Consider the following 54,759-nt stretch of genomic DNA (forward strand, 5'->3'; position numbering starts at 1 on the left):
GCGCACCCGGAGCACGGGCGGCACCCCCGCCGTCCCGCCCGCGGCGCTCGCCCCGGCGCCCTCGACCCCGTTCTCGCTCACCAGCCTGATCCTCGGCGTCACCTCCGTCTTCTTCGGACTGACCGTGATCGCTCCGGCCGCGGGCCTCGTCTTCGGCATCCTGGGCCTGCGGAGGGAGCCGACCGGCCGCACGCTCTCGATCTGGGGCATCGTGCTCAACTCCGTCATGCTCGGCCTCGTCCTGCTCTTCGCGATCGCCGTGCTCGTCGTGGTCGTGCTCGTGCCGCTCGCGGCCCTCGCGTCGGGCAGCGACTACCGCTGATCCGCCGCTTCCCGCGTCCCGCGCCTCCTGTCCGCTCCGGCGGCGGGAGGCGCGGTCGTTCCGCGCCCGCCGAGCGGACGCTCCGCGCCCGCGTCCGCCGCCGCCCCGCGCCCCGGCGATAGGCTGGCCGCGCAGTTCGCGAGCCCCCTGCACCCTCCGGGGCCGCACGACGACAGCAACGGAGCTGGACGTGACCCTCGCACCGAGCACCCTCCCCGACCGCGACCCGGAAGGCAGAGCCCTGGACGACACCGAGACCCCCGAAACGCGCACCGAGAGCGACTCCCTCGGCTCGATGAAGATCCCCGCCGAGGCCTACTGGGGCATCCACACGGCGCGGGCCCTCGACAACTTCCCGATCTCGAAGCGCCCCATCTCGATCTACCCCGATCTCGTCCGGTCCCTCGCCACGGTCAAGCTCGCGGCCGCCCGGGCCAACACCGAGCTCGGCACCCTCGCCCCCGCCAAGGCCGAGCTGATCGAGGCCGCGTGCCGCCGCATCATCGACGGCGAGTTCCACGACCAGTTCGTGGTCGGGGTGATCCAGGGCGGCGCCGGCACGTCGACGAACATGAACGCGAACGAGGTCGTCGCCAACGTCGCACTCGAGATCGGCGGCTTCGAGCGGGGCGACTACGCGCACCTGCACCCCCTCGACGACGTCAACCGCAGCCAGTCCACCAACGACGTCTACCCGACCGCGATCAAGATCGCGATGACCTGGTCGCTGCGCCGCCTGCTCGACGAGCTGGCGCTGCTGCGCGAGTCGTTCTCCCGCAAGGCGGTCGAGTTCGGCAGCGTCCTGAAGGTCGGCCGCACGCAGCTGCAGGACGCGGTGCCGATGACGCTCGGCCAGGAGTTCCACGGCTTCGCGACGACCCTCGGCGAGGACCACGCCCGTCTCTCCGAGACCATCTGGCTGCTCGCCGAGGTCAACATCGGAGCCACCGCGATCGGCACCGGCATCACCGCCGATCCGCGCTACGGCGCGGCCGCGGTCCGCCACCTCAACGAGATCACCGACCTCGACCTCGAGATGGCGCAGGACCTCGTCGAGGCGACGAGCGACACCGGCGTCTTCATGTCGTTCTCGAGCGCGCTCAAGCGCTCCGCGATCAAGCTGTCCAAGATCTGCAACGACCTGAGGCTCCTCTCCTCGGGCCCGCAGGCCGGCTTCGGTGAGATCAACCTGCCTCCGCGCCAGGCGGGATCGAGCATCATGCCCGGCAAGGTGAACCCGGTCATCCCCGAGGTGGTCAACCAGGTCGCCTACTCGGTGGCCGGGGCCGACGTCACGGTCACGATGGCGGCCGAGGCGGGTCAGCTCCAGCTCAACGCCTTCGAGCCGGTGATCGCGCACTCGCTGCTGCAGAGCATCACCTGGATGACGCAGGCCTGCAGGACGCTCCGCGAGAACTGCATCGACGGCATCACCGCGAACGTCGACCGGCTCGAGGCCATGGTCGCCTCCTCGGTCGGGGTCGTGACGGCGCTCACGCCGAGCATCGGCTACACCGCGTCCGCCGCCCTCGCGAAGGCCGCCCTCGCGACCGGCCGCAACATCGCCGACCTGGTGGTCGAGGCGGGGTTGATGTCGCGCGAAGAGGTCATGAGGCTCATCTCGCCGGCCCGACTCTCGGGCATCGAGGCGATGACCGCGGCGCTCCCGATCATCGACCCCGCGCCGGAGGCGTGACCGCGGCCGCGAGGCGCGCCCCGGCGTAGCTGCGCCAGGGTGCCCAGCGGCGCCCGGCCTCGGCCAGCCCGCGCTCGCCGGCGGGCAGGCCGAGCGCCGCCGCGCCCCGCCGGAGCACGGGATCCCCGGTGAGCAGGACGTCGGGATCTCCGGTCGCCCGCTGCGCCACCTCGCCCGCCGCGGCGGCGTCGATCCCGGGGACCGCCAGCAGCTGCTCGGCGAGCTCCTCCCGGTCGGCGTCGAGCCGCAGGGCTCCCTCGGCGAGCAGCGTGCAGGTCCGCACCAGCACGTCGGCGGATCCGCGGAGCATGTCGGCGGCGTGCTCGGCGATCACCGCGGGGGAGGGGAAGGCGCGTGCGATCAGTCCGCTCGCCACGGACTCCGGGAGCGTCGCGCCGAGCGCCGCGACCAGCCGTGCGGCCTCCCGCCGGCCGAGCAGCGCGCGCACCAGCGTCTCGGCCGGGTCGACGGAGCCGGGCACGCGGACACCGGGGCGGGCGGCGACGCTCGGAGCGAGTGCGGGATCGGCCGCGAGGGCCTCGTCCACCGCGCGGGCATCCGCGTCCAGGTCGAGCAGCCGCCTCACCCGGGCGACCAGCGGCCCGACGTCGGCGACGGAGACGAGCGTCGCGCTGCAGCGGACGCTCTCCCCGTCCGCCGCCAGCCGCACCAGTGCCGCGCCCCCGGGCAGGACGAGCGAGCGCGCGTAGCCGCCGGGGGACGCCTCCTCGATGCCCGGGAGCGCGGCGCCGCCGAGCACGTCGAGCACCCCGGGATCGAACGGAGCCCGCACTGCCAGCCGGAGCTCCAGCGTGGTCGCGCCGTCGTGGAAGCTCGCCTCGGAGCGCGTGCCGCGGGCCGAGGCGCGCAGGGCCGTCGGGGTCCGCTCGTACACCTCCGCCAGGGTCGCGTTGAACTGCCGGATGCTCGTGAAGCCGGCGGCGAAGGCGACGTCGGACACGGGCAGGTCGGTGCTCGTGAGCAGGAGCCGGGCGGTCTGGGCGCGCTGGGCGCGAGCGAGGGCCAGCGGAGGCGCGCCCAGCTCCTCGCGCAGGATGCGGCCGAGGTGGCGCGCGCCGTAGCCGAGCCGGGCGGCCAGCCCCTCGACCCCCTCGCGGTCGACCACTCCGTCGGCGATCAAACGCATGGCGCGCGCCGCCGTGTCGTCGCGCAGGTTCCACTCGGGGGAGCCGGGGACGGCGTCCGGCAGGCAGCGCTTGCAGGCGCGGAGCCCCGCCTCGTGCGCGGCGGCGGCCGTCGGGTAGAAGCGCACGTTCGCGCGCCGCGGCGTGATGGCGGGGCAGCTCGGACGGCAGTAGATGCCGGTGGAGTGCACGCCGGTCAGGAACCGCCCGTCGAACCGGGAGTCGCGGGAGGCGACGGCGCGGTAGCGCTCCTCGAAGAGCGGATCGGAGTCGGGCACGCCTCGAGCCTCGCACGCGGCGACGTCGAGCAGGAGCGGGAATCGGACACGGGCGTCCGCACCCCGGCCCTCCTCCACGCGCCCGGCGCGTGTCAACCGCCGACAGCGCACCCCGCCCGTGCCCTACTGTCGGCCCCATGAGCGCCTATCCGCCGCCCGCACCGCCCGCCACCGCCCGCCCCTCCGTCGTGCCGACCGTGCTCGGCTCGATCGGCGTGGCGCTCCTCGGGATCCTGCTGCTGCTCGTGCTCGCCTACGTGGTTCTCGGACTCGGCGTCAGCGCCGCGGGGATCTGCGCGGTCATCGCCCTCGTCCCGCTGACCGTGGTTCTGCTGGGCGTCCGCTGGGTCGACCGGTGGGAGCCGGAGCCCGCGCTGGGCCTGTGGTTCGCGTTCCTCTGGGGCGCGGCCGGGTCCGTCGCGATCGCGCTCCTGGTCGACCTCGGCGTGCAGATCGCCGTCTACGCGTCCGGGCAGCAGCCGAGCGGATCCGACTTCGTCGGCGCCGTGATCCAGGCGCCGCTGGTCGAGGAGACGGCCAAGGGGATCGGCGTCCTCCTCGTCCTGCTGATCTGGCGCCGGACCTTCGACGGACCCGTCGACGGCATCGTCTACGCGGCCGTCGTCGCCTCCGGGTTCGCCTTCGTCGAGAACATCCTCTACTTCGGCAGCGCGCTGGTGGAGGGCGGTCTCGGCTCGCTCGCCGTGACCTTCTTCCTCCGCGGGGTGCTCTCGCCCTTCGCGCACGTGCTCTTCACCGCCTGCACGGGCGCGGCCCTCGGCTTCGCCTCGAACCGGCCCGCCGTCGCGCGGCTGCCCATCGCCCTGCTCGGGCTGGCGCTCGCCGCGTTCCTGCACGCGCTCTGGAACGGCTCGTCGTTCCTGGTGTCCGACTGGTTCGGCTTCTACGGCGTGGTCCAGGTGCCGCTGTTCGCGGTCGCCGTGGTCGTGGTGGTGCTGCTGCGCCGGCAGGAGCGGCGCGTGACGCTCCAGCGGCTCGACGACTACGCCGTCGCCGGCTGGCTCTCGCCGGCCGAGGTGCGGATGATCGGCACCGCGGAGGGGCGCCGCACCGCCGCTCGCTGGGCCCGGAGCGCGGGAGGGGACCGGCCGCGGGCGATGCGGGACTTCCTCCGCTCGGCGACGCGGCTCGCGCACCACCGGCAGCACCTCCTGCTCGGCCGCGGCGGACGCACCGGAGCGGTCGACGAGCAGGTCCTGCTCGACGAGCTCGTCGCCCGCCGGGCGGTGCTCACCCGCTGAGCCGGGGCCGCCCCCGCTCAGCCCCGGCGCGCTAGGCGGAGGCGCTGCGCACGCGGCGCTCGCCGGCCGTCACGGGCACGCCGAGCCGGTTCTGCGCGGGCGGCAGCGGGCAGTTGTAGTGGGGCGAGAAGCCGCACGGCGGGATGTAGGCCCGGTTGAAGTCCAGGAGCACCGGACCGGGGGTGCCCGCGTCGGCCGCGCCGCCGATCCGCTGCACGACGAGGAAGCGGCCGACGGGGTAGCTCGCGAGCTCCGGGTCGTCGCTGCGGTTGGTCGGATCGCCGAACGGGACGAGGAGCGTGCCGCCGTCGTCGAACGCCGCGACCGTGTACTCGCGGGCGCGCCCGTCGTCCACGAGCGAGAAGGTGATGTCGCCGGGCACGACGAGCTCGCGGGTGGCGCCGTTGTCGCGCAGGTGCTCGAACGGGACCGTGCGGTCCTCGGCGACCGGCTCGAACCACGCCTCGAGCACCCAGGCGGCGTCGAACGGGAAGGTCTCGATGGCGTCGAAGGAGCGGATGCCGTCGGAGGCCGCGTCCCAGACGCGGTAGCCGTACTCGGGCTCGCCGGTGTCGAGGTTCTCGCGGCGCATCCGCGTCAGGGTCGCCGAGGGGCCGTAGCCGGCCAGCGCCTGCTCGTCGTCGACGCTCTCGCCGGGCTCGAGCCAGCGCGTCTCGACGAGGGCGAGATCGCCCCGGGGTCCGGTGACGCGCTCGACGCGTCGGGCGAGCCACGACTCCCAGCCGGCGCGTGCCGACTCCGTGAGGTCGATCGAGGCGCGGGAGGGGGCGGTGACGCTGCTGCTCGGAGTGGCCATGGGGCGTGCAACGCGGGGCCGTCCGGTTCTCTTCCCGGTCGATGACCGGACGGAGGACGGACACCTGCGAGAAAGAGCTCGACGCCCTGCGGCAGCGGCAGGGCCGGCTGCTCGGACGGGGCGTCGAGCTCTTCGTGAGAGAGAGGATGCTCCTCCGCGGCGCCGAGCGCAAGAGGCATCCGGATCCCGCTGTCGGCACGGGCCGCTTCGGATCGCTCGGTAGACTGGACCGCCTCTTTTCCCGCGGCCCCCGGAGCGCATCCCGCGCCTCCCGGCCCGCGGCGGCGGACCCTCGGAAGGCGGACGATGACGGACGGCAGCACTGTGCAGGCCACCGAGCTCTCTCGGGAGCGCGACTACGTGGCGGCGCTCTACGCCCGCCTCGACGAGCTGATCGCCCAGGCCCGCGAGGCTCTGGACACCGTCCGCATCGAGAGCGTCGGCGGCAACCACCAGAGCCGCTCCGAGCGCGACGCGTACGCGCGGCTCTACGAGGACCGCATCCGCTCGCTCACCGGCGCCGACGACCGGCTCGCCTTCGGCCGGCTGACGCTCGCGGACGCCGACGCCGAGCACCGCTACATCGGCCGGATCGGCCTGCGCGACGAGGAGCAGGACACGCTGCTGCTCGACTGGCGCGCCCCGCAGTCGGCCGCGTTCTACCAGGCCACCGCCGCCCGGCCGATGGGGACGCGCGCCCGGCGCCACCTCACCACTCGGGGCCGCGAGGTCCTCCGCTTCGAGGACGAGGTCTTCGACGAGGAGCTGCTGCGCGAGGGCACCGTGCTGCAGGGCGAGGGCGCGCTCATGGCGGCCCTCGGCGCGCAGCGCACCGGCCGGATGCACGACATCGTCGCGACCATCCAGAGCGAGCAGGACCGCATCATCCGGTCCGAGCTGCGCGGCGTGCTCGTCGTGCAGGGCGGGCCGGGCACCGGCAAGACCGCGGTCGCCCTGCACCGGGCCGCCTACCTCCTCTACTCCTACCGCGACCGCATCGCCTCCTCCGGCGTGCTCGTGGTCGGCCCCTCGCGGTCCTTCCTCCGCTACATCGAGGCGGTGCTGCCCTCGCTCGGCGAGACGGGCGTCGTCCTCTCGACGCTCGGCCAGCTCTACCCGGGCCTCGACCTCGTCGAGGAGGACGTGCCCGCGGTCGCCCGCGTGAAGGGCTCGGCGCGCATGGCGGAGCTGCTCAAGCGCGCGGTCCGCTCCCGCCAGACCGTCCCGGCCGAGACCCAGGTGCTCGACGTCAACGGCGAGAAGCTCCGTCTGGAGCCGCAGGACGTGGAGCGCGCGATCACCCGCGCGCGCGACACCCGCAAGCCGCACAACGAGGCGCGCGTCTCCTTCGTCAAGACGCTGCTCTCGCAGCTCACCCGCCAGCTCGCCGATCAGCTGCGGAGCCACGGCAGCACGGTCGACGAGGCCGACGAGGCGGTGCTGCGCGAGGACGTGCGGACCGCCCACGACGTCCGCGTCGCTCTCAACACCGCGTGGATCCCGCTGACCCCCGAGAAGCTGCTGCAGGACCTCTACGCCCGTCCGAACTGGTTCGCGACCCTCACGCCGCGCTGGACCGCCGCGCAGCGCTCCCTCCTCCGCCGAGACCGCGACGCTCCGTTCACGGTCTCCGACGTACCGCTGCTCGACGAGGCCGCGGAGCTGCTCGGCGCCTACGACGACCTCGCCGACGCCTCGAAGAAGGCCGAGAAGGAGCAGCGCAAGCGCGACGTCGAGAACGCGGAGGCCGCCATCCGCAACATGGGCGTCGACGGCCTCGTCAACGCCAAGGACCTCGCGGCCGGCTTCGCCGAGCGCTCGGTGCTCGGCACCACCGCCGAGCGGGCCGCGGCTGACCGCACCTGGACCTACGGGCACGTCGTGGTCGACGAGGCGCAGGAGCTCTCGCCGATGCAGTGGCGGGTGCTGCTGCGCCGCTGCCCGATGCGCTCGTTCACGATCGTGGGCGACGTCGCGCAGGCGTCCGGCGCCTCCGCCGCCTCGAGCTGGGACGCCGCGCTCCGCGATACCTTCGGCCGCCAGGGCCGGGGAGTGGAGGCGGCGCCGTGGCGCCTGGAGGAGCTGACGGTCAACTACCGCACGCCCGCGCAGATCGTCGCCTTCGCCGAGCGGACGGCGCGCGAGAACGGGCTGGAGATCACGCCGGGGGAGGCCGTGCGCTCCACCGAGTGGCCGGTGCGGACGATCCGCGACCGCGGCGACGCGAGCCTCTCGGAGCGCGTGCTGGCGGCCGTCGTCGAGGACCGGGCGATCGAGGCGGAGGGGACGCTCGCGGTCATCGCGCCCGACGACGACCTCGCCGCGATCGCCGAGCGCCTCGAGGAGCGGTTCGGCCGGGAGGTGGGCCGCGGAGCGACCGGGCTCGACCGCGCGATCGCCGTGCTCTCGACGAACGACGCCAAGGGTCTCGAGTTCGACTCCGTGATCATCGCCCGGCCTCGCCTCATCGCGCAGACCGGCGAGCGCGGCGCCGCATCGCTCTACGTCGCGATGACCCGGCCGACGCAGCGCCTCACGCTCGTGGAGTGAGTGCTCGCAGCCCGCTCCCAGACTCCGCTTCCGAGCGCCGTAGGATCGAGGCATGAGCAGCGAGAACTTGACCAAGCCCGAGGTCGACGCCCCTGAGGGCCCGGCCCCCGACACCCTCGTCGTCGAGGACATCGTCGTCGGCGACGGCGCCGAGGCGCAGCCCGGCTCGACCGTCGAGGTCCACTACCTCGGCGTCGAGTACGACAGCGGCGAGGAGTTCGACTCCTCCTGGAGCCGCGACCAGTCGATCAACTTCCCCCTCAACAACCTCATCCGCGCCTGGCAGCAGGGCATCCCGGGGATGAAGGTCGGCGGCCGCCGCAAGCTGATCTGCCCGCCCGCGCTGGCGTACGGCCCGGCCGGTGGAGGGCACCCGCTCTCCGGCAAGACCCTGATCTTCGTGATCGACCTGCTCGGCACCAAGTAGCTCCGAGCACGTGAAGAAGGCGCAGCTCCTAACGGGGCTGCGCCTTCTTCACGCGGTCGACCAGCTCGCGCCAGGCTCCGTCGAGCTCGGTCTCGCCGAGGCGGACGTGGCGCGTCTGCACGCGGATCTCGTAGACGAAGCGGTCGGCCCGGCCGGGGGACTCGCCGTCGGCGGCGTCCCAGGGGAGCGAGCCGAGCAGGTCGCGCCACGCGCCCTCGTCGGGCTGCTGCTCGACGTCGACCCGCCACACCCGGCGGAGGCCGGCGAATCCGCCGCTGCGCGACACGATGACGTCCATGCGCGCGATGCTACCCGCCTCCGCCCTCGATCGGACCGGCTCAGGCGGACAGCGTCACGCCGACCGTCGTCCAGCCGGTGCGCACGGCGGCCTCGACCTCGGAGCCGGATCCGTAGCGCTCGGCGGCGGCCCGCACGGTGAGCGCCGCGAACGCCTCGAAGTCGGCCGTCGCGGTGAGGACGCCCCCGGTCAGCACGTCGTACCAGACCTGCCCAGCGCGCTCCCACGCCTTCCCGCCGAGGGTCGTCGCCGCCACGGCGAACGCGCGGTTGGGGATCCCCGAGTTGATGTGCACTCCGCCGTTGTCGTCGTCGGTCTCGACGTAGTCGGCCATCGAGCCCGGCTGCGGGTCGGAGCCGAGGACGTCGTCGTCGTAGGCGGTGCCGGGGGCGATCATCGACCGCAGGGCCGTGCCCTGCACCTCGTCGGTGAAGAGCCCCTCGCCGATCAGCCAGCTCGCCTCATCTGCGCTCTGGCCCGCGCCGTACTGCTCCAGCAGGGCTCCGAACACGTCCGAGACCGACTCGTTGAGCGCTCCGGACTGGCCGCGGTAGACGAGGTTCGCCGTGTACTCGGTGATGCCGTGGGCGAGCTCGTGGCCGATCACGCTCTGCGAGACGGTGAAGCGGCGGAACACCTGGCCGTCCCCGTCGCCGAAGACCATCCGCGAGCCGTCCCAGAAGGCGTTGTCATAGTCGTCGCCGAAGTGCACGGTCGCGTCGAGCGGAAGCCAGGCGTCGTCGATCGAGTCGCGGCCGTACGCACCCTGCAGGAAGGCCGACATCGCGCCGAGGCCGTCGTACGCCTCGTCAACGGCCGCGTCCCCCGTGGCAGCCTCGCCCTCGCGGCGGACGACCGTGCCGGGCAGCGTCTCCTCGGTCCGCGCGTCCGCGATGGTGCGCTGGAGGGACTGCACGCGGGTGCGCGGCGAGGACGTCGCGGCGGCGGTCGGCGCCCCGCGGTCGGGCGCGGGCTCTCCGGGCCGGACGCGCCGGAACGGCACGTCCTGCTCGAGCGAGCGGCTCGCGGCCCGCGCGGCCCGGGCGAAGGCCGGATCGTCGAGGCGGGCGATGCGGACGAGGAGGTACGGCGGCACGACGGTTCGTCTCATGCCCCGATCCTGGCACCGACGTCCGACACGGTCCCGGGCTCGCCCGGCGGGCCCGCATACGGTAGCGCCGAGCGGTAGCGTGAGCGCGACGAGCGGTTTCCAGCGATCCGGGGCCAGGCCCCGAGGACGACGAGGGCGGACATGGGCATCATCACGCGGGGCTTCTTCGGCAAGAGGGAGGCGAACCCGGACCTCCCGCCGGGCCAGCACCTCGAGAACGGCTTCCCCGTCCTCTCGATCGGGCCCACCCCGAACATCCACGAGTGGGCCTTCTCCATCGACGGCGGCCCCGCGGGCGTCCGCCGCTGGAACCGGGAGGAGTTCGACGCGCTTCCGCACGAGGACGTGCACACCGACATCCACTGCGTGACCCGGTGGTCGAAGCTCGGCACCAGCTGGCGCGGCGTCTCGGTCGACACGCTGCTGGAGGGCCTGGAGACGGACGCCGGCTTCGTCATGGCGCAGAGCTTCGGCGGCTACACGACGAACCTCCCGCTCGCCGAGATCCGCGGCGGGAGGGCCTGGGTCGTCACCGAGTTCGAGGGGAAGCCCCTCGCGGCCGAGCACGGCGGCCCCGCCCGGCTCCTGGTGCCGCACCTCTACTTCTGGAAGAGCGCGAAGTGGGTCCGGACGCTCCGCCTGATGCCCGGCGACGAGCCCGGCTTCTGGGAGCAGAACGGCTACCACATGCACGGGGACCCCTGGAAAGAGGAGCGCTACTGGTGATGTGGACGGAGGCGGTGGCCGAGTCGGTCGCGCCGCTCACGCCCACGTCGCGCCTCCTGGTGCTCCGCGTGCCCGGGTGGCCGGGCCACCTGGCGGGGCAGCACCTCGACGTGCGCCTCACCGCGCCCGACGGCTACCAGGCGAGCCGCTCCTACTCGATCGGCGCCCCGGCCGACGGGGAGCGGGTCGAGCTCGCGGTCGAGAGGCTGGACGACGGGGAGGTCTCCCCGTACCTGGTCGACGGACTCGAAGCGGGCGACCGGCTCGAGATCCGCGGTCCGATCGGCGGCTGGTTCGTCTGGCGCCCCGAGCAGGCGGAGCCGGTGCAGCTGATCGCGGGCGGGAGCGGCGTGGTGCCGCTGATGGCGATGGCGCGCGAGCACGCCCGGTCCGGGAGCGCGGCGCGGATGCAGCTGCTCTACTCGGTCCGCTCGCCCGTCTTCGCCTACTACCGCGAGGAGCTGGCGGCGCTCGCCGAGCGGCCGGCCGCGACGGGCGGAGTCGCGGTGGACCACGTCTTCACCCGGGCGGCGCCGGCGGGAGCGGCGCGTCCGGCCGGCCGCGTCACTCCGGAGCTGCTCGCCGAGGCGGCTCTGCCGGCCCCGCTCGAGCCGACCGTCTACGTGTGCGGCCCGACCTCGTTCGTCGAGGCCGTCGCCACCGCCCTGGTCGAGCAGGGCCACGCGCCCGAGCGCGTCCGCACCGAGCGCTTCGGCGGCGCCTGACGCCTTTCCCCGCGAGGCGCCGCGCCCCGGCGGCGCCCCGGAGGAGGGATCACTCGAAGGAGACGGTGCGGTTCTCTCCGATGTCGGGCTGTCCGCCGGTGACGGCGGCCTTGAGGACCTTGAACAGCACCACCGGACGCGGCTCGTCGGTCGCCCACAGCTCGACGGTCTCGGCCTCGACGCGGATCAGCGCGACGGTCGGGTCGTCCTTGCCGTCGGGGAACCAGCCGGCGACGGCCGGGGACCACAGCTCGTCCACCTTCGCCGGGTCGTGCACGACGGTCGCCGAGCCGGCCACCGACAGGTAGCCCTTCTTCGACTCGAACGCGACGTTGACGCTCGGGTTCGCGCGGATGTCGTCGACCTTGGGCGACGGGTCCTGCGTGAAGAACCACAGCTCGCCGTCGAAGTCGATGTCCTGGGCCTTGAGCGGACGGCTGACGAGCTGCCCGGTGGCGTTGACGGTGGTGAGGAGCCCGATCCCGGCGCTCTTCACCATCTCGGTGATCTGCTCGCGGTCGTCGGAGTCGGCGGGAGTGATGTCGGTGTCGGTCATGGTGCCGACGCTACGCGGACCGTGCGCCGCCGCAAGGGGTGGCGACGCCTCACCGCGCGTGTCTAGCGTCGAGGCATGGACACCGAATCGACGTACACCGCCATCCTCGACAGCGGAGCGGAGCAGGAGAGCATCCGCCTCGAGATGATCGACGGCTCCCCGCAGCGCTCCTTCACCCGCCTGGCCGACATCGACGGCGAGGAGGTCGAGGTGGTCTGGGAGCTGGAGCCCGACGACGACGGCTTCCACGTCTACCGCCCGGTGCGGGTCGAGGGCCGCGACGACGACAGCGGACTGGTCTCGGACGACCGGCTGACCGACGGCGGCGGCGCCGACGCGGCCTCCGGCGACTGATCCCCGGCGCGCCCGTCCGCCGGCCTGAGCCGAGCGGGCGGGCGCGCTGTCCCATCCGGCTCGAGGGAGACGCCCCTCCGCTCAGGCCGTCGGGTGGAGGGCGTCGTACGCGCGGAACCCCGGCCGCAGGCGCAGCACCGCGGCGAGGATCGCGATGATCGCGAGCCCGCCCGCGAGCGGCGGCAGCCAGAGCAGCGCGAGCGAGGCGAGCAGTCCCGTGTAGAGGTCGCCGACCCGCGGGCCGCCCGTCACCACGACGATGAACACGCCCTGGAGACGACCCCTCATGTTGTCCGGGACCGCGGTCTGCAGCATCGTCTGCCGGAAGATCGAGCTGACGTTGTCGGAGGCGCCCGCGCCGGCCAGGGCGACCGCCGCCAGCGCGATGAGCACCGCGTTCGGCGCCGACGCGTCGTGCTGCACGAGTGCGGCACCGAGCAGGACCGCGCCGAACGCGACCACGAACGCTCCGTACACCTGGATCGAGCGGCCGATCGCGAGGCCCTGCCGGCGGACCCCGGTGAGCCGGCCGGAGAAGACGCCGCTGATCAGCGCCCCGATCGCGAACGCGGCCGTGAGGGCGCCCACCGTCACCGCGCCTCCGCCGAGCAGCACGGCGGCGGCCGCCGGGAAGACCACGCGCGGCTGTCCGAAGGTCATGGCCACGATGTCGACCAGGAAGGACATCCGGATGTTCGGGGCGCCCTTCAGGAAGCCCAGGCCGTAGCGGAGGGACTCCAGCCCCGGCCGCTGCCGCTCGCCCTCGGGCACGAGCGCCGGCAGCCCCGCGATGCCGAGGAACGCAGCGAGGAACAGCACGACGTCGATCGTGTACGTGATCGCGAAGCCGGAGGAGGCGACCAGCACGCCGGCGAGGGCGGGCCCCACGGTCACCTCGACTCCGCTCGCGATGCCGCCCAGCGCGGCGGCGGCGGGGACCAGCTCGGTGCGGAGCAGCCGCGGAGCCAGCGTCATCCGGGTGGTCACGATCACCGTCGTCGCCACCGCGTTCACGGCGGTGAGCACGTAGAGGGAGAGCGGGGTCTCGGCGCCGAGCCAGGCGAGGGCCGCGATCCCCGCGGTCGAGCCCCAGGCCACGACCGCGGCGAGCAGGAGCACCAGGCGGCGGTCGAACGCGTCGGCGAGCATCCCGCCGTAGAGGCCGGCGATCACGGTCGGGACCAGCGCCACCACGCCGACCAGCGCGACCGCGAGGGTCGATCCGGTGAGCTCGTAGATGTGCAGGCCGACCGCGACGATCGTCATCTGGCCGCCGATGCCCGAGATCACGTTGCCGGCCCAGAGCCGGGCGAAGGCCGGGGACTCGCGGAGGGGGGAGACGTCGAGGACGTGGCTGCGCCGGGGGGCGCGGGGGGTCTGGCTCACTCGCTCCATTCTGCTGACTCCGCCGCCCCGGCGGGCCGCGTCGCGTCGATCCGGGGGCTCAGGGGTCATCCCCTAGGGTGAGAGGCATGAGCACGTCATCCGACGGCGCGCCCGGGCGTCAGGGTCCTCCTGCCCCGCGAGCAGCCGGAGCCGCCCCCTCGCGACGCTCGATCCGCACCGCCGCCGAGGCGGGCGCGCGTCGCGCGGCGGCCGCCACGGGCGGTCGGCGCAGCTCCACGGGCGGCGTCCGCGCCGGAGCCGCTCGGACCGGTGCCACGGCCTCGGGAGCTCGCGGGTTCCTCCGCCGCTACGGAGCCGGGATCGTCTCGGTCCTCCTGGCCGTCCTCGCCGTCCCGCTGTCGTTCTTCGTCTGGTACGCCCTGATCTCGCTCGGCGCCTACCCGGGCGACCAGGCCGTCAGCGACCTGCTGGTCGGCGTGCTCTACACCGCGCTCGTGCACGCGGTCCTGCTCGCCGGGATCCTGCTCGCCGTCTCCACCCTCCGCGCCCGGCGTCGCGAGAAGCGCCCGCCCATCGCCGGCTGGATCGGCGTGGTCCTCAACGTCATCGTGCTCGTCTACTGGCAGCTGCTGGTCTCGCCGTGGCTCGTCGTGCTCTGGAACCGGGCCACCGGCTCCTGATACCGCCCTCCCTCTGGTAGAGTCGTCCGGTTGCCGTTCGACGGCCGCGGATCAAGAGAGCCCACGCATCAGGCGCCGGGCACCGCGCAACGAGAGAGAGGGGATCCCATATATGGCACTCGAAGCAGATGTCAAGAAGGCGATCATCGAAGAGTACGCGACCCACCCCGGTGACACCGGATCCCCCGAGGTGCAGGTGGCCGTCCTGACCAAGCGGATCAAGGACCTCACCGAGCACCTCAAGGAGCACAAGCACGACCACCACTCGCGTCGTGGTCTGCTGCTGCTCGTGGGTCAGCGTCGTCGACTCCTCGGCTACCTGTCGGATGTGGACATCAACCGCTACCGCTCGCTGATCGAGCGTCTCGGTCTGCGCCGCTAGCTCCTCCTGGAGCAGGGCGCGGTCTCGATGACACCGCGAACTTCTTGCCGAACGGGCCGTCCTCCTCGCGGAGGGCGGCCCGTTCCGCGTTCCCGGGCGGACGAGGCGCGCGGCGCCGGTCAGGGCAGGGGAGCGGGGCGGTCGACTCCGCCCCACGAGTAGCCGCTCGAGGCCGAGAACCAGTCGGCCGCGGCCCGCTGGAGCGCCGTGTCCTCCTCGGGGCGGCCGGGAGCCTCCACGGCGTCGACGAGCCCGGGCAGGGCGATCCGCCAGGCCGCCGCGCTGCGCTGGGCGCGGGCCCAGTCGCGCGCGCACACCGGGTCCTCGGCCGCCGCAGCGAGAGCCCGCGGCGAGGTCACCCGCCAGCCGGTGTCCGACTCCGCGACCACGACCGCGCAGGTGAGCGCGGCGCCGCGGATGATGCTGTCGGGACCGGCGGAGGGGCCGATCGCCTGATCCTGAGCCGCGACCACCGCGGTGAGCGCGAGCTGCAGCCGGGTCGAGGGCTCGTCGGGCCGCGGTCGGATCCTCCCGTCGCCGGCCGAGACCGAGGCCGCCGATCCGGGTGCGAGGAGCAGTCCGGAGGAGGACTGCGACGCGTGCAGGCTCAGCAGCCCCGTCACTCCGTCCGTCCCGCTCGTCACGCCCCGCACCGAGGAGTCGCCGAGACTCCAGACGACGGGGGTGCGGTTGTGGATCGTGAGGCGCCGGTGGTCCTCGTCGAGGCAGGCCACGAGGTGGCCGGCCGGCACGCCCGCTCCGCCCTCGAAGGCGGACGAGGCGGCCAGCAGCTCCCGGGCGTCGTCGCACTGGGCGGGGGCGTCGGAGGCGGCGGCGGCCTGGTCGGCGACCGGCGCCCGGGGGGCGAGGGAGCCGTGCACGCTCGCGACCGCCGCCGTGGTGAGCGCCGCGGCGGCGAGGAGGAGGACCACGCCGCGCCTGCCCATCCTCCGCACCTCCTGGTCGGAGGCTAGCCCGGCACGGGCGCTCGGGCCAGCGCCGCGAGGGGCCCTCGAAGCGTCCGGCAGGAATTCTTTCGAGGAATCTCAGACCGGGTGCATCCGAGGAGGCGCCTCGGGCGGAAGTAGTGGTGAAGGCCCTTCTCGACCACCCCCCGACCCCTCGCGGGTCCCATCGTGAAAGAGGAACACCGTGACCACCTCCCGCTTCTCCCGCAGCCTGCTCGCCGGTGCCTGCATCGGAACCCTGGCCGTCGTCGGCATCGCCACAACGCCCGCCGCCGCCGCCGACGCCGACTCGGCCGACCTCTCGGTCCTGCACGCCGTCCCCGACACCCCGGTCGACGTCTACGTCGACGGCAAGCTGACGCTCGACGACTTCACCCCCGGCTCGCTCGCCGGCCCGCTCGACCTCCCCACCGGCACCTACAAGGTCGCCATCACGGCCTCCACCGCCGCGGACGCCAGCGCCCCCGTGATCGGCCCGATCGACATCAGCCTCGAGGCGGGGAAGAGCTACACCGTCGCGGCGCACCTCAAGCCCGACAACACCCCCACCGCGACCCTCTTCACCAACGACATCTCGAAGACCGCCGCGGGCGAGGGCCGGCTCACGGTCCGCCACATCGCCGCCGCTCCGGCCGTGGACATCCTCGCCGGAGGGTCGCCCGTCCTGACGAACGTGACGAACCCGAACGAGGGCGTGCTGAACCTCGCCCCGGCCACGATCTCGACCGTGGTCGCCGCGACCGGGACCACCGCGCCGGTCATCGGCCCGGCCGACGTGCAGGTCCAGGAGGGCGTGAACACGATCGTCTACGCCTGGGGCAGCCTGGAGAAGGGCAACCTCGCTCTCGCGACGCAGACCATCGACGGACTGCACTCCTCGCCGTCGGGCGTCCCCGCCGGTGAGGCCGGCCTCGCCGCGGACAACCGCCCCGACGCCGCCGCGGGCTGGTGGGGCGGAGCACTGCTCGCCGCCCTCGCCGCCGCCGGCGCCGTGCTGATCGGCCGCCGCACCGCCGCCTCGCGTCGCTGACCCGAGGAACCGACCGCCGGGTCGGCCGTGCTGGAGCGCGGCCGTCCCGGCACCCCCGACCACGACCCAGGAGGACGCCATGAGCCGGAGCCCCTTCCCTCTGCGCGTCCTCGCCGTGGTCGGGCTGATCGTGGCCGGTGCCGGTCTCGCCGGATGCGCGGCGCAGGAGTCCCGGGTGGAGCCCGCTCCCGCCGCCGTCTCCTCGGCGCCCCAGCAGCCGGTGCCGGCCACGGTCCCCTCCTCGCCCACGGCGGCCCCGCCGGAAGCGGTGCCGTCCGTCCCGGTGGCGGACGCCCGGCTCGGCGCGACCCCCGCCCCCACCGCGCTCGCTCCCGAGCGGCTCGTCGTCGAGGGGCTCCCCGTCGACATGGCCGTCGAGCCGGTCGGAGTCGCGGACGACGGCACGATGGAGCTCGTGCCCGACACGCAGGTCGCCGGCTGGTACCGCTTCGGCGCCGGCCTCGACGAGCCGGAGGGCACGGTCGTGATCGCCGCGCACGTCGACTCCCTCGCCTACGGCCTCGGGCCGTTCGTCGAGCTGAAGAAGGCGGTCCCGGGCCAGACCGTGACCCTCACCGGCGCGGACGGCGCGGAGCGCGCGTACACCGTCTCGACGGTGGAGACCACGGAGAAGACCACGGTCGACCTCTCGGCCGTGTTCGCCGCCGACGGACCGCCGCGGCTGGTCCTGATCACCTGCGGCGGCGACTTCGACTACGACACCCGCCACTACCTCAGCAACGTGGTGGTCACGGCCGTCCCGGCCGGCTGATCCGCCCGCCCGAGCCTCAGCGACGTACGATGAGCCTCGCAGCGCCGCACGCCCCCGGGCGGCAGCGCTCCCCGCAGCCCTGGAGGGACCCCCTGATCGAGACCATCGAGCCCGCCGACGGCGCCGAGGCCGACAGCGCTCTCGTGGCCCGGCTCGGCCGCCGCTTCGCCGCAGGGGAGGAGGCGGCGCTCGCCGAGGCCTACTCGCGCTGGTCGCCGCTGGTCTTCACGCTGGCGCTGCGCTCGCTCGGCGACCGCGGCGACGCGGAGGACGTGGTGCAGCGCGTGTTCGTCTCGGCCTGGACCTCGCGCTCGGGCTTCGACCCCGGACGGGCGGCTCTCGGAGCCTGGCTGGTCGGGATCTCCCGGAGGAGGATCGCGGACGCGCACGAGGCGCGGGCGCGCGAGCGGAGGCTCACCGAGGCCCTCGTCGCCGTCACGCCGGTCGAGGAGGGGGAGGCCCCCGTCGACCTCGAGGCGCGGATCCTGATCGCCGACGAGCTGGCCCGCCTGGATCCCGTCCCCCGGCGGGTGATCGGCCTCGCCTTCTACGAGGACCTCACCCACACCGAGATCGCCGAGCGCACCGGCCTGCCGCTCGGTACCGTCAAGAGCCACATCCGCCGCAGCCTCGACCGGCTCCGCTCCCGCCTGGAGGTGAGCAGCACATGACCCACCTCGATCCCGACGAGCTCGCCCTGCTCGCCCTCGGCGAGCACTCGAGCGACGCCGAGCAGACCCACCTGCGCGACTGCCCCGACTGCGCCCGGCAGCTGGTCGAGCTCGGCCACGCCGCGGGCCTGGGCCGTGCGAGCCGTGCTGTCGAGCTGGAGGCGCCGCCCGCGATCGTCTGGGACCGCATCCGCGAGGAGCTCGCCCTCGGCGACCTCGGGCCCGGCGCCCTGCCGTCGTCGGCCGCTGCCGTGCCGCCTCCGCTCGCCCTTCCCCCGGGACGGCACCGTCCCGCCCGCCGCCGCCGGCCCCGCGCTCTGAGCGCCGTGCTGGCCGCTCTCGGCGCGCTCGTCATCGGGGTCGCGGGCGGAGCCTGGTGGCAGGCCTCGCGGAGCGACGACACCGCCGCCGTCGTGGCGCGCGCTGATCTCGCCGCTTTCCCCGACTGGCAGGGAGCGAGCGGAACCGCCGAGCTGGAGGACGCCGACGGCACCCGCCGCCTGCACGTGCACCTCGATGCGCAGAGCGCGGACGACTCGTACCGGGAGGTCTGGCTCCTCGCCGCCGACGCCTCCGGGCTGGTCGGGCTCGGCGTGCTCGACGGGACCGACGGCGTCTTCGCCGTCCCCGACGACGTCGACCTCGCCGAGTACCCGCTCGTGGACGTCTCCCAGGAGCCGTTCGACGACGACCCGGAGCACTCCGGCGACTCGATCGTCCGCGGCCCCCTGCGCGAGGGCTGAGGCCTAGGCCAAGCGCTCCGCCAGCACGGCCGTGAGCGCCTGCACCGCGGCGGAGGGGCGCGGCGCCGTGCAGACCGAGAGCTCCCAGACCAGCCCCGGCCAGTCGAGCGCGAGGGCCGTGACGCCCTCCAGCGGCTCGACGCCCGCGCGCGGCACGATCGCCGGCCCCAGCCCCGCCTGCACGAAGCGGGGGATCCCCGGCAGATCGGCGACCTCGGTGGCCACCCGGCGCGACGCCCCGGCCTCGCGGAAGGCGAGGTCGACGGCGACCCTGTTGCCGAAGCCGGCGGGCGTGTCCACGAAGGTGAGCCCGTCGAGGTCCTGCGGGGAGGGCGGTCCCGCCGCGGCGAGCGGATGCGCGCTCTCCACCAGCAGGACGTAGTCGCTGCGCACCAGCCGCGTCACCGCCAGGCCCCGCAGCTGCGCCGCGGGCAGTGCCAGCAGAGCGGCGTCGAGCAGGCCGCGGCGCAGGTCCTCGGCGAGACCGGTGGAGCCGGTGGTCGAGGTGCGCAGGAGCAGGTCCACCAGCGGGTGCCGGGTGCGGAAGACGCCGAGTGCGCCGGGCAGGTCGACGAGGTCGAGGGCGGAGAAGGTGCCCACCCGCACCCGCCCGCGGAGCCCCGCCGCGTCGTCGGCCGCGAGCGAGCGCATCCGGTCGAGGCTGTCGATCGCCGATCGGGCCGAGGGCAGGAGCGCCTCGCCGACCGCGGTGAGCGCCACCCGCCGGGTCGAGCGGGCGAACAGCGGCGAGCCGAGCTCCTGCTCGAGCGAGCGGATGCTCGCCGAGAGGGTCGACTGCACGACGAACAGGCGCGCGGCCGCCCGGGTGAAGCTGAGCTCCTCGGCGACGGCGACGAAGGCGGCGAGCTGGCGGTCGTCCATCCGCTCATTATCCAGCAGGGACGATCAATCCAACCGAGATCCTCCGTTGGACACGGATGATGGGGCGGAGCACTGTGGACACCGTGACCACCACCGAGCGCTCCCTCCCGTCTGTCCACCGCCGCGAGCTCCCGCACCGCCACGGCTTCTGGGTGATCGCCGTCGCCTTCCTCACGGTGATGGCGTTCTCGACCGTGCCGACACCGCTCTACGCGATCTACCAGCAGCGCGACGGGTTCCCGGCCTTCGTCGTCACCGTGGTCTTCGCCGCGTACGCGGTCGGAGTCGTGGCGAGCCTCTTCCTCGCCGGGCACGTCAGCGACTGGCTCGGCCGCCGCCGGATCCTGCTCGCGTCGATCCTCGTCGAGGTCCTGGCGGCCGCCGTGTTCCTGCTCTGGCCGGACGTGCCCGGGCTGATCCTCGCCCGCCTGCTGACCGGGCTCGGCGTCGGCGCGCTCACCGCGACGGCCACCGCTCACCTCTCGGAGCTGCGCGCCGTCGCCCGCCCGGAGGAGGGCCCCGGCACCTCCCGCGCCGTCTCCGCCCTCGTCAACATGGGCGGGCTGGCGCTCGGCCCGCTCGTCGGCGGGGTGTTCGCCGTGACGGTGCGCGAGCCCCTGGTCGTCCCGTACGCCGTGTTCCTCGTCCTCCTGGTCGTCCTCGGGATCGGCGTCGCGCTCGTCCCCGAGACGGTCGAGCGGCGCGAGGTCCTCCCGGCCTACCGTCCGCAGCGCCTGGCCGTGCCGGCCGCCTCCCGCGGCGTCTTCCTCTCGGCCGCGGTCGGCGCGTTCGCCGGGTTCGCCGTGTTCGGCCTCTTCACCTCGCTGGCGCCGACCTTCCTCGCCGGGCGCTTCGGCGAGACCTCCCACCTCGAGGCGGGCGCGGTCTCCTTCGGGGTCTTCGCCGCCGGAGCCGTCGCGCAGCTGGTCTCGATCCGGCTGTCCTCGCGGACGGCGCTCCGCCTCGCGGCCGTGGCGCTGACGGCCGGGCTGCTGCTGGTCGCGACCGGTGCCGTGATCGTCTCGGTGTCCGCCTTCATCATCGGCGGGGTGCTCGCGGGAGCGGGCGTGGGCCTGCTCTTCCGCCTGGCGCTCGGAGTCGCCGGCTCGCTCGCCACCGACGAGACCCGCGGCGAGGTGCTCGCGGCCGTGTTCCTCGCCGCCTATCTCGGCCTCGCGGTGCCGGTCCTGGCGATCGGTGCCGCGCTCGCGCTCCTGCCGGCCGTCCCGGTCCTGCTCGGCTTCGTCGCCGTCGTGCTCGTCCTGGTGCTCGCGGCGATCGCCCGGATGCGGCGCACCGCCTGACGCGAGCGGGGGAGGGGCCGCGCGCTGGACAATGGAGGCATGAAGCTCTTCTCGTTCGGACGCGGCGACGCGAACCCCCTCCCCTCCGACGACCGCGGCTCGGGCAAGCTCGACGACTACGACTACGAGCTGCGTCCGAAGTCGCGGCGCGGCGACACCCTCCTCCGCCTCGCCGACTCCCGGCCGCACCAGGACGAGATCGCGCGGGTGCTCGCCCTCGGCGAGGACGAGGTCACGGCCGTGATCCCGCGCCGCACCGCGGAGGAGGAGCGCGTGGACGCTCCGATGCCGGTCCGCCTGTTCGCGGCCCAGCGCCCCTCGGGGCTCGTCGGCCAGGTGCCGCGCGGTCTCGAGAACGTGGTCGAGGCCGCCCTCGCCCGGCTCTCGGAGGCGGGGAGGTCGCCCCGCGTGCCGGCCCGCATCGTGACGGTGAGGGGCGGGCTGCGCGTCGAGCTGCTGATGCACGAGACGCGTGGCTGACGGGCGGAGGGCCCGCCGGGTCGGCGCGGTCCATGGAGGAACCGCACCGCGGCTGATAGCATGAACCGGTTCCGAATCCGAAAGCGACCGCCGGTCGACCCAGGATTCGAGCCACGGAGCAGGCCGGCAGGAAGCTGGTCCTCGGTGGTGGAGTCCCGGACGGCGGCAGCGTGCGACAGAGCACGGGCCGCCGCGGCACGAGTCGCAGGCGGCACGTCCCGCTCGCGGCACAGGTCGCGACAGCCCGGAGCTCTTCTACTGGTGGCCAGCACGAACGCCCTCCACACGACGGCACGGCGCGAAGCCCTGCCGTGGGATCGTCTCGATTCCTGACCGGACCGCTGCTCCGACGAACGCCGGCGCCCAGAAGGGGCGCCGCTGCAGACGTTAAGGAGACAGACCTCTTGGAAGGTCCTGAAATCACATTCGCCGAAGCCGTTCTCGACAACGGCTCGTACGGCACCCGCACCGTCCGCTTCGAGACCGGCCGCCTCGCGCAGCAGGCTCAGGGCGCCGTCGCCGCCTATCTCGACGAGGACACCATGCTCCTCTCGGCCACGTCGGCCTCGAAGAACCCGAAGGACAACTTCGACTTCTTCCCGCTGACCGTCGACGTCGAGGAGCGCTCCTACGCCGCCGGCAAGATCCCCGGCTCGTTCTTCCGCCGCGAGGGCCGCCCCTCCACCGAGGCGATCCTGGTCTGCCGTCTGATCGACCGGCCGCTGCGCCCCTCGTTCGTCGAGGGCCTGCGCAACGAGGTCCAGATCGTCATCACGGTCCTCAGCATCGCGCCGGACGAGTTCTACGACGCCCTCGCGATCAACGCCGCGAGCGCGTCCACGCAGATCTCCGGCCTGCCGTTCTCCGGCCCGGTCGCCGGCGTCCGCCTGGCGCTCATGTCCGACGGCTCCGGCAACGACCAGTGGGTCGCCTTCCCCAAGGCCTCCCAGCTGGAGAACGCCGTCTTCGACCTCACCGTCGCGGGCCGCGTCGTCACCAACGAGGACGGCTCCTCGGACGTCGCCATCATGATGGTCGAGGCCGAGGCCACGGAGTCCTCCTGGAACCTCATCAAGGCGGGTGCGACCAAGCCCAGCGAGGACGTCGTCGCCGAGGGCCTCGAGGCCGCCAAGCCCTTCCTCCGCGCACTCGTCGAGGCGCAGGCGAAGCTCGCCGCCGAGACCGCGAAGCCGGTCAAGGACTACCCGGTGTTCCTGCCCTACGCGCAGGAGACCTACGACAACGTCGCCGAGCTCAGCTACGACGAGCTCGTCCGCGTGTACCAGATCGCCGACAAGGTCGAGCGGCAGGACGCCGACGACGCCCTCAAGGCGCGCGTCAAGGAGCAGATCGCCGAGCGCATCGCCTCGGGTCAGCTGTCGGCCGAGGCCTACAACCAGGTCGGAGCGGCGTACAAGTCCGTCACGAAGGTGGTCGTCCGCGGCCGCATCCTCCGCGACGGCGTGCGCATCGACGGACGCGGCCTGGCCGACATCCGCCCGCTCGACGCCGAGGTGCAGGTCATCCCGCGCGTCCACGGCTCGGCCATCTTCCAGCGCGGCGAGACCCAGATCCTGGGCGTCACCACGCTGAACATGCTCAAGATGGAGCAGCAGATCGACTCGCTGTCGCCCGTCACCAAGAAGCGGTACCTGCACCACTACAACTTCCCGCCCTACTCGACCGGTGAGACCGGCCGCGTCGGATCGCCGAAGCGTCGCGAGATCGGGCACGGCTTCCTCGCCGAGCGCGCCCTCGTGCCGGTGCTGCCGAGCCGCGAGGAGTTCCCCTACGCGATCCGCCAGGTCTCCGAGGCGCTGAGCTCCAACGGCTCGACCTCGATGGGCTCGGTCTGCGCGTCGACCCTGTCGCTCCTCAACGCCGGAGTGCCGCTGCGCGCCCCGGTCGCGGGCATCGCGATGGGCCTCGTGTCCGACGTCGTCGACGGCCAGACCCGCTACGCGGCGCTGACCGACATCCTGGGCGCCGAGGACGCGCTCGGCGACATGGACTTCAAGGTCGCCGGAACCGCCGAGTTCGTCACGGCCATCCAGCTCGACACGAAGCTCGACGGCATCCCGTCGTCGGTGCTCGACGCCGCGCTCAAGCAGGCCAAGGACGCCCGCACCACGATCCTCGCGGTGCTCACGGCGGCCATCGACCAGCCCGACGAGATGGCCCCGACCGCGCCCCGCGTGATCTCGGTGCAGATCCCCGTCGACAAGATCGGCGAGCTGATCGGCCCCAAGGGCAAGACGATCAACGCGATCCAGGACGAGACCGGCGCCGACATCTCCATCGAGGAGGACGGCACCGTCTACATCGGAGCCGTCGACGGCCCGTCGGCCGAGGCCGCGCGTGCGCAGGTCAACGCCATCGCGAACCCGACCAACCCCGAGGTCGGCGAGCAGTTCCTCGGAACCGTCGTCAAGCTCGCGACGTTCGGCGCGTTCGTCTCGCTCCTCCCCGGCAAGGACGGACTGCTGCACATCAGCGAGGTCCGCAAGCTCGCCGGCGGCAAGCGCGTCGAGAACGTCGAGGACGTCCTCGGAGTCGGTCAGAAGCTGCTCGTCCAGATCACCAAGATCGACGATCGCGGCAAGCTGTCCCTCGCGCCCGTCGTGGCCGAGGAGGCCGAGGCCGAGGCTCCCGCCGAGAGCTGATCCCTCCTGCACGACCGTGACGCCCGTCCCACTCCGGTGGGGCGGGCGTCCGTCGTCGGCGGGGGCATGGGGTACGGTGGCGGGACCGCGCCGCACCGCCCCGACCGGAGGACTCCGTGACCGACCCGACGCCCCTGGCCACCGAGCCGGAGACGCCCCTCCTCTCACGCACCCTGGGTCGGACCGGCCTCCCCGTGCATCCGCTCGCCCTCGACGGCTCCGTCTTCGGCTGGGCCGCCGGGATCGACGACACCACCGAGGTGCTCGACGCGTTCGGCCGTCTCGGCGGCACCCTGATCTCGACCGCGGACCACTACGCGACCGGTCGGAGCGAGTACATGATCGGCCGCTGGCTCGAGCAGAGCGGGCTGCGCGAGCGGATGCTGGTCGCGACGAAGGTCGGCCGGCACCCGGACGCGCCTGGCCTCGCCCCGGAGGACGTCCGCATCGCGATCGAGGGGAGCCTCGAGCGGCTCGGCACCCGGATCGACCTGCTCTCGTTCGACAGCGAGGACCCCGGGATCCCCATCGCCGACAGCCTGGCGGCGGTCGCGCCGTTCCTGGCGGACGGCTCGGTCGGCGCCCTGGGCGCCGCGCACTTCAGCGGAGCCGCGATCACGGCGCTGCACGAGACGGCGACCGCGTTCGCACTGCCGTCGCTCTCGGCCGTCGTGTCGGAGTACAGCCTGATGGAGCGCCGGACCTACGAGACCGACGTCGCCCCCGAGGTGGTGCGGCTCGAGCTCGGCACCCTCGCGCGGCTGCCCCTGGCGAGCGGCTACCTCACCGGCGCCCTGCGCAGCCGCACGGACGAGCCGGAGTCGGCCCTGTTCGAGGCGGGCCTGGACTACGTCGGCCGCCACGGCTCCCGCGTGCTCGCTGCCCTCGACGAGATCGCCGGGGCCCACGGCACGGAGCCCGGCGTGGTCGCGCTCGCCTGGGTGCTCTCGCACCAGGAGGTCTCGGCGGCGATCGTCCGGGCGCGGAACGCCGCGGAGCTCGAGTCGCTGTTCGCGGCGGCCGCGCTCCCACTGACCCGGAGCGACATCGCCCAGCTGGACCGCGTCTCCGCCTGAGGCTCTCGCCCGCGGGTCCGCCGCCGTCGGGCGCCGCGCCCCGCGCCGGGCTCGGAGCGGGGCGCGGCGAGGTTCAGCGGCGCAGGATGCGCGCCTCCCACGGGCCTAGCGTCGACCCGGTCGCACCGGCGACGTTGCCGAGGACCGTCTCGGCAGCCGCCCACTCCTCGAGCAGCGGCACGTCGATCGGCTCGCCGGACACGTTCCCGACGACGAGCAGCTCGCCCGGTCCGGTGCGCGTGAAGGCGAAGAGCGCGGGGTGCTCGGGCTCCAGCAGCGCGAAGCGGCCCAGCTGCACCGTCTCATCGGCGTGCCGCAGCGCGATCAGCGCCCGGTAGTACTCGAAGACCGACCGCTCGGCGGCCCGGTCGGCGGCGACGTTCACCTCGGCGGCGTTCGGGTTGACCGCGATCCACGGCTCGCCGGTCGTGAAGCCGGCCTGGGGGCCGTCGTCCCACTGCACCGGCGTGCGGGCGTTGTCGCGGCTCTGCGCGCGCAGCCCGGCGAGCACGATCGCCGGGTCCTCGCCGCGCTCGTCGACGGCCTCGGCCCAGTAGTTCAGGGACTCGACGTCGCGGAAGTCCTCGATGCCGGCGAACGGGACGTTCGTCATCCCGATCTCGTCGCCCTGGTAGATGTACGGCGTGCCGCGCTGGAGGTGGAGGAGCGTCGCCCAGAGGGTAGCGGACTCGTAGCGGTGCGCGCCGTCGTCCCCGAAGCGGGAGACGAGACGCGGCTGGTCGTGGTTGCCGAGGTACAGGCTGTTCCAGCCGCGCTCGGCCAGGCCGTCCTGCCAGCGCGCGAGGTTGGCCTTCAAGGCGACCAGGTCCAGCGGCACCGGGTGGAACTTGTCGACTCCGTGGTCGATGCCGACGTGCTCGAACTGGAAGACCATGTCGAGCTCACGCCGCTCGGGATCCGTCACGAGCACCGCCTCCTCGAGGGTGACCCCGGGCATCTCGCCGACGGTGAGGAAGGAGCCCTCGCGGTGCGCGAACACGGCCTCGTGCATCTCGCGGAGGTACTCGTGGAGCCGCGGACCCACCCCTCCGACGATGCCCGTGCCGCCCTGCTCGCCGTCGACGGCTCCGACGTCCTTCGAGACGAGGTTGATCACGTCCATCCGGAAGCCGTCCACTCCGCGGTCGAGCCAGCGGTTCATCATCGCGTGCACCGCGTTCCGCACCTCGGGGTTCTCCCAGTTGAGGTCCGGCTGCTGCACCGCGAAGAGGTGGAGGAAGTACTCGTCCGTCGCCGGGTCGAGCGTCCAGGCCGGGCCGGAGAAGTAGGAGCGCCAGCCGTTCGGCTCGGCGACGTCGAGGCCGGCGCCGGCGGCCGCCTCGAGCTCGCGGCCGGGCTCGGCCGAGCGGCGCCCGCGGCGCCACCAGTACCAGTCGCGCTTCGGGTCCTCCTGCGAGGAGCGGGACTCGACGAACCAGGCGTGCTCGTCGCTCGTGTGATTGACCACGAGGTCCATCACGATGCGGATGCCGCGCTCGTGGGCCTCCGCGAGGAGCAGGTCGAACTCCTCCAGGGTGCCGAACCGCGGGTCGATGTCCTCGTAGTCCGAGATGTCGTAGCCGTTGTCGTGCTGCGGCGACGGGTAGACCGGCGAGAGCCAGATCACGTCGACCCCCAGGTCGGCGAGGTGGTCGAGCTTCGAGCGGATGCCGCCCAGGTCGCCGATGCCGTCGCCGTTCGAGTCCGCGAACGAGCGCGGGTAGATCTGGTAGACGACGGCGCTCGTCCACCAGGGCGCGGACGTCTCCCGCTCGGGGGAGCCGGAGGTCGGGGCGGCGGTCTCGGAGGGGGTCGGGGCGGCGGAGTCCATGGTCGCGAATCTAGCCCGGACGGCCGACACGGAGGGGCCCGCCGCACCGCTCGCCGGCGCGAGTCGACCCCGCCGGCGGCGCCCGTGTAACGATCTGGTGAACCGTGCGCGACCCGGCGGAGTGGCGGCTCCGGCGCTCGGATACTCTCTCCCCTGGCGGGACCCGAGCCGCCGCAGGGAGAGTGGTGGCGTGCCCAGGGACAGGACCGGCGCCGTCGTGCGGGCTCCCCGTCACAGTGCCGTCCCGCTCCCGCCCGCGGTCTCCCGCGCAGCCGCCTCGAGCGGCGTCCTCGCCGAGACCGGCCCCGTCGAGCCGACCGCCGTCGCACCCTCGCACCGCCGGCCGATGGGCGACTCCGGCCACGACCTCTTCCCCTTCGTGCTCGACGCGGCGGCGCTCGGCCGCGACGACGGTGCCGCGCTGCTCGAGCGCTACGCGGCGTGGGGCGGCAACGGCGTCGTCGTCACCGACTCGAGCCTCGCGGAGGGCGTCGGCGGCTGGCCCGCCGGACACCGCGACCGGGACCGCTTCCTCCTGATCGGCCGCTTCGCCGCTCCGGTCGGCGCGCCCGCGACGCCGCGTGCACTCGTGGACCGTGTCGAGGGGGCGCTGCGCCGCCTCCGCACCGATCGCCTCGATGTGCTGGCGGTCCGCCCCGACGGGGCCGGACGCCTCGACGAGCTCCTCAGCGCTGTCGACGTGATGCTGGCGCGCGGGCTGGTGCGGTCGGTGGTCGCCTCCGGATTCTCTCCGGAGGAGCTGTTCGAGGCGCGCGTCCTGGCCGCCCACGGGCTGCCCCGCCTCGCCGGCGCGGAGGTCCGCTGGAACCTGCTGGAGCGGCCCGGCTCGGAGGGCGATCTCGGCCTCGTCGCCGCCGGCCAGGGACTCGCCCTGCTCGCGACCGTCCCCCTCGCCCACGGGTTCCTCCGCGGCGCCGAGCGCACCCGCCGCGAGCTCGGCCGCCTGCCCGACGGGGCACTCGCCGCCGCCCACCTCGGGCGCCGCGGACGCCGGGTCCTCGCCGTCCTCGACGCGATCGGTGCCGAGCTCTCGGCCGCTCCCGCCGCCGTCGCCCTGGCCTGGCTGCTCGGCCGGCCGCGGCTGACCGCCGCGACGGTCGCCCCGCGCTCACCCGCCGACGTGGACGCGCTGGTGCGCGCGGTCTCGCTCGAGCTCGACCCCGGACACCTGGCCGCGCTGGAGCGCGCGCGCCGCTGACCGCGCCCGTCCGCGACGCCCCCTGCACCTCTCCCGCCACGGCGCGACAGCCCGGCTCGGGCCGCCGTCGCGGTGGCCTAGGGTGGGCACGATGAATCACGGAGTCGCACTGCCCCTCGACCAGCCGGAGACGTCAGTCCGGGCCGCAGGCGGATCCACGGTCCGCCGCTCCGTCCTCCCGAGCGGTGTCCGCATCCTCAGCGAATCGGTGCCCGGCGCCCGCAGCGCCACGATCGGCTTCTGGGTCGCCGCGGGTTCTCGCGACGAGCGGCCCGGCCGCCCCGCGACCGCGGGCGAGCCCGCCGTGCCCTCCAACGTCGGCTCGACGCACTTCCTCGAGCACCTGCTGTTCAAGGGCACGCAGAAGCGGTCCGCCCTCGACATCGCCGTGTCCTTCGACTCCGTGGGCGGGGAGCACAACGCTCTCACCGCCAAGGAGTACACCTGCTACTACGCCAAGATCCAGGACCGCGACCTCCCGATGGCGGTCGAGGTGATCGCCGACATGGTGACCTCGAGCCTGATCGATCCGGACGAGTTCGAGACCGAGCGCGGGGTCATCCTCGAGGAGCTGGCGATGGCGGACGACGATCCGGCCGACGTGGCGGGCGAGAAGCTGTTCGAGGCCGTGTTCGGCGACCACCCGCTGGGCCGCCCGATCGGGGGCACCGCCGCGACCATCGGCGAGGCCACCCGGGACGCGGTCTGGGCGCACTACCGCGCCGCCTACCGCCCGCGCGACGTGGTGATCACCGTCGCCGGCGCCGTCGACCACGAGGTGCTCGTCGCTCTGCTCCAGCGGGTCCTCGTCGCCGACGGCTGGGACCTCGGCACAGCGGCCCCGCCCGTCGAGCGGCGCGTCGGCGGCCGTGCGTCCTACACACGCGGCAGGGCCCTGTCGGTGGTGCACCGCCCCACCGAGCAGGCGAACCTGCTGGTCGGCTTCCCCGGTCTCGCAGCGGGCGACGAGCGGCGGATGACGATGGGCGTCCTCAACTCGATCCTCGGCGGCGGCATGTCCTCGCGGCTGTTCCAGGAGGTGCGCGAGAAGCGCGGCCTGGCCTACTCCGTCTACTCCTTCGCCCCGTCCTACTCGGACGCCGGCCTCTTCGGGCTCTACGCCGCGTGCACCCCGGCGAAGGCGGGGACGGTCGCCGAGCTCCTGCTCACCGAGTTCCACCGCCTCGCCGAGGACGGCGTCACCGACGACGAGCTCGCGCGCGCCCGCGGCCAGCTCTCGGGAGCGGCGGCGCTCGCGCTGGAGGACTCCGACACCCGGATGTCGCGCCTCGGACGCGCCGAGCTGACCTTCGGCGAGTTCGTCGACCTCGACGAGAGCCTGCGCCGACTCGCCCTCGTCGGCGCGGAGGACGTCCAGGCACTCGCGGCAGACTTGGCCCGGGGGCCGTCGTCGATCTCGGCCGTCGGCGCGGTCGACGAGTCGGCCTTCGCCGGGATCGCCGGGATCGAGAGCGCCTCCGCGATCTGATCCGATCGTCGAACGCCCGCTGACCGCGCACCGCCGCGCCGCACCAGGGAGGACCCCGTGTCCCACTACATCTACCTCGTCCGCCACGGCGAGCAGCAGGACGCCGAGCACGGCATGCCGGACGGCCCGCTCTCGGCCCGTGGTGAGCGCCAGGCGAGGCTCATCGCCGAGCGGCTCGGCGGAGTCCCCTTCACCGGAGCGTGGCACTCCCCGCTGCGCCGGGCCGAGGAGACGGCCGCACGCTTCCAGACGCTTCTGCCGAGCCTGCCGCTCCAGCCGTCCTCGCTGCTGTTCGACTGCATCCCCTCGGGGCCGACCCCGGACATGCCCAAGGCGTTCGAGCCCTTCTTCGGCAGCGTCACCGCGGCCGAGATCGAGGCGGGGCACGCGCAGATGCAGGACGCGGTGGCCGAGTTCCTGGCACCGTCGCGCGAGGACCGCCACGACCTCCTCATCACCCACAACTTCGTGATCGGCTGGTTCGTCCGCCACGTGTTCGACGCTCCCGACTGGCGGTGGCTGGGCCTCAACCAGGCCAACTGCGGGCTGACGATCATCCGCGTCCGCTCCCGCAAGCCGCCGGTGCTCGTCGTGCACAACGATCTCTCGCACCTGCCCGTGGAGCTGCGCACCGGCCTGCCCGAGGCCCAGCCGTACTGAGCTGCGGGCTACGCTGAGTCGGTGACTACCTCCGTCGCCGTGGTCGGCGCGTCCGGCCGACTCGGCTCGTTCACCTGCTCGCTCATCGAGGCGTCGAGCGAGTTCTCGCTCGTCGCGCGGCTCGGCTCGCGGAGCGATCCCGCCGAGATGCTCGCGGCCGACGTCGTCGTCGACATGACCGTGCCGGCCGTCAGCCAGCAGATCGTCGACTTCGCCGTGGCCAACGGGAGGAAGGTGCTCGTCGGCACCTCCGGCTGGACCGGCGACCGGATCGCGGCCCTCCGGCGCAGCGTCGCCGAGCAGCCGGAGGCCGGCGTCGTGATCATCCCCAACTTCTCGCTGGGCTCGGTGCTCGCGACCGCGCTGGCCACCGTGGCCGCGCGCTTCTTCGACGCCGCCGAGATCGTCGAGACCCACGGCGCCCGCAAGGTCGACTCGCCCTCCGGGACCGCGGTCCGCACGGCCGAGCTGCTGCTGCGCGCCCGGGCCGAGCTCGGTCCGGTGCAGGCTCCGCACACCGACCAGCGGGCCCGCGGCCAGCAGGTCGCGAGCGTCCCGGTCCACAGCCTCCGCCTGCCCGGAGTGGAGGCGCGCCAGGAGGTCGTCTTCGGCGGCACCGGCGAGACGGTCACCATCCGGCACGACACCACCTCGCAGGCGTCCTACGAGCTGGGCGTCCTGCGCGCTCTCGACGCGGTCCGGACGACCACGGGCGTGGTGGTGGGCCTCGACGCGCTGATCGACCTGCGCGCCGCCTTCGACGCCGCGCCTCTCGACGAGCGGCCGGTCGACGAGCAGCCCGTCATCGACCGGGCTCCGTCCGGCCAGGCCGCCGCAGCGACGAGCACCCCGTGAGGACCCGCATCGGCGTCGTCCTGATGGCGGTCCTGCTCGCCCTCTACCTGTTCGTCTGCCTGCAGTACTCCGTCGTCGCCTTCGCCGCGGCGACGGTGCCCGGCATCGTGATGGGCGTCGGCCTGCTGATCCTCGGCGCCGTCGGCGTCTGGGGGCTCGTGCGCGAGCTGCTGTTCGGGCTCCGCGCCGAGAAGCTGGCCCGTCGGCTGGAGGGCGAGAACGCGCTGCCGCAGGAGGTCCTCGACTCGCGGGCCAGCGGGCGTCCGCTCCGGGAGGAGGCGGACGCGCTGTTCCCGCAGTACGCGGAGGAGGTCGACGCGCAGCCCGGGAGCTGGCGTGCCTGGTACCGCCTCGGCCTCGCCTACGACGCCAGTGGCGACCGCAAGCGCGCCCGAGGCGCCATCCGCCGGGCCATCGCGCTGGAGCACGAGGCTCCGGCCTGACCGCTCGGCCGCGACTCGAGCGCGGCTCTCCGGGCGAGAACCGCTCGGGCGGCCGGGATCAGGCGAGCACCCACTCCAGCGCCGCGCCGACCGTGCGGTGGCGGAACTCGAAGCCGTCGTCGAGCAGCCGCTGGGGGACCAGGCGCTGGCTCGAGAGCAGGAGCTCGTGCCCGGCGTCGCGCAGCGCGAGCTCGATGATCTTCTCGGGGACGGCCAGCTTGAACGGGCGGTGCAGCTGCTCGGCGAGGGTGCGCATCACGTCGTTCGCGGTCGCCGGCACCGGTCCGGCGAGGTTCACCGGGCCCGAGAGCGAGGACGTGAGCAGGTGGCGGATCGCCGCGGCCTCGTCATAGAGGCTGATCCAGGGCCAGGCCTGGTTGCCGCTGCCGAGGGGTCCGCTGAGGCCGAGCTTCGTCAGGGGCAGGAGCGGCTTGAGCGCGCCGCCGTCGCCGAGGACGAGCCCGGTGCGAGCGGTGACCACCCGCGTGGCCTCGGGCGCGAGGTGAGCGGCCTTCTCCCAGCGGTCGACGACGTCGGCGAGGAACCCGTCGCCACGCGAGGACTGCTCGGTGAGCTCCTCGCCCGGGCGGTCTCCGTAGTAGCCGACCGCGGAGGCGTTGATCAGCGTCGTCGGCGGGGTCGAGGACATCCGCATCGCGTCGGTGAGGGTCTGCGTGGACTGGATCCGCGAGTCGAGGATCTCCCGCTTGTAGGACGCGGTCCACGGCAGGCGGCTGATCGAGGCGCCGGAGAGGTTGATCACGGCGTCGACGCGGTCGAGCACGCTGAAGTCGAGCATGTGGGAGGTGGGCGCCCAGTGGAACTCGTCCGGGCTCGACGGCGCGTGGCGCACCAGGCGCAGGATCTCGTGCCCCTCGGCGCGCAGCTGGCGGGTCAGCTCGGAGCCGATCATCCCGCTGGCGCCCGAGATCAGGACGCGGAGCCGGGGAGCGGACGCATTCGGCCGGGCCGAGGGCAGCTCGGACGGCGTCGACACGTGCTCGCCCGGCGTGCGCGCGGCGCGTCGCGGCGAGCCGGAGTCCGTGGTCCCGTCGTGGTCGGAGTGCCGTGCGGATGAGTCGCTCATGGTGCCTCCCGGAGCCGGTCGCGGGCCGCCCGCGAAGCGGACCCAGCCTAGAGCCTCACGCCCGGGAGCCGGCCGAGCGCCCGACCAGGCCGGCCCGCGCGAGCACGAGGTAGAGCTCGCAGCCCAGGCAGAGGCCGAACACGGCGTTGAGGAAGGCGGCGAGGAAGGCGACGGCCGCGGCGACCGGAACCGATCCCGGGACGCCGGCGACGTGCAGGAGGACGCCGGCGCCGGTCACCACCAGGCCGATCAGCTGGGCGAAGCGCGGCGGGCGGGCGTCCTCCCACTCGCGCGGCGGTGCCAGGTGCGGCCGGATCACCCGGCGGAACAGCACCGCCCAGGGGCCGGAGCCGACGCCGCGCGCGGCCGACCAGGCGAAGAGGGCGGCGAGCGCGAGCAGCAGGAGGAAGCCGGGCTGGGAGAGCCGGCCGTCGAGGTCGGCCCGGGCCGCGGCCGCGAGCCCGAGGCCCACGGCCGTGAGGAGGAGTGCGGCGGTGACTCCGGCGGCGACCCTCGGGCCGCGGGGATCGACGGTGCCGGACGGGGGAGTGGCGCCGGTGGTGGAGGGGGAGCGGGTGCTCATCATGTCTCCTGGAGTCGGTCGAGCTCGATGGTCAGGGCGGCCCGGGTCGGAGCGCCGCCGACGCGGCTGCGCGGCACTCCGTCTCGATCGAGCAGGAGGAGCGTGGGCGTCTGCCGGACGCGGAAGCGCGCCGCAAGGTCGGGGCGGTGCGTCAGATCGACGTCGAGGTGCGCCAGCCCGGGCCGCTGCTGGGCGAGCTCCCCGAGCATCCGTCGCACTGCAGGGCACCGCGTGCAGACGTCGGTCGAGAACTGCACGACTGTGGCCCGGGTCCCGAGCACTGCGCCGGGGACGAGCTCGCCGGGGTCGATCGCGGGGTCCTGGCGCGAGGGGGCGCTCGCGACGCGCCCTGAGCGGGCCCGATGGACAGCCCCGAGGACGACGCCCAGCACGACGAGGCCGAGCAGTGCGGCGAGGATCGTCACGGGCTCCATCCGGGAAGCGTAGGTCGGCGCGGGCGCTGCGCGGACGACTGTTTCGGGATGTGACGACGGCCGCGGTCGGAGCGTGGTCTAGGTTCGATCCGTGACCGAACAGAGCAGCCTCAGCGCAGACCCGAGCAGTCCCGTCTTCCGCAGCGACGTCGTCGTCGAGCTGGTCCGCGCGAGCGCCCACGACTCCGACGTGCTGTTCGCGGCCCGCGTCTCGACCCAGGGCGAGAAGACGCTCGCCGAGGCGCTCGACGGCGAGGAGTCCGACGCCGAGCTGCAGCGCAAGCGCGACCGCGGCCTGATCAACTACCTCATGCGCGACCGCCACGGCTCGCCGTTCGAGCACAACTCGATGACCTTCTACGTGCAGGCGCCGATCTTCGTCTTCCGCGAGTTCATGCGGCACCGCATCGCCTCCTACAACGAGGAGTCGGGCCGCTACCGCGAGCTCCGTCCGGTCTTCTACGTGCCCGGCCCCCGCCGCAACCTCGTGCAGGTCGGCAAGCCCGGCGCCTACTCCTTCGAGCCGGGCACCCCCGAGCAGGCCGAGCTCGTCGCCGAGGAGACGCGCCGCGTCAGCACGCAGGCCTACGAGTCGTACCGGCGGATGCTCGGCGAGGGCGTCGCCCGCGAGGTCGCCCGGATCGTCCTCCCGCTGAACATCTACTCGTCGATGTACGTCACGCTCAACGCCCGCTCGCTGATGAACTTCCTCTCCCTGCGCACCAAGCGCGAGGACTCGACATTCCCCTCCTTCCCGCAGCGCGAGATCGAGATGGCGGCCGAGCAGATGGAGACGCACTTCCAGGAGCTGATGCCCCTCACGGCCGCCGCCTTCACGGCGAACGGCCGCGTCGCTCCGTAGCCCGCCGCCCGGCGAGGACGAGCGGGCCGTCCCGCCCGATCCGCCTGCTGCCGTCCGCGCGGGCGGCTGTGGGAACCTCCTCCCGGCGGCGCGGCGGCGACCCGCTACCCTGGCAGCGTGTCAACTCCGGAGAATCCCTTCGGCCAGGTCCTGGTCGCCCTGGTCACCCCGTTCACCGCCGACGGCGAGGTCGACTGGCCCGGTGTCGAGAAGCACATCGACGACTGCATCGCAGCGGGCGCGGACGGCATCGTGGTCACCGGGACCACGGGCGAGACCAGCACCCTGACCGACCCGGAGAAGATCCGCCTCGTCGAGGTCGGCCGCTCGGTCGCCGGGGGCCGCGCCAAGATCATCACGGGAGGCGGCTCGAACGAGACCGCCCACGCCATGCAGCTCGCCCGTCAGAGCGAGAAGGCCGGCGCCGACGGCAACATGATCGTCACCCCGTACTACAACAAGCCCACGCAGGCGGGCGTGCTCACCCACTTCCGGATGATCGCGGATGCGACGGACCTGCCGGTGATCCTCTACGACATCCCCGGCCGCACCGGCGTGCCGATCCGCTACGAGACGATCCTGCGGGCGGCCAAGCACCCGAACATCCTGGCCGTGAAGGACGCGAAGGGCGATCTCTCCGAGGTCAGCCGCGTGCTCAACCAGACCGACCTGATGTACTTCTGCGGCGACGACGCGAACGTGCTCCCCGAGCTCGCCATCGGCGCCACGGGGCTCATCGGCGTCACCGCGAACATCGCCGCCGCGCCGTACCGCACGATCGTCGACGCCGTGAACGCGGGCGACCTCCACGCGGCCACCCGCGCGCACCAGCAGCTCGAGCCGCTCGTGCGCGCCGTGATGACGCACGTCCCCGGGACCGTCGCCGCGAAGTACATCCTGCACGGCCTCGGCCGCATCTCCTCGCCGCGCGTGCGGCTGCCCCTGGTCGGCCCGGAGGAGTCGGAGGCGGCGCTCATCGAGGACGAGCTCGGCCTGGTCCGCGACATCCCGGGCGTCGACTTCCGCAACTTCCGGCCCGACCGCAACGCCGCGGCCGGCGGCGCCCTCCCGAAGGTCGCCGGCACCACCCGCTGAGCCCGAGCGGCACGTCCCGAGAAAGCACCGCTGGAGAAGGAGGGCGCATGCCCGGTCCCGTGATCATCCCCGCCCCGCTCGCTCCGGGAACGCTCCGGATCATCCCCCTCGGCGGCCTCGGCGAGATCGGCCGCAACATGACCGTCTTCGAGATCGACGGCAGGCTCCTGGTCGTCGACTGCGGCGTGCTCTTCCCGGAGGAGGACCAGCCGGGCGTCGACCTGATCCTCCCGGACTTCACGCCCATCCGGGACAGGCTCGACGACATCGTCGGAGTGGTCCTCACCCACGGCCACGAGGACCACATCGGCGCCGTCCCCTACCTGCTCCGCCTGAAGCGCGACATCCCGCTGATCGGCTCCACCCTCACGCTCGCCCTCGTCGAGGCGAAGCTCAAGGAGCACCGGATCACGCCGTACACGCTCACGGTGAAGGAGGGCGACGTCGAGAACCTCGGGCCCTTCGAGCTCGAGTTCGTCGCCGTGAACCACTCGATCCCGGACGCGCTGGCCGTGTCGATCGTCACCGACGCGGGCTCGGTGCTGCACACCGGCGACTTCAAGATGGACCAGCTGCCGCTCGACGGCCGGATCACCGACCTGCGCGCCTTCGCCCGCCTCGGCGAGGAGGGAGTCGACCTGTTCATGGTCGACTCCACCAACGCCGACGTCCCCGGCTTCACGCCGAGCGAGCGCGACATCGGCCCGGTCATCGAGAGCGTCATGGCCAGGGCGACCCGCCGCGTCATCGTCGCGAGCTTCTCCAGCCACGTGCACCGGGTGCAGCAGGTGCTCGACGCGGCCCACGCCACGGGCCGCCGCGTGGCGCTGCTCGGCCGCTCCATGGTCCGCAACATGCGCATCGCCGCGGATCTCGGCTACCTGCACGTCCCTCCGGGAGTCCTGGTCGACATGAAGAAGTCGGGCGACGTCCCCGAGGACAGGATCGTCTACATGTCCACCGGGTCGCAGGGCGAGCCGATGGCCGTCCTCAGCCGGATGGCCAACCTCGATCACCAGATCGAGCCGGGGGAAGGCGACACCGTGATCCTCGCCTCCAGTCTCATCCCCGGCAACGAGAACGCGGTGTACCGGGTCATCAACGGGCTCACGCGGCTCGGAGCGACCGTCGTGCACAAGGGCAACGCGAAGGTGCACGTGTCCGGGCACGCCGCGGCCGGCGAGCTCCTCTACTGCTACAACATCCTCAAGCCGCTGAACGTGATGCCGGTGCACGGCGAGTACCGGCACCTGGTCGCGAACGCGCAGCTCGCGCGTGAGACCGGGATCGCGGAGGAGAACACGATCATCGCCGAGGACGGCACCGTGATCGACCTGCTCGACGGCAGGGCGACCGTCGTCGGACGGCTCGACCTGGGGTTCGTCTACGTCGACGGATCGTCGGTGGGCGAGATCACCGACGCCGACCTCAAGGACCGGCGGATCCTCGGCGAGGAGGGCTTCATCTCGATCATCGTGGTGGTCGAGGCGGGCACGGGGCGGATCGTCGTCGGCCCCGAGATCCACGCGAAGGGCTTCGCGGAGGACGACAGCGTCTTCGACGAGGTCAAGCCGCGGATCGCGGCCGCGCTCGAGGAGGCGGTGCGGAACGGGGCGAGCGATCAGCACGCGCTCTCGCAGGCCGTCCGTCGCGTCGTCGGCCGCTGGGTCAACACCTCCTACCGCCGCCGGCCCATGATCGTGCCGCTCGTCATCGAGGCCTGAGCCTCCCGGCCGGCGGCGGATCGGCGCCTGCCGTCGCGGCGCGGGTCACCGGCCCTGACGGGGGCGGCGGGTACGGTGGCCTCATGGCGACCAGTACCAAGACGACCTCGCGCGGGCGCGGCAGCGCGACTCCGCGCTCCGGCGCGCCGCGATCCGGCCGGGGCTCGGGCAAGGCGGCCGCTGAAACGAAGACGGTGGCCTTCGAGTCCGCCCCGCGCACCAACCCCGCCGTGCGGCTCTGGATGGCGCTGGCCCACCTCGCGGGCGGCGCCGCCCGCGCCCTCGGTCCCGAGCGGCTGGCGAAGGAGGAGCGCCGCGACGGCGTCCCCTTCCTGCTGCTGCTGCTGGCCGTCGCGGGCGCGGTGGTCGAGTGGTTCCTCGCGACCGACCCGGTCGCCCTGGTGCTCGACGCGTGGAGCTTCGGCGGCTTCTTCGGCCGTGTCGCCTACGTGCTGCCGGTCGTCCTTCTCCTCTTCTCCCTCTGGCTCTTCCGGCACCCCCGGTCCGTCGACGACAACGGGCGGATCGGCGTGGGCGTCATCACGCTGCTCGTCGCCTCCGCCGGCATCTGCCACGCGCACCTCGGCCTGCCGCAGCCCGGCCAGGGAATCGAGTCCATGGCGGCCGCGGGAGGCGTCCTCGGCTGGCTGGTGGGCGCCCCGCTCGCGGCGATCGCCACCGTCCCCGGCGCGACCGTGCTGCTGTCTCTCGTGATCCTGCTGTCGCTGTTCATCATCACCAAGACCCCGCCGAACCGCATCGGCGCGCGCTCGCGGGAGCTCTACGGCTACCTCTTCGGCGCCCCCGTGCTCGACGACGAGGAGCGCGCCCGCCTCAAGGCCGAGCGGGCCGCCGCGAAGGCCGCGGCGAAGGCGGAGGCCGAGCAGGAGGAGGACGCGCAGCAGGACGGCGGAGAGCTGCCCTGGTGGCGGCGCACCGAGTCCGGGCGCGAGGACGAGCCGACCGTGCAGACCGAGCTCCCGATCGACTCCTTCACCGAGGTCATCGAGGGCGCCGCGCCGGCCCGCGGCCGCGCGAAGGGCCTCGACACCGCGCTCGAGGAGCGCGACGACGAGGCCCACCCGCCGACCCGCTCCTACGCCACCGAGGTGCTGGCCGAGGCCGAGACCGCCGAGGCGGCGCTCGCCCGCTTCGAGCAGACGGGCGCTCCCCGCGGCGCGACCGGCGTGGTCGACGACGACGCGACCGAGGTCATCCGGCTCGACCGCCTCGACGTGGCGCCCGCCGTCCCGATCCCGCCCGTCATCGAGACCGGCCCGATCGCGCCCCTCGCCGAGGAGGACCCGACCGCCGGTTTCGACTCCTCGTTCGAGGACGACGCGCCGTACCGCCTCCCCTCGGCGGCCGCCCTCTCGACGGGCACGCCCTCCAAGGCGCGCTCGGCGGCCAACGACGAGATGGTCCGCGCCATCACCGAGGTGCTGCAGCAGTTCAACGTGGACGCGACGGTCACCGGCTTCTCCCGCGGCCCGACCGTCACCCGCTACGAGATCGAGCTCGGCCCCGGCGTCAAGGTCGAGCGCGTCACCGCGCTCAGCAAGAACCTCTCCTACGCCGTCGCCAGCAACGAGGTCCGGATCCTCTCCCCGATCCCGGGCAAGAGCGCGATCGGCGTCGAGATCCCCAACACGGACCGCGAGATCGTCTCCCTGGGCGACGTCCTCCGCTCGCCGGCCTCGACGACGTCCACGCACCCGATGACCATCGGCGTCGGCAAGGACGTCGAGGGCGGCTACGTCGTGGCGAACCTCGCCAAGATGCCGCACCTCCTGGTCGCCGGCTCCACCGGCTCCGGCAAGTCCAGCTTCGTCAACTCGATGATCACGAGCCTGCTGATGCGCGCGCGCCCGCAGGACGTGCGCATGGTCCTGATCGACCCCAAGCGCGTGGAGCTCACCATCTACGGCGGAGTGCCGCACCTGATCACTCCGATCATCACGAACCCCAAGAAGGCCGCCGAGGCGCTGCAGTGGGTCGTGAAGGAGATGGACATGCGCTACGACGACCTGGCGTCGTTCGGGTTCCGCCACATCGACGACTTCAACGCGGCCGTCCGCGCCGACGAGATCAAGCTCCCCGCGGGCAGTAGCCGCGTCCTCAAGCCGTACCCGTACCTCCTCGTGGTGGTCGACGAGCTCGCCGACCTGATGATGGTCGCCCCGCGCGACGTCGAGGACTCGATCGTGCGCATCACCCAGCTCGCGCGCGCCTCGGGCATCCACCTCGTGCTGGCCACGCAGCGGCCGAGCGTCGACGTGGTGACCGGCCTCATCAAGGCGAACGTGCCCAGCCGCCTCGCCTTCGCGGTGACCAGCGTGACCGACTCGCGGGTCATCCTCGACCAGCCGGGAGCCGACAAGCTCATCGGGCAGGGCGACGGCCTCTTCCTCCCCATGGGGACCAACAAGCCGATGCGCGTCCAGGGCGCCTGGGTCCGCGAGGACGAGATCGCGAAGGTCGTCGAGCACGTCACCCGTCAGGCGCAGCCCGAGTACCGCCAGGACATCACCGTGCAGGCGCAGCGCAAGGAGATCGACTCCGACATCGGGGACGACCTCGAGCTGCTGGTCGCGGCGGCCGAGCTCGTCGTCAGCACGCAGTTCGGCTCGACCTCGATGCTGCAGCGCAAGCTCCGCGTCGGCTTCGCCAAGGCCGGCCGACTGATGGACCTGCTCGAGTCGCGCGAGGTCGTCGGCCCCTCCGAGGGGTCGAAGGCCCGCGACGTGCTGGTCACCGCCGAGCAGCTGCCGGGCGTCCTCGCGCGGATGCGCGGCGAGGACCCGGGCGAGGGGCCGGCCGCGCCGTCCTCGGTCGCCCCGGATCCGTACGCGGATCCGCTGGCCGAGCCGACGGGGCCCGCCGCCACCGACTACCACGACGACGACGAGGGGTCCGGCGAGGACGCCTGGACGCTGACGGGACGCGAGTGACCGTCCCGGTCGCCCGCACTGCGAGGAACGGCGGAACACGATGACCCACCCCACCGCACCGGCTCCGGCCGCGTCGGGCAACTGGAACCTGCCGAACGCGATCACGGTCCTCCGGATCCTGCTGGCGCCCGTCTTCTTCTGGCTCCTGCTGGCCGACGGGGGGCAGGACGGCGGGATCCGGATCGCCGCGGCGCTCCTCTTCATCGTCGCGATCGCCACGGACGGCATCGACGGGCACATCGCCCGGAGCCGGGGCCTCGTGACCGATCTCGGCAAGCTCCTGGATCCGATCGCCGACAAGGTGCTGACCGGTGCGGCGCTCGTCGGGCTCTCGATCCTCGCGGAGCTGCCGTGGTGGGTGACGATCGTCATCCTGGTGCGCGAGATCGGCATCACCGTCTTCCGGATGGCCGTGCTCTCGGACCGGGTGATCCCGGCGTCGCGGGGCGGCAAGCTCAAGACGATCGTGCAGTCGATCGCGATCTCCCTCGCTCTGCTGCCGCTCTGGGCCGTCCTCGGCGAGTGGGTCCACTGGCTGAACGGCATCACGATGACGGCCGCGGTGGTGCTCACGGTCGCCACCGGGATCGACTACCTCGCCGACGCCGCCCGCCAGAGCCGGGCCGCCCGGTCGACGCGGTGACGGCCGCGCAGCTGATCGCCGAGCTCCGGCGGCGGGGTGTCGACCTCGCCGTCGCGGAGTCCCTCACCGGCGGCGCGCTCAGCTCCGCCCTCGTGGAGGTGCCCGGCGCCTCCGCCGTGTACCGCGGGGGAGTGGTGAGCTATGCCACCGACCTCAAGGACCGGCTCCTCGGGGTCGACGCGCGCGTCCTCGGCGAGCGGGGTCCCGTCGATCCCGCAGTCGCTGTGCAGATGGCGCGCGGAGCGTCCTCGCGGCTCGCGGCCGACGGGCGTCCGACGCTCGGCCTGGCGACCACGGGGGTCGCCGGTCCGGATCCGCAGGGGGACGCGGCCGTCGGCACCGTCTTCGTGGCGGCCGTCCTCGGCGAGGACGAGCTCGTCCGTGAGCACCGGTTCGACGGCGACCGCGCCGCGATCCGCGCCGCCTCGGTCGACGCGGCCCTCGCCCTCGGCGCGGAGCTGATCGCCCGCGGCGCATGAGGCGGATACCCAGCGAGGGCCCTCCGGGAATCGGAATGCGCCGCATTGCGGCCCGGTTACAACTGGTGTCGCTCACACGCAAAGTCCAGTCATCCGGTATTAGAGTCGACACCATACGAACCGGGTAGTGAACAGCTATCCGGTTCTCTCGTCCCAGCCCCCCGATCACCCGCTCCGGAATCTCCGGCGCTCGTGCTCGCGGTGCAGGTGCACGACATGCGGTTGACGTGGAGAAGGAGGGTCCAGTGGTTCTAGTTCGTCAGGAGATCGGCGATGTCCTCAGGGACTTTCGCCTGCAGAAAGGTCGTACGCTCCGTCAGGTGGCGAGCAAGGCGAGCGTTGCGCTCGGCTACCTGAGCGAGGTCGAACGCGGTCAGAAGGAGGCCTCCTCGGAGATCCTCGCCTCTGTCGCCGACGCCCTCGACACCCCCATCTCGGTGATCATGCGCGAGGTCGGCGATCGTCTCGCCGTCATCGAGGGCATCGACACCATCCCCGACACCATCCCGGCCGACATGGTCGCCGGCTTCGACGCGGACCTCGTCACGCAGTAGTCGGCCCCCGTCCCCTCCACGCACCGCACCCGTTCCACGCGAAGGGCGCCCAGGCTCCGGCCGGGCGCCCTTCGGCGTTCCCGGGGGAGTGCGGCCTCCGGGCAGCGGCTACCGTGGATGCATGCGCTTGAGCGAGTTCTGGCAGCTGGTGGACGACGAGTTCGGCGGCGCGTACGCCCGTGTCCTGGTCTCGGACCTCGTGCTGACCGAGCTCGGGGGCCGCACCGCCGAGCGCGCCCTCGCGGACGGAGCGGAGCCGCGCGAGGTCTGGCTCGCCCTCTGCCGCGCCAACGACGTCCCGGAGGCCCGGTGGCACGGCGTGGATCCGCGGAAGCGCCACCGCTGACGCTCCCGTCGCCGAAGCCGTGTTCGACACGCCGACGGCTCGTGCTCGAATCCGTGTTCGAACGGGTCTAGGCTCCTCCACAGAAGCAGGATCGGCCCCGTCTCCACGGAGTCGCTCTCGCTCGGCCCCGATGTCGGTGGTCGGGCGTACCGTCGGAGACACCTGAACGGACCTGCTTCACCGCCTTGTCGCAGCCGGCCGGCACTGTCACTCCGACAGCCACCGGCATGTCGCGACAGCCTGTAGGCGACACCACCACGAACACGAGAGCGAGACGGCCATGCCCAGTTCCTCCGACCGCGAGAAGTCCCTCGAGACCGCACTCGCCCAGATCGACCGCCAGTTCGGCAAGGGCGCCGTCATGCGCCTCGGCAGCGACGACCGCGCTCCCGTCGAGGTGATCCAGACCGGTTCGATCGCGCTCGACGTCGCGCTCGGGATCGGCGGGCTCCCGCGCGGCCGCATCGTCGAGATCTACGGCCCCGAGTCCTCCGGAAAGACCACCCTCACCCTGCACGCGATCGCGAACGCGCAGCGCAACGGCGGCATCGCCGCCTTCATCGACGCGGAGCACGCGCTCGACCCCGAGTACGCCAAGAAGCTCGGCGTCGACATCGACTCCCTCCTCGTGTCGCAGCCCGACACCGGAGAGCAGGCGCTCGAGATCGCCGACATGCTCGTGCGCTCGGGCTCGATCGACCTCATCGTGATCGACTCCGTCGCGGCCCTCGTGCCGCGTGCCGAGATCGAGGGCGAGATGGGCGACTCCCACGTCGGCCTGCAGGCGCGCCTCATGTCCCAGGCGCTGCGCAAGCTGACCGGCGGACTGAACACCACGAACACCACGATGATCTTCATCAACCAGCTGCGCGAGAAGATCGGCGTCTTCTTCGGAAGCCCCGAGACCACGGCGGGCGGCAAGGCGCTCAAGTTCTACGCGTCGGTCCGCCTCGACATCCGCCGCATCGAGACGCTGAAGGACGGCACCGACGCGGTCGGCAACCGCACGCGCGTCAAGGTCGTGAAGAACAAGATGGCCCCGCCCTTCAAGCAGGCCGAGTTCGACATCCTCTACGGCGTAGGCATCTCCCGCGAGGGCAGCCTGATCGACTTCGGCGTCGAGCACGAGATCGTCCGCAAGTCGGGCGCCTGGTACACCTACGACGGCGACCAGCTCGGTCAGGGCAAGGAGAAGGCGCGCCAGTTCCTCATCGACAACCCCGATGTGGCCGCCGAGATCGAGAAGCGCATCCTGGTCAAGCTCGGCGTGATCGTCGACCCGAACGCGGCCGTCGAGGCCGCGCCGGTCGCGATCGAGACCAAGCAGCCCGTGCGCAAGGGCGCCTAGCCCGTGGCGGAGAAGGCCGCGGAGGGGGCGAAGGGCCGCCCCGTGGCCTTCCTGCCCTGGGTCGACCGGGGTGCGGCGGGCGACGAGGGCTGGGCTCCGGCGGCGCCGGACGCAGACGGGGCCGGGTCGCTTCCGGATCCGTCCGGAGCCGGAACGCCGGGTACCAGTGCTCCCGGGGCGGCCGCAGGCGAGTCGGAAGGCTCCGCCGTCGGGGGCGCCGCGTCTCCGGCCTCCGAGCGGATCGCCGAGCTCTCGGCTCATGTCGCCCGGCGCGCGCCGGCGTTCGTCGAGAACGCGGACGACGAGGACGACGAGGACGCGATCGAGATCCCGGAGGAGATCGATCCCGAGCAGGTCGCGGATCGGATCGTACGGGGGCTCTCCCGCAAGAGCCTCTCGGTCGCCGAGGTCGAGGCGCGCCTCTACACGGAGGGCGTCGCCGAGAAGGACGCCCTCGAGATCCTCGAGCGCTTCACGCGCTTCGGCTACCTCGACGACCTCCGCATGGCGGAGCAGCTGGTCGTCTCGCTCCGTGACCGCAAGAAGCTCGGCCGCTCCTCCATCCAGCAGGAGCTGCGCGCGCGGAAGATCGACCCCGAGGCGATCGCGTCAGCGCTCGACGAGCTGGACGGCGACGACGAGTACCGCACGGCGCTCGAGCTCGCGCGCAAGCGCCTGCCGAGCCTGCGCTCTCTCTCCGACGAGGTCGCCGAGCGCCGGCTCACGGGATTCCTCGCGCGCCGCGGCTACGCCGGCGGACTCGTGCAGCGCGTCGTCCGCGAGACGATCCGCAAGCCGGGGTCGAGCGTCCGCTTCCGCTGACACGGCGGGCCGAGAGCGGTCCGACCGGAGCGTAGAATCCCACACCATGAGCACGCTCGGTACCGCCCCGCCGCCCGTCGCCGAGACCCGGCCGAGGACCTACGAGGTCCGTACGTTCGGGTGCCAGATGAACGTGCACGACTCCGAGCGGCTGAGCGGTTCGCTCGAGGCGGCGGGCTACGTGTCCGCCGATGGAGCCGAGGCCGACGTCGTCGTGATCAACACCTGCGCGGTGCGCGAGAACGCCGACAACAAGCTCTACGGCAACCTCGGCCACCTCGCGTCGGTGAAGCGCCGACACGAGGGGATGCAGATCGCGGTCGGCGGCTGTCTCGCGCAGAAGGACAAGAACGTCATCCTCGACCGTGCCCCGTGGGTCGACGTGGTCTTCGGCACGCACAACATGGGCGCCCTCCCTAGCCTGCTCGAGCGCGCCCGCCACAACGACGAGGCGCAGCTCGAGATCCTCGAATCGCTCGATGTCTTCCCCTCCACGCTCCCCACGAAGCGCGACTCGACCTACAGCGGCTGGGTCTCGATCTCGGTCGGCTGCAACAACACCTGCACCTTCTGCATCGTCCCCTCGCTCCGCGGCAAGGAGAAGGACCGGCGTCCCGGCGACGTGCTCGCCGAGATCCAGGCGCTCGTGGACGACGGCGCGATCGAGGTCACCCTTCTCGGCCAGAACGTGAACTCCTACGGCGTCGAGTTCGGCGATCGCCAGGCGTTCTCGAAGCTGCTCCGCGCGGCGGGCACCATCGACGGGCTCGAGCGGATCCGCTTCACGAGCCCCCATCCCGCGGCCTTCACCGACGACGTGATCGACGCCATGGCCGAGACGCCGGCGGTGATGCCGCAGCTGCACATGCCGCTCCAGTCCGGCTCCGACCGCGTCCTCAAAGCGATGCGCCGCTCCTACCGCTCCGAGAAGTTCCTCGGGATCCTCGACCGGGTGCGCGATCGCATCCCGCACGCGGCGATCAGCACCGACATCATCGTGGGCTTCCCCGGTGAGACGGAGGCCGACTTCCAGGAGACCCTGCGGGTGGTCGAGGCGGCCCGCTTCGCCTCCGCCTTCACCTTCCAGTACTCCATCCGGCCCGGCACCCCGGCCGCGACGCTGCCCGACCAGATCCCCAAGGCGGTCGTCCAGGAGCGTTACGAGCGGCTCGTCGCCCTGCAGGACGCGATCAGCGAGCAGGAGAACCGCACGGTCGTCGGCCGAGAGGTCGAGGTCCTCGTCGCGACCGGCGAGGGCCGCCGCGACACGGAGACGCACCGGCTGAGCGGACGCGCCGAGGACAGCCGTCTGGTGCACTTCGACGTGCCCGAGGGCTCCGAGCAGCCGCGTCCCGGAGACGTGGTCTCCGTCCGGGTCACCCGTGCCGCCCCCTTCTACCTCCTGGCGGATTCGCCCGACGGCGCGCCGCTCCGCATCCGCCGCACCCGCGCGGGCGACGCCTGGGACCGGGCGCAGACCGAGTCCTGCGGAGTTCCGGCCGCCCCGGGCGCGAGCGGGGCGCCCCGGGTCTCGCTGGGCCTGCCGTCGCTGCGCGTGCGCGACGCCGGCACGCTGACGACGCCGATCTACGACGCCCTCGATGGCGAGCGCTGAGACCGGAGCCCCCGATACCGCGCCGGAGCTCATCGCGATCGTCGGCGCGACCGGCACGGGCAAGTCCGACCTCTCGCTCGAGCTCGCCGAGGTGATCCGGCAGGACGGCGGCGCCGCTGAGATCGTGAACGCCGACGCGATGCAGCTCTACCGCGGGATGGACATCGGCACCGCGAAGCTGCCCGCCGACGAGCGTCGGGGCGTCCCGCACCACCTGCTCGACGTCCTCGACGTGACGGAGGAGGCGTCGGTCGCCCGCTACCAGAGCGAGGCGCGGCGCGTGATCGAGAGCGTGCTGGCGCGCGGGGCGACGCCGATCCTCGTCGGAGGCTCCGGTCTGTATGTCTCCAGCGTCGTCTTCGAGTTCTCGTTCGCGGGCACCGACCCGGCCGTCCGGCGCCGGCTCGAGGAGACCGCCGAGCGGGAGGGCCTGGGCGCCCTCGTCGAGCGGTTGCGCCGGATCGACGCCGGAGTGGCCGAGCGGATCGGTCCGCACAACGCCCGGCGCATCGTCCGCGCGCTCGAGATCGCGGAGCTCACCGGCGGGAGCACGCACAGCGCGCTGATGTCCGACGAGCCGGTTCCGTGGCGCCCCGCCTCGATCCTGTTCCTCGAGGCTCCGCGGGAGGAGCTGGTGCAGCGCCTCGACCGGCGGGTGGAGCGGATGTGGGCGGCCGGGATGCTCGACGAGGTCGAGCGGCTCGTCCCCCTCGGCCTTGAGCGCGGCGTCACCGCCGGGCGGGCCATCGGGTACGCCCAGGCGCTCGCCCAGCGTGCCGGCGTCCTCCGCAAGGAGGAGGCGATCGCGGCGACGCAGGCGCTCACGCGCCGCTACGCACGTCGGCAGAACAGCTGGTTCCGGCGCTACGCCGGCGCCCACCGGCTCCCGTACGACGCGCCGGACCTGGTGTCGCGGGCGCACGCCGCCGCCCAGGCCGCCGCTCCCGCTCCTCGCTAGGCTGTGCGCCATGACGATCGAGCTGCACTTCACCAAGGGCCAGGGCACCGGCAACGACTTCGTGCTCTTCAGCGACCCGGACGGTGAGGTCGACCTCTCGCCCGCGCAGATCGCGATGATCTGCGACCGCCACTTCGGCGTCGGCGCCGACGGCGTCATCCGTGCCGTCCGCTCCCGCGCGATCCCGGAGGGCGCCGCGGCTCTGGCCGAGGAGAGCGAGGCGGAGTGGTTCATGGACTACCGCAACGCCGACGGCTCGATCGCCGAGATGTGCGGCAACGGCATCCGCGTCTACGCCGCGTTCCTGCTCGCGGGCGGCCTCGCGGCGCTCGAGCCCGGCGACACCCTGCCGATCGGCACCCGCGCCGGCGTCCGCGACGTCACCCGCAGCGGTGCCGGGTTCCAGGTCGACCTCGGCCGCTGGGAGCTGGCGGGCGGCGAGCCCCTGGTGCGGGCGAAGGAGCTCAAGGTCGCGCGCCCCGGTCTCGGGATCGACCTCGGCAATCCGCACGTGGTCGTCGCCCTCAGCAACGACGAGGAGCTCGACTCCGCCGACCTCTCCTACATCCCGCAGCTCGACCCGGAGCCCGAGGACGGCGCGAACGTCGAGTTCGTGGTTCCCGGCGAGCCCCTGGTCCACGACGGGATCGGGCGGATCCGGATGCGCGTGCACGAGCGCGGCAGCGGCGAGACCCTGAGCTGCGGCACGGGTGCCGCGGCGGCGGCACTGGCGGTGCGCTACTGGGCGGGAGCCCGCGCTCCGCAGGCCTGGCGCGTGGAGGTCCCGGGCGGCACGCTCGGCGTGACGATGTTCGCGGCGGAGGAGGGCGAGCACGTTGGGCTCTCCGGCCCGGCCGACCTCGTCTTCACCGGGACGATCCGGATCGACTGAGGACCCGGTCAGGCCAGGCGGGTCGTCCGGAGCACGCGGAAGCCCTTCGCCGAGGAGACGCGCTCCACGTCGAGCCGCCCGGCGAACGCGGCGCCCAGCCAGGTCTGGAGCGAGTCTGAGCCGAGGTTGCGCTGCACGACGAGCCAGGCGTCCGCGCCCTCCTCGAGCCGCGGCAGCCAGCGCTCGAGCAGGAGGTGCAGCTCCTCCTTGCCGATGCGGATCGGCGGGTTCGACCACACCGTGCGGAAGCGGACGTCGTCGGGAACATCCTCGGGCAGCACGGCGTTGACATTGAGGACGCCGAGTTCCTCGCAGTTGCGACGGACCAGCTCGAGCGCCCGCTGGTTGACGTCGACCGCCCACACCCGGGCGTCGGGGGAGGCGAGGGCGAGCGCGAGGGCGATCGGGCCCCAGCCGCAGCCGAGATCCAACAGGTCCCCGTCAGCGGGGGCGTCGGGCACCGCGTCCAGCAGGACGCGCGTGCCGAGATCGACGTGACCGGGGCTGAACACCCCTCCTGCCGTCGTGACCTCGAGGTCGCGGCCGGCCAGGCGGGCCTGGATCCTGCGGGGCCGGAGGTCGCCGTCGGGAGTACTCGAGAAGTAGTGCTCGGCGGCCATGAGAAGTGAACCTATCAAGACCTGAGGAGTTAGTGTTATCCGGATGACGGAAGACCTGAACGAGACCGACACGACCGAGGCCGTGGACGTCGTCTCGAGGGTCCTGGCGAACGCGCAGTCGCGTTCGGCAGGGTACTCGCGCTTCGTCGCGGGTGGAGCCCAGGCGCTGCAGAGCGCCGGCCACGAGGGCGAGAACAGCGACGGCGAGCAGTTCGACCGCGACGACCGGCAGGCGCTGCGACGCGTCGCCGGCCTCTCGACCGAGCTCGAGGACGTCACGGAGGTCGAGTACCGCCAGCTGCGCCTGGAGAACGTCGTGCTCATCGGCGTGTACTCGCAGAATTCGCTGGAGGACGCGGAGAACTCGTTGCACGAGCTCGCCGCGCTCGCGGAGACGGCGGGAGCGACGGTCCTCGACGGCCTGCTCCAGCGCCGCCCGCACCCCGATCCGAGCACCTACCTCGGCAAGGGCAAGGCCCAGGAGCTCGCGGGGCTCGTCGCGGCCCTCGGCGCGGACACGGTCGTCGCCGACACCGAGCTCGCACCGAGCCAGCGGCGTGCGCTGGAGGACGTGGTGAAGGTCAAGGTGATCGACCGCACCGCGGTGATCCTCGACATCTTCAGCCAGCACGCGAAGAGCCGTGAGGGCAAGGCGCAGGTCGAGCTCGCGCAGCTCGAGTACCTGCTCCCGCGACTGCGCGGCTGGGGCGAGTCCATGTCCCGCCAGGCCGGCGGCCAGGTGGGCGCGGGAGCCGGAATGGGCTCGCGCGGTCCGGGTGAGACGAAGATCGAGCTCGATCGTCGCCGCATCCACACCCGCATGGCGCGCCTGCGCAAGCAGATCACGGCGATGAAGCCCGCCCGCGAGGCCAAGCGCGCGAACCGCAAGCGCAACGCCGTCCCCTCGGTGGCGATCGCGGGGTACACGAACGCCGGCAAGTCGAGCCTGCTGAACCGGATGACGCACGCGGGCGTCCTCGTCGAGAACTCGCTCTTCGCGACCCTCGACGCCACCGTTCGCAAGGCCCAGACGAAGGACGGGCGCCTCTACACGCTCGCCGACACGGTCGGCTTCGTGCGAGCGCTTCCGCACCAGCTCGTCGAGGCCTTCCGGTCGACGCTCGAGGAGGTCGCGGACTCCGATGTGATCGTCCACGTCGTGGACGCCTCCCACCCCGATCCGGCCGGGCAGATCGCCACCGTGCGCGACGTGATCGGCGAGGTGGGCGCCCGCAGCATCCCCGAGATCATCGCCTTCAACAAGGCCGATCTGGTGGACGAGGGCACGCGGCTGGTGCTGCGCGGTCTCGCTCCCGACGCGGTCTTCGTGTCGGCGCGCAGCGGCGAGGGCATCGACGAGCTGGAGGCGCGGATCGCCGAGATCCTGCCCGAGCCGGACGTCGAGATCGACCTGCTCGTGCCGTACGACCGGGGCGACGTGATCTCGCATCTGCACCGCAGCGGCCGGATCCTGTCGACGCAGTACGTCGAGGGCGGCACCCACGTGGTCGCCCTCGTGCACGCCGACCTGGCGGGCTCGCTCACCGAGTTCGCGGTTCCGCGCGCGGCCGTCCAGGCCTGATCGCCACCACCCGAGCGCCTGTCTCCCCGTCCGGGCGGCGGGCGCTCGGCGCATCCGGGAGGGGGTGCGGCGTCCCGCATCATCGACCCGCTCCGGAGGTCGGGGGGTTCGGCGATCTCGTGTCGGCAGCTCTCTTCCGCCTTCCCGTGACCGCGACGGAGGGGCGCGCGCCCCGATCGCCCGTGCCCGTCGAATGCAGGAGCGGCCCGACCGGCTGCACGCCGGTCGGGCCCCTCCTGCACGCCCGGTGTCAGACCGAGCGGAGGACCGCCACGATCTTCCCGAGCACCTCTGCCTCGTCGCCGAGGATCGGCTCGAAGTTGGAGTTGCGGGGCAGCAGCCAGGTGTGGCCGTCGCGCTGGCGCAGCACCTTGACGGTGGCCTCGCCGTCGAGCATGGCCGCCACGATCTCGCCGTTCTCGGCGGTGCGCTGCGAGCGGACCACGACCCAGTCGCCGTCGCAGATCGCGGCGTCGATCATCGACTCGCCGACGACCTTGAGCATGAAGAGCTCGCCCTTGCCGACGAGCTGCCGGGGAAGCGGGAACACCTCGTCGATCTGCTGGTCGGCCATGATCGGCACGCCCGCCGCGATCCGGCCGACGAGGGGGACCATCGCCGCGTCGCCGACCGTCGCGGTCGACTCGAACGACCCGTCGTCCTCCGTCGAGCTGGGGACGTCGATGAGGATCTCGAGGGCGCGGGGCCGGTTCGGGTCGCGGCGCAGGTAGCCGCTGAGCTCGAGCTGGTTGAGCTGGTGGGTGACGCTCGACAGCGAGGCGAGGCCGACCGCGTCGCCGATCTCGCGCATGCTCGGCGGGTAGCCGCGGCTCGACACCGAGCGCTGGATCGCGTCGAGGATCGCGAGCTGCTTGGCGCTCAGGCTCTTCCGGCGCCGGCCTGCGGCTGCCTTCGTCTTGGCGGCCGGGGTCCCGGCCCTCTGCGCGTCGCTCACGATGCTCCCTCTTCCCGGTGCGCACGCCGCGTGCGCGCCCGCCCGGTCGCGACCCGACAAGGAATGTCGGTGGTCGCTGCTCTACTACGACCAGGCTCTCGAAACTGTATCCGCCGGAAGTCACGACTCGGAACATTCGTTCGAGTGTGTCGCACGCGAGTCCGCTCGCGGATCAGCCGGACCGGTCCCTTGACCGCTCCGTCGTTCGAAGATATGTTCGGTACAGGCGTTCGGGGCGGCCCTCCCGGCCGAGGGCCTCCCCGAATCCCTGTTGAAAGGAGCGATCCCATGACCGCACAGCTCACCTCCCGCCCGCTCCAGCGCTCGTCCGCGGCTCGGCCCGTCGAGGTACTGCCGTCCGCTCCCGAGCCGATGAGCGCGTTCGGTGAAGCGCGGATCGTTCGCACCCGTCTGCGCCTCACGCGCCGCGGCCGCGCCGTGGTGGCCGCTCTGGGGGCCCTGCCGATCGTGGCGGGCGCCTTCGCCTTCGGGCTCAACGGCGGTGGAGCGATCGCGTCGAGCGACGCCGCTGCGGTCGAGTTCCAGTACGTCACCGTTCACGCGGGCGAGTCGCTCTGGTCGCTCGCCGAGGAGCTCGCCCCGCAGGCGGACCCGCGCGACGTGGTCGACGACATCCTCTCCCTCAACCAGCTCTCGAGCGCGGGCGTCGAGCCCGGGCAGCGCCTCGCGGTCCCGGCCGAGTACGACACCGCTCGCTGAGCCGGGCTGCCCGGACGTCCGCACCGGGTGCTTCGCTACCATTCCCTGGTGACGACTCTCGACGACCTGCCCCTCCGCGACGACCTCCGAGGCAAGCACCCGTACGGCGCACCCCAGGCGGTCGTGCCCGTCGCCCTCAACGTCAACGAGAACACCCACCCGGTCCCGGACGACGTGATCGCCGACATCGTCGGGCGGGTCTCGGAGGCGCTGCGCACCGTCAACCGGTACCCCGACCGCGAGTTCCGAGAGCTGCGCGACTCCCTCGCCGGCTACCTCGGTCACGGGCTCACCGCGGACGGCGTGTGGGCTGCGAACGGATCGAACGAGGTGCTCCAGCACGTCCTTCAGGCGTTCGGCGGTCCCGGGCGCTCGCTGCTGGGGTTCGCGCCCACCTATTCGATGTACTCGATCCTCGCGTCGGGGAGCGGAACGGAGTGGATCCCCGCTCCGCGCGAGGCGGAGTTCGAGATCGGAGCCGAGTACGCCGCGGAGCAGGTGCGCCGGGCCCGGCCCGACATCGTCTTCCTCTGCGCTCCGAACAACCCGACCGGGACGCCGCTCGACCTCGCCGTGATCGAGGCGGTCTACGACGCGACCGACGGCATCGTCGTCGTCGACGAGGCGTACGCCGAGTTCGCGGGCAGGGGCGCGCCCACCGCGCTGAGCCTCCTCCCCGGGCGACCGCGCCTGCTCGTGTCCCGCACCATGAGCAAGGCCTTCGCCTTCGCCGGCGTCCGCCTGGGCTACCTCGCCGCCGACCCCGCGGTGATCGACGCGCTCCGCCTCGTCCGCCTCCCGTACCACCTGTCGGCTCTCACCCAGGCCGCCGCGACCGCCGCCCTCGCTCACGCCGACGAGATGCTCGCCATGGTCGGCGAGATCATCGTGCAGCGCGACCGGATGATCGACGGACTGCGCGCCCTCGGCTACCGCCCGTACGCGACCGGCAGCAACTTCGTCCTCTTCGGCGGCGTCGCGGATCCGGCCGCCGTGTTCGAGGGCCTGCTCGCCCGCGGCGTGCTCATCCGCGACGTCGGCATCCCGAACCACCTCCGCGTCAGCGCCGGCACCGAGGAGGAGACGACCGCGTTCCTCGAGGCGCTCGCCTCCCTCCCCGCACCGTCGGCCGACCCCGCGGTGGCGCTCTCGCGCGAGTAGAGGTCCGCCCGGGGTCGGTGACGCGGCGCGAATAGACTGGGAGGCATGACCTCCCCGAGCGCCGCACCCGGGCGCACCGCCTCCCTCAGCCGTGCCACCAGCGAGTCGAGCATCGAGCTCTCCCTCGACCTCGACGGCACGGGCGTCGCCGATCTCGAGACCGGCGTGCCCTTCTTCGACCACCTGCTGACGGCGTTCGCGAAGCACTCGCTCACGGACCTGCACGTCCGGGCCCGCGGCGACATCGAGATCGACATCCACCACACCGCGGAGGACATCGGCATCGTGCTCGGCACGGCCATCCGTCAGGCGCTCGGCGACAAGGCCGGGATCTCCCGCTTCGGCGACGCGCTCGTCCCCCTCGACGAGGCGCTCGTGCAGGCGGTCGTCGACATCTCGGGGCGCCCCTACCTCGTGCACACCGGCGAGCCGGAGGGCTTCGCGCTGCACCTGATCGGCGGCCACTTCACCGGGTCGATGGTGCGCCACGTCTTCGAGGCGATCGCGTTCAACGCCGGCCTCACCGTGCACGTCACGGTGCTCGGCGGCAGGGACCCGCACCACATCGCCGAAGCGGAGTTCAAGGCGTTCGCCCGCGCCTTCCGTCAGGCCAAGGCCATCGATCCGCTCGTCTCCGGCGTGCCGTCGACGAAGGGCGCGCTGTGAGCTCGGCCCGCCCCTCCGTCGTTGTCTACGACTACGGCTCGGGGAACGTGCACTCCGCCGTCAAGGCGCTCGAGCTCGCCGGGGCCGACGTCGAGCTGACGGGGGACCGGCAGCGGGCGCTGGAGGCGGACGGCCTCCTCGTGCCCGGCGTCGGCGCCTTCGACGCCGTGATGTCGGCACTGACCCGCGCCCGTGGCGGCGAGATCATCGAGAAGCGCCTCGCCGGCGGGCGCCCCGTCCTGGGCATCTGCGTCGGGATGCAGGTGCTCTTCGAGCGCGGCGTCGAGCGCGGGGTCGAGAGCGAGGGCCTGGGCGAGTGGCCGGGGACGGTGGACCTCCTCCCGGCCGAGGTCGTCCCGCACATGGGCTGGAACACCGTCTCCGCTCCCGAGGGATCGGTGCTCTTCGACGGCATCGCCGAGGAGCGCTTCTACTTCGTGCACTCCTACGGCGCCCGCGAGTGGTCGCTCGACGTGATGCCCCCGTTCCCGCGTCCCGCGGTCACCTGGGCCGATCACGGAGGCCCCTTCATCGCCGCGGTCGAGAACGGGCCGCTCTCGGCCACTCAGTTCCACCCCGAGAAGTCGGGGGCCGCCGGGCTCCGGCTGCTGGCCAATTGGCTGGGCACCCTCCGCACGAACTAGGATCGGCCGGTGGTCGGCGCCTCCAGGGGCCGGCACCGGCTCCGAGACTGAGGATGACGATGAGCGAGTTCACCAAGGCCCCGGGCCTGGTCCTCCTGCCCGCGATCGACGTGGCGGGCGGCAGGGCCGTGCGGCTCACGCAGGGCGAAGCCGGGACCGAGACCAACTACGGCGACCCGATCGACGCCGCGGGCGACTGGGCCGACCAGGGCGCGGAGTGGATCCACCTCGTCGACCTCGACGCCGCCTTCGGCCG

Annotated in this window: 56 protein-coding genes (1 of these 56 only partly in view); 42 read left to right on the forward strand and 14 right to left on the reverse strand. The window is 73.0% G+C overall.

Annotated features, from left to right (window positions below; translation table 11 throughout):
• Together C5B92_RS17340 and C5B92_RS11465 are read left to right on the forward strand one after the other, a co-directional pair.
• The coding region (locus C5B92_RS17340; protein ID WP_104350415.1) for a DUF4190 domain-containing protein at nt 1-322 on the forward strand (322 nt) is incomplete at its 5' end.
• A 241-nt stretch (nt 323-563) separates the two neighbouring features.
• On the forward strand, nt 564-2,018 hold the full coding sequence (locus C5B92_RS11465; RefSeq protein ID WP_258061382.1) for an aspartate ammonia-lyase: 1,455 nt from the start codon (nt 564-566) through the stop codon (nt 2,016-2,018).
• On the opposite strand, the gene C5B92_RS11470 is transcribed toward C5B92_RS11465, so the two are convergent.
• A complete protein-coding gene (locus C5B92_RS11470) occupies nt 1,993-3,441 on the reverse strand; it encodes a DNA-3-methyladenine glycosylase 2 family protein (RefSeq protein ID WP_181028813.1) in 1,449 nt (482 codons plus the stop codon). The two genes, C5B92_RS11465 and C5B92_RS11470, sit on opposite strands and share 26 nt — an antisense overlap.
• A gap of 137 nt (nt 3,442-3,578) precedes the next feature.
• On the opposite strand from C5B92_RS11470, the gene C5B92_RS11475 reads away from it, so the two are divergent.
• Entirely contained in the window at nt 3,579-4,703 is a 1,125-nt protein-coding gene (locus C5B92_RS11475) for a PrsW family intramembrane metalloprotease (protein ID WP_104233243.1), read from the forward strand.
• A gap of 31 nt (nt 4,704-4,734) precedes the next feature.
• Here the strand turns inward: C5B92_RS11475 and C5B92_RS11480 are convergent, their stop codons facing one another.
• Complete coding sequence (locus C5B92_RS11480) at nt 4,735-5,520, reverse strand: DUF1684 domain-containing protein (RefSeq protein WP_104233244.1); 786 nt, start codon at nt 5,518-5,520, stop codon at nt 4,735-4,737.
• Between the two features lie 306 nt (nt 5,521-5,826).
• On the opposite strand from C5B92_RS11480, the gene C5B92_RS11485 reads away from it, so the two are divergent.
• Entirely contained in the window at nt 5,827-8,070 is a 2,244-nt protein-coding gene (locus C5B92_RS11485) for a UvrD-helicase domain-containing protein (protein ID WP_104274068.1), read from the forward strand.
• Nucleotides 8,071-8,122: 52 nt separating this feature from the next.
• Entirely contained in the window at nt 8,123-8,497 is a 375-nt protein-coding gene (locus tag C5B92_RS11490) for an FKBP-type peptidyl-prolyl cis-trans isomerase (RefSeq protein ID WP_104267071.1), read from the forward strand.
• Between the two features lie 28 nt (nt 8,498-8,525).
• Here the strand turns inward: C5B92_RS11490 and C5B92_RS11495 are convergent, their stop codons facing one another.
• Together C5B92_RS11495 and C5B92_RS11500 are read right to left on the reverse strand one after the other, a co-directional pair.
• Nucleotides 8,526-8,795: a protealysin inhibitor emfourin gene (locus tag C5B92_RS11495; protein WP_104274067.1), complete on the reverse strand. Its 270-nt coding sequence runs from the start codon at nt 8,793-8,795 to the stop codon at nt 8,526-8,528.
• A 40-nt stretch (nt 8,796-8,835) separates the two neighbouring features.
• Nucleotides 8,836-9,906, reverse strand: a complete 1,071-nt coding sequence (locus C5B92_RS11500) for a M4 family metallopeptidase (RefSeq protein WP_104260613.1) — start codon at nt 9,904-9,906, stop codon at nt 8,836-8,838.
• A gap of 141 nt (nt 9,907-10,047) precedes the next feature.
• Between C5B92_RS11500 and C5B92_RS11505 the strand changes: the two genes are divergently transcribed.
• Together C5B92_RS11505 and C5B92_RS11510 are read left to right on the forward strand one after the other, a co-directional pair.
• On the forward strand, nt 10,048-10,632 hold the full coding sequence (locus C5B92_RS11505; RefSeq protein WP_104350416.1) for a molybdopterin-dependent oxidoreductase: 585 nt from the start codon (nt 10,048-10,050) through the stop codon (nt 10,630-10,632).
• The gene (locus C5B92_RS11510) at nt 10,632-11,357 is read left to right on the forward strand and encodes a ferredoxin reductase (RefSeq protein ID WP_104255556.1); all 726 of its coding nucleotides are present in this window, start codon (nt 10,632-10,634) and stop codon (nt 11,355-11,357) included. Before C5B92_RS11505 ends, C5B92_RS11510 begins: the two co-directional genes overlap by 1 nt.
• 49 nt (nt 11,358-11,406) lie before the next feature.
• Here C5B92_RS11510 and C5B92_RS11515 read toward each other — a convergent pair whose 3' ends face one another.
• Nucleotides 11,407-11,913, reverse strand: a complete 507-nt coding sequence (locus tag C5B92_RS11515) for a pyridoxamine 5'-phosphate oxidase family protein (protein ID WP_104224818.1) — start codon at nt 11,911-11,913, stop codon at nt 11,407-11,409.
• Between the two features lie 75 nt (nt 11,914-11,988).
• On the opposite strand from C5B92_RS11515, the gene C5B92_RS11520 reads away from it, so the two are divergent.
• A complete protein-coding gene (locus tag C5B92_RS11520) occupies nt 11,989-12,267 on the forward strand; it encodes a hypothetical protein (protein WP_104224817.1) in 279 nt (92 codons plus the stop codon).
• Nucleotides 12,268-12,348: 81 nt separating this feature from the next.
• Here the strand turns inward: C5B92_RS11520 and C5B92_RS11525 are convergent, their stop codons facing one another.
• Nucleotides 12,349-13,653, reverse strand: coding sequence for an MFS transporter (locus C5B92_RS11525; protein ID WP_258061373.1), 1,305 nt, complete (start codon nt 13,651-13,653; stop codon nt 12,349-12,351).
• Between the two features lie 86 nt (nt 13,654-13,739).
• On the opposite strand from C5B92_RS11525, the gene C5B92_RS11530 reads away from it, so the two are divergent.
• Both C5B92_RS11530 and rpsO read left to right on the forward strand, forming a co-directional pair.
• Nucleotides 13,740-14,294, forward strand: a complete 555-nt coding sequence (locus C5B92_RS11530; protein WP_104274064.1) for a hypothetical protein — start codon at nt 13,740-13,742, stop codon at nt 14,292-14,294.
• A 112-nt stretch (nt 14,295-14,406) separates the two neighbouring features.
• Nucleotides 14,407-14,676 carry a 30S ribosomal protein S15 gene (gene rpsO, locus C5B92_RS11535; protein WP_068252328.1) on the forward strand — a complete coding sequence of 90 codons (270 nt, stop codon included), beginning with the start codon at nt 14,407-14,409 and terminating at the stop codon, nt 14,674-14,676.
• A gap of 119 nt (nt 14,677-14,795) precedes the next feature.
• Here the strand turns inward: rpsO and C5B92_RS11540 are convergent, their stop codons facing one another.
• The gene (locus C5B92_RS11540) at nt 14,796-15,623 is read right to left on the reverse strand and encodes a hypothetical protein (RefSeq protein WP_104224814.1); all 828 of its coding nucleotides are present in this window, start codon (nt 15,621-15,623) and stop codon (nt 14,796-14,798) included.
• 205 nt (nt 15,624-15,828) lie between these two features.
• Here C5B92_RS11540 and C5B92_RS11545 point away from each other — a divergent pair, with 205 nt between their 5' ends.
• From C5B92_RS11545 to C5B92_RS11560, 4 genes are all read left to right on the forward strand, one after another.
• Entirely contained in the window at nt 15,829-16,674 is an 846-nt protein-coding gene (locus C5B92_RS11545; RefSeq protein WP_104255559.1) for a DUF4397 domain-containing protein, read from the forward strand.
• 79 nt (nt 16,675-16,753) lie between these two features.
• Complete coding sequence (locus C5B92_RS11550) at nt 16,754-17,446, forward strand: class F sortase (protein WP_104255560.1); 693 nt, start codon at nt 16,754-16,756, stop codon at nt 17,444-17,446.
• A gap of 29 nt (nt 17,447-17,475) precedes the next feature.
• Entirely contained in the window at nt 17,476-18,117 is a 642-nt protein-coding gene (locus C5B92_RS11555) for an RNA polymerase sigma factor (protein WP_104226288.1), read from the forward strand.
• Entirely contained in the window at nt 18,114-18,860 is a 747-nt protein-coding gene (locus C5B92_RS11560) for an anti-sigma factor (RefSeq protein ID WP_104274063.1), read from the forward strand. The genes C5B92_RS11555 and C5B92_RS11560 overlap by 4 nt, the downstream gene beginning before the upstream one ends.
• Nucleotides 18,861-18,863: 3 nt before the next feature.
• On the opposite strand, the gene C5B92_RS11565 is transcribed toward C5B92_RS11560, so the two are convergent.
• The gene (locus tag C5B92_RS11565; protein ID WP_104274062.1) at nt 18,864-19,742 is read right to left on the reverse strand and encodes a LysR family transcriptional regulator; all 879 of its coding nucleotides are present in this window, start codon (nt 19,740-19,742) and stop codon (nt 18,864-18,866) included.
• A gap of 83 nt (nt 19,743-19,825) precedes the next feature.
• On the opposite strand from C5B92_RS11565, the gene C5B92_RS11570 reads away from it, so the two are divergent.
• The 4 genes from C5B92_RS11570 to C5B92_RS11585 all read left to right on the forward strand — a co-directional run bounded on the left by C5B92_RS11570 (nt 19,826) and on the right by C5B92_RS11585 (nt 25,265).
• Nucleotides 19,826-21,046 carry an MFS transporter gene (locus C5B92_RS11570; protein ID WP_258059399.1) on the forward strand — a complete coding sequence of 407 codons (1,221 nt, stop codon included), beginning with the start codon at nt 19,826-19,828 and terminating at the stop codon, nt 21,044-21,046.
• A 39-nt stretch (nt 21,047-21,085) separates the two neighbouring features.
• Nucleotides 21,086-21,526 (forward strand): hypothetical protein, encoded by a 441-nt coding sequence (locus C5B92_RS11575; protein WP_104233257.1) that lies wholly within the window; start codon nt 21,086-21,088, stop codon nt 21,524-21,526.
• Between the two features lie 404 nt (nt 21,527-21,930).
• Nucleotides 21,931-24,189, forward strand: coding sequence for a polyribonucleotide nucleotidyltransferase (locus tag C5B92_RS11580; RefSeq protein ID WP_104226293.1), 2,259 nt, complete (start codon nt 21,931-21,933; stop codon nt 24,187-24,189).
• A 116-nt stretch (nt 24,190-24,305) separates the two neighbouring features.
• Nucleotides 24,306-25,265, forward strand: coding sequence for an aldo/keto reductase (locus tag C5B92_RS11585; RefSeq protein WP_104233259.1), 960 nt, complete (start codon nt 24,306-24,308; stop codon nt 25,263-25,265).
• A gap of 73 nt (nt 25,266-25,338) precedes the next feature.
• Here C5B92_RS11585 and C5B92_RS11590 read toward each other — a convergent pair whose 3' ends face one another.
• Nucleotides 25,339-27,096 (reverse strand): alpha-glucosidase, encoded by a 1,758-nt coding sequence (locus tag C5B92_RS11590; protein WP_104274061.1) that lies wholly within the window; start codon nt 27,094-27,096, stop codon nt 25,339-25,341.
• A gap of 190 nt (nt 27,097-27,286) precedes the next feature.
• Between C5B92_RS11590 and C5B92_RS11595 the strand changes: the two genes are divergently transcribed.
• The 5 genes from C5B92_RS11595 to C5B92_RS11615 all read left to right on the forward strand — a co-directional run bounded on the left by C5B92_RS11595 (nt 27,287) and on the right by C5B92_RS11615 (nt 31,762).
• On the forward strand, nt 27,287-28,315 hold the full coding sequence (locus C5B92_RS11595; RefSeq protein WP_181028815.1) for an aldo/keto reductase: 1,029 nt from the start codon (nt 27,287-27,289) through the stop codon (nt 28,313-28,315).
• Nucleotides 28,316-28,406: 91 nt separating this feature from the next.
• Entirely contained in the window at nt 28,407-29,804 is a 1,398-nt protein-coding gene (locus C5B92_RS11600; protein WP_104255581.1) for a pitrilysin family protein, read from the forward strand.
• A 57-nt stretch (nt 29,805-29,861) separates the two neighbouring features.
• Nucleotides 29,862-30,464, forward strand: coding sequence for a histidine phosphatase family protein (locus tag C5B92_RS11605; RefSeq protein ID WP_104224462.1), 603 nt, complete (start codon nt 29,862-29,864; stop codon nt 30,462-30,464).
• A 21-nt stretch (nt 30,465-30,485) separates the two neighbouring features.
• Entirely contained in the window at nt 30,486-31,319 is an 834-nt protein-coding gene (gene dapB / locus C5B92_RS11610) for a 4-hydroxy-tetrahydrodipicolinate reductase (RefSeq protein WP_104255565.1), read from the forward strand.
• The gene (locus C5B92_RS11615) at nt 31,316-31,762 is read left to right on the forward strand and encodes a hypothetical protein (protein WP_104250175.1); all 447 of its coding nucleotides are present in this window, start codon (nt 31,316-31,318) and stop codon (nt 31,760-31,762) included. The genes dapB and C5B92_RS11615 overlap by 4 nt, the downstream gene beginning before the upstream one ends.
• Nucleotides 31,763-31,820: 58 nt before the next feature.
• Here the strand turns inward: C5B92_RS11615 and C5B92_RS11620 are convergent, their stop codons facing one another.
• Genes C5B92_RS11620 through C5B92_RS11630 form a run of 3 tightly spaced genes read right to left on the reverse strand, consistent with a single transcriptional unit; the run spans nt 31,821 to nt 33,866 of the window.
• The gene (locus tag C5B92_RS11620) at nt 31,821-32,849 is read right to left on the reverse strand and encodes a TIGR01777 family oxidoreductase (protein ID WP_104350418.1); all 1,029 of its coding nucleotides are present in this window, start codon (nt 32,847-32,849) and stop codon (nt 31,821-31,823) included.
• A gap of 55 nt (nt 32,850-32,904) precedes the next feature.
• The gene (locus C5B92_RS11625) at nt 32,905-33,432 is read right to left on the reverse strand and encodes a DUF4395 domain-containing protein (protein ID WP_104350419.1); all 528 of its coding nucleotides are present in this window, start codon (nt 33,430-33,432) and stop codon (nt 32,905-32,907) included.
• Complete coding sequence (locus tag C5B92_RS11630; protein ID WP_104233266.1) at nt 33,432-33,866, reverse strand: thioredoxin family protein; 435 nt, start codon at nt 33,864-33,866, stop codon at nt 33,432-33,434. The genes C5B92_RS11625 and C5B92_RS11630 overlap by 1 nt, the downstream gene beginning before the upstream one ends.
• A gap of 91 nt (nt 33,867-33,957) precedes the next feature.
• On the opposite strand from C5B92_RS11630, the gene thyX reads away from it, so the two are divergent.
• The 13 genes from thyX to dapF all read left to right on the forward strand — a co-directional run bounded on the left by thyX (nt 33,958) and on the right by dapF (nt 48,155).
• Complete coding sequence (gene thyX / locus C5B92_RS11635; protein WP_104224468.1) at nt 33,958-34,728, forward strand: FAD-dependent thymidylate synthase; 771 nt, start codon at nt 33,958-33,960, stop codon at nt 34,726-34,728.
• Between the two features lie 117 nt (nt 34,729-34,845).
• Nucleotides 34,846-35,823, forward strand: coding sequence for a 4-hydroxy-tetrahydrodipicolinate synthase (gene dapA, locus C5B92_RS11640; RefSeq protein WP_104224469.1), 978 nt, complete (start codon nt 34,846-34,848; stop codon nt 35,821-35,823).
• Between the two features lie 47 nt (nt 35,824-35,870).
• Nucleotides 35,871-37,547 (forward strand): ribonuclease J, encoded by a 1,677-nt coding sequence (locus C5B92_RS11645; protein ID WP_104224470.1) that lies wholly within the window; start codon nt 35,871-35,873, stop codon nt 37,545-37,547.
• An 83-nt stretch (nt 37,548-37,630) separates the two neighbouring features.
• On the forward strand, nt 37,631-40,498 hold the full coding sequence (locus C5B92_RS11650) for a DNA translocase FtsK (protein ID WP_104255567.1): 2,868 nt from the start codon (nt 37,631-37,633) through the stop codon (nt 40,496-40,498).
• A 40-nt stretch (nt 40,499-40,538) separates the two neighbouring features.
• Complete coding sequence (pgsA, locus tag C5B92_RS11655; RefSeq protein ID WP_104233268.1) at nt 40,539-41,141, forward strand: CDP-diacylglycerol--glycerol-3-phosphate 3-phosphatidyltransferase; 603 nt, start codon at nt 40,539-40,541, stop codon at nt 41,139-41,141.
• Nucleotides 41,138-41,620, forward strand: coding sequence for a CinA family protein (locus C5B92_RS11660; protein WP_104255568.1), 483 nt, complete (start codon nt 41,138-41,140; stop codon nt 41,618-41,620). The genes pgsA and C5B92_RS11660 overlap by 4 nt, the downstream gene beginning before the upstream one ends.
• A 245-nt stretch (nt 41,621-41,865) precedes the next feature.
• Nucleotides 41,866-42,174 (forward strand): helix-turn-helix domain-containing protein, encoded by a 309-nt coding sequence (locus C5B92_RS11665; protein ID WP_068207524.1) that lies wholly within the window; start codon nt 41,866-41,868, stop codon nt 42,172-42,174.
• Between the two features lie 121 nt (nt 42,175-42,295).
• Complete coding sequence (locus tag C5B92_RS11670; protein ID WP_104350420.1) at nt 42,296-42,520, forward strand: DUF3046 domain-containing protein; 225 nt, start codon at nt 42,296-42,298, stop codon at nt 42,518-42,520.
• 280 nt (nt 42,521-42,800) lie between these two features.
• Nucleotides 42,801-43,868, forward strand: a complete 1,068-nt coding sequence (recA, locus tag C5B92_RS11675) for a recombinase RecA (protein WP_104224475.1) — start codon at nt 42,801-42,803, stop codon at nt 43,866-43,868.
• A 3-nt stretch (nt 43,869-43,871) separates the two neighbouring features.
• Nucleotides 43,872-44,690 (forward strand): regulatory protein RecX, encoded by an 819-nt coding sequence (locus C5B92_RS11680; RefSeq protein WP_104255569.1) that lies wholly within the window; start codon nt 43,872-43,874, stop codon nt 44,688-44,690.
• A gap of 46 nt (nt 44,691-44,736) precedes the next feature.
• On the forward strand, nt 44,737-46,305 hold the full coding sequence (gene miaB, locus C5B92_RS11685) for a tRNA (N6-isopentenyl adenosine(37)-C2)-methylthiotransferase MiaB (RefSeq protein WP_104255570.1): 1,569 nt from the start codon (nt 44,737-44,739) through the stop codon (nt 46,303-46,305).
• Complete coding sequence (gene miaA, locus C5B92_RS11690) at nt 46,292-47,263, forward strand: tRNA (adenosine(37)-N6)-dimethylallyltransferase MiaA (RefSeq protein WP_104255571.1); 972 nt, start codon at nt 46,292-46,294, stop codon at nt 47,261-47,263. The genes miaB and miaA overlap by 14 nt, the downstream gene beginning before the upstream one ends.
• A gap of 10 nt (nt 47,264-47,273) precedes the next feature.
• Nucleotides 47,274-48,155 (forward strand): diaminopimelate epimerase, encoded by an 882-nt coding sequence (gene dapF, locus C5B92_RS11695; RefSeq protein ID WP_104226308.1) that lies wholly within the window; start codon nt 47,274-47,276, stop codon nt 48,153-48,155.
• An 8-nt stretch (nt 48,156-48,163) separates the two neighbouring features.
• Here the strand turns inward: dapF and C5B92_RS11700 are convergent, their stop codons facing one another.
• A complete protein-coding gene (locus C5B92_RS11700) occupies nt 48,164-48,775 on the reverse strand; it encodes a class I SAM-dependent methyltransferase (RefSeq protein WP_104224480.1) in 612 nt (203 codons plus the stop codon).
• 43 nt (nt 48,776-48,818) lie between these two features.
• On the opposite strand from C5B92_RS11700, the gene hflX reads away from it, so the two are divergent.
• Nucleotides 48,819-50,357, forward strand: a complete 1,539-nt coding sequence (gene hflX, locus C5B92_RS11705) for a GTPase HflX (RefSeq protein WP_104224481.1) — start codon at nt 48,819-48,821, stop codon at nt 50,355-50,357.
• A gap of 250 nt (nt 50,358-50,607) precedes the next feature.
• Here hflX and lexA read toward each other — a convergent pair whose 3' ends face one another.
• Nucleotides 50,608-51,312 carry a transcriptional repressor LexA gene (gene lexA / locus C5B92_RS11710; RefSeq protein WP_104224482.1) on the reverse strand — a complete coding sequence of 235 codons (705 nt, stop codon included), beginning with the start codon at nt 51,310-51,312 and terminating at the stop codon, nt 50,608-50,610.
• A gap of 288 nt (nt 51,313-51,600) precedes the next feature.
• Between lexA and C5B92_RS11715 the strand changes: the two genes are divergently transcribed.
• The 5 genes in view from C5B92_RS11715 to priA are tightly spaced (at most 59 nt apart) and all read left to right on the forward strand, a layout consistent with a single transcriptional unit that may run on beyond the window.
• Nucleotides 51,601-52,032 (forward strand): LysM peptidoglycan-binding domain-containing protein, encoded by a 432-nt coding sequence (locus C5B92_RS11715; RefSeq protein ID WP_308471155.1) that lies wholly within the window; start codon nt 51,601-51,603, stop codon nt 52,030-52,032.
• 45 nt (nt 52,033-52,077) lie between these two features.
• Nucleotides 52,078-53,193 (forward strand): histidinol-phosphate transaminase, encoded by a 1,116-nt coding sequence (locus C5B92_RS11720; RefSeq protein WP_104255583.1) that lies wholly within the window; start codon nt 52,078-52,080, stop codon nt 53,191-53,193.
• Between the two features lie 45 nt (nt 53,194-53,238).
• Nucleotides 53,239-53,859 carry an imidazoleglycerol-phosphate dehydratase HisB gene (gene hisB / locus C5B92_RS11725; RefSeq protein WP_104350421.1) on the forward strand — a complete coding sequence of 207 codons (621 nt, stop codon included), beginning with the start codon at nt 53,239-53,241 and terminating at the stop codon, nt 53,857-53,859.
• Nucleotides 53,856-54,503, forward strand: a complete 648-nt coding sequence (gene hisH / locus C5B92_RS11730; protein ID WP_104224485.1) for an imidazole glycerol phosphate synthase subunit HisH — start codon at nt 53,856-53,858, stop codon at nt 54,501-54,503. The genes hisB and hisH overlap by 4 nt, the downstream gene beginning before the upstream one ends.
• A 59-nt stretch (nt 54,504-54,562) precedes the next feature.
• Nucleotides 54,563-54,759: the beginning of a bifunctional 1-(5-phosphoribosyl)-5-((5-phosphoribosylamino)methylideneamino)imidazole-4-carboxamide isomerase/phosphoribosylanthranilate isomerase PriA gene (gene priA, locus C5B92_RS11735; protein ID WP_104224506.1), read on the forward strand. 550 nt of this gene lie beyond the right edge of the window; the window shows 197 of its 747 coding nt (coding positions 1-197); it begins with the start codon at nt 54,563-54,565; the stop codon falls past the right edge of the window.

Origin of the sequence: Rathayibacter sp. AY1A4 (assembly GCF_002930955.1) — a bacterium.
Classification (GTDB): Bacteria; Actinomycetota; Actinomycetes; order Actinomycetales; family Microbacteriaceae; genus Rathayibacter.

What these genes read in the sequence shown, in the direction of transcription:
- C5B92_RS11575 (WP_104233257.1), top strand. Translation starts at nt 21,086, where the DNA reads ATGAAGCTCTTCTCGTTCGGACGCGGCGACGCGAACCCCCTCCCCTCC.
- miaA (WP_104255571.1), top strand. Translation starts at nt 46,292, where the DNA reads ATGGCGAGCGCTGAGACCGGAGCCCCCGATACCGCGCCGGAGCTCATC.
- C5B92_RS11490 (WP_104267071.1), top strand. Translation starts at nt 8,123, where the DNA reads ATGAGCAGCGAGAACTTGACCAAGCCCGAGGTCGACGCCCCTGAGGGC.
- C5B92_RS11600 (WP_104255581.1), top strand. Translation starts at nt 28,407, where the DNA reads ATGAATCACGGAGTCGCACTGCCCCTCGACCAGCCGGAGACGTCAGTC.
- C5B92_RS11515 (WP_104224818.1), bottom strand. Translation starts at nt 11,913, where the DNA reads ATGACCGACACCGACATCACTCCCGCCGACTCCGACGACCGCGAGCAG.
- C5B92_RS11500 (WP_104260613.1), bottom strand. Translation starts at nt 9,906, where the DNA reads ATGAGACGAACCGTCGTGCCGCCGTACCTCCTCGTCCGCATCGCCCGC.
- C5B92_RS11520 (WP_104224817.1), top strand. Translation starts at nt 11,989, where the DNA reads ATGGACACCGAATCGACGTACACCGCCATCCTCGACAGCGGAGCGGAG.
- C5B92_RS11650 (WP_104255567.1), top strand. Translation starts at nt 37,631, where the DNA reads ATGGCGACCAGTACCAAGACGACCTCGCGCGGGCGCGGCAGCGCGACT.
- C5B92_RS11475 (WP_104233243.1), top strand. Translation starts at nt 3,579, where the DNA reads ATGAGCGCCTATCCGCCGCCCGCACCGCCCGCCACCGCCCGCCCCTCC.
- C5B92_RS11485 (WP_104274068.1), top strand. Translation starts at nt 5,827, where the DNA reads ATGACGGACGGCAGCACTGTGCAGGCCACCGAGCTCTCTCGGGAGCGC.
- C5B92_RS11625 (WP_104350419.1), bottom strand. Translation starts at nt 33,432, where the DNA reads ATGAGCACCCGCTCCCCCTCCACCACCGGCGCCACTCCCCCGTCCGGC.
- C5B92_RS11630 (WP_104233266.1), bottom strand. Translation starts at nt 33,866, where the DNA reads ATGGAGCCCGTGACGATCCTCGCCGCACTGCTCGGCCTCGTCGTGCTG.
- rpsO (WP_068252328.1), top strand. Translation starts at nt 14,407, where the DNA reads ATGGCACTCGAAGCAGATGTCAAGAAGGCGATCATCGAAGAGTACGCG.
- recA (WP_104224475.1), top strand. Translation starts at nt 42,801, where the DNA reads ATGCCCAGTTCCTCCGACCGCGAGAAGTCCCTCGAGACCGCACTCGCC.
- C5B92_RS11555 (WP_104226288.1), top strand. Translation starts at nt 17,476, where the DNA reads ATGAGCCTCGCAGCGCCGCACGCCCCCGGGCGGCAGCGCTCCCCGCAG.
- C5B92_RS11510 (WP_104255556.1), top strand. Translation starts at nt 10,632, where the DNA reads ATGTGGACGGAGGCGGTGGCCGAGTCGGTCGCGCCGCTCACGCCCACG.
- C5B92_RS11590 (WP_104274061.1), bottom strand. Translation starts at nt 27,096, where the DNA reads ATGGACTCCGCCGCCCCGACCCCCTCCGAGACCGCCGCCCCGACCTCC.
- C5B92_RS11495 (WP_104274067.1), bottom strand. Translation starts at nt 8,795, where the DNA reads ATGGACGTCATCGTGTCGCGCAGCGGCGGATTCGCCGGCCTCCGCCGG.
- hflX (WP_104224481.1), top strand. Translation starts at nt 48,819, where the DNA reads ATGACGGAAGACCTGAACGAGACCGACACGACCGAGGCCGTGGACGTC.
- C5B92_RS11565 (WP_104274062.1), bottom strand. Translation starts at nt 19,742, where the DNA reads ATGGACGACCGCCAGCTCGCCGCCTTCGTCGCCGTCGCCGAGGAGCTC.
- C5B92_RS11560 (WP_104274063.1), top strand. Translation starts at nt 18,114, where the DNA reads ATGACCCACCTCGATCCCGACGAGCTCGCCCTGCTCGCCCTCGGCGAG.
- C5B92_RS11700 (WP_104224480.1), bottom strand. Translation starts at nt 48,775, where the DNA reads ATGGCCGCCGAGCACTACTTCTCGAGTACTCCCGACGGCGACCTCCGG.
- hisB (WP_104350421.1), top strand. Translation starts at nt 53,239, where the DNA reads ATGACCTCCCCGAGCGCCGCACCCGGGCGCACCGCCTCCCTCAGCCGT.
- dapF (WP_104226308.1), top strand. Translation starts at nt 47,274, where the DNA reads ATGACGATCGAGCTGCACTTCACCAAGGGCCAGGGCACCGGCAACGAC.
- C5B92_RS11480 (WP_104233244.1), bottom strand. Translation starts at nt 5,520, where the DNA reads ATGGCCACTCCGAGCAGCAGCGTCACCGCCCCCTCCCGCGCCTCGATC.
- C5B92_RS11550 (WP_104255560.1), top strand. Translation starts at nt 16,754, where the DNA reads ATGAGCCGGAGCCCCTTCCCTCTGCGCGTCCTCGCCGTGGTCGGGCTG.
- C5B92_RS11540 (WP_104224814.1), bottom strand. Translation starts at nt 15,623, where the DNA reads ATGGGCAGGCGCGGCGTGGTCCTCCTCCTCGCCGCCGCGGCGCTCACC.
- C5B92_RS11645 (WP_104224470.1), top strand. Translation starts at nt 35,871, where the DNA reads ATGCCCGGTCCCGTGATCATCCCCGCCCCGCTCGCTCCGGGAACGCTC.
- miaB (WP_104255570.1), top strand. Translation starts at nt 44,737, where the DNA reads ATGAGCACGCTCGGTACCGCCCCGCCGCCCGTCGCCGAGACCCGGCCG.
- C5B92_RS11530 (WP_104274064.1), top strand. Translation starts at nt 13,740, where the DNA reads ATGAGCACGTCATCCGACGGCGCGCCCGGGCGTCAGGGTCCTCCTGCC.
- C5B92_RS11505 (WP_104350416.1), top strand. Translation starts at nt 10,048, where the DNA reads ATGGGCATCATCACGCGGGGCTTCTTCGGCAAGAGGGAGGCGAACCCG.
- C5B92_RS11620 (WP_104350418.1), bottom strand. Translation starts at nt 32,849, where the DNA reads ATGAGCGACTCATCCGCACGGCACTCCGACCACGACGGGACCACGGAC.
- C5B92_RS11715 (WP_308471155.1), top strand. Translation starts at nt 51,601, where the DNA reads ATGACCGCACAGCTCACCTCCCGCCCGCTCCAGCGCTCGTCCGCGGCT.
- pgsA (WP_104233268.1), top strand. Translation starts at nt 40,539, where the DNA reads ATGACCCACCCCACCGCACCGGCTCCGGCCGCGTCGGGCAACTGGAAC.
- C5B92_RS11670 (WP_104350420.1), top strand. Translation starts at nt 42,296, where the DNA reads ATGCGCTTGAGCGAGTTCTGGCAGCTGGTGGACGACGAGTTCGGCGGC.